General features: G+C 75.8%; 54 protein-coding genes, 2 tRNA genes and 1 other RNA gene (2 of these 57 running past the window's edge). 21 read left to right on the top strand and 36 right to left on the bottom strand.

What is annotated here, in order from left to right; genetic code table 11:
- Positions 1-547, top strand: partial view of a cellulose binding domain-containing protein gene (locus BMZ16_RS02310; RefSeq protein WP_089797979.1) — the final stretch only. 716 nt of this gene lie to the left of the window's left edge; 547 of the gene's 1,263 nt are visible here — the last part of the coding sequence; its start codon lies beyond the left edge, outside the window; its stop codon occupies positions 545-547.
- Between the two features lie 105 nt (positions 548-652).
- Here the strand turns inward: BMZ16_RS02310 and BMZ16_RS02305 are convergent, their stop codons facing one another.
- Together BMZ16_RS02305 and BMZ16_RS02300 are read right to left on the bottom strand one after the other, a co-directional pair.
- Complete coding sequence (locus BMZ16_RS02305; RefSeq protein WP_089797978.1) at positions 653-1,114, bottom strand: DUF4395 family protein; 462 nt, start codon at positions 1,112-1,114, stop codon at positions 653-655.
- 201 nt (positions 1,115-1,315) lie between these two features.
- Positions 1,316-1,810, bottom strand: coding sequence for a TlpA family protein disulfide reductase (locus tag BMZ16_RS02300; RefSeq protein WP_089797977.1), 495 nt, complete (start codon positions 1,808-1,810; stop codon positions 1,316-1,318).
- Between the two features lie 200 nt (positions 1,811-2,010).
- On the opposite strand from BMZ16_RS02300, the gene BMZ16_RS02295 reads away from it, so the two are divergent.
- Both BMZ16_RS02295 and BMZ16_RS02290 read left to right on the top strand, forming a co-directional pair.
- Complete coding sequence (locus BMZ16_RS02295; RefSeq protein WP_089797976.1) at positions 2,011-3,033, top strand: ABC transporter ATP-binding protein; 1,023 nt, start codon at positions 2,011-2,013, stop codon at positions 3,031-3,033.
- Positions 3,030-4,148 carry an ABC transporter permease gene (locus BMZ16_RS02290; protein ID WP_089797975.1) on the top strand — a complete coding sequence of 373 codons (1,119 nt, stop codon included), beginning with the start codon at positions 3,030-3,032 and terminating at the stop codon, positions 4,146-4,148. The genes BMZ16_RS02295 and BMZ16_RS02290 overlap by 4 nt, the downstream gene beginning before the upstream one ends.
- A 177-nt stretch (positions 4,149-4,325) precedes the next feature.
- Here the strand turns inward: BMZ16_RS02290 and BMZ16_RS02285 are convergent, their stop codons facing one another.
- The 8 genes from BMZ16_RS02285 to BMZ16_RS02250 all read right to left on the bottom strand — a co-directional run bounded on the left by BMZ16_RS02285 (position 4,326) and on the right by BMZ16_RS02250 (position 12,540).
- Positions 4,326-4,907, bottom strand: a complete 582-nt coding sequence (locus BMZ16_RS02285) for a DUF5063 domain-containing protein (RefSeq protein ID WP_089797974.1) — start codon at positions 4,905-4,907, stop codon at positions 4,326-4,328.
- Positions 4,908-4,929: 22 nt separating this feature from the next.
- On the bottom strand, positions 4,930-5,529 hold the full coding sequence (recR, locus tag BMZ16_RS02280; protein WP_089797973.1) for a recombination mediator RecR: 600 nt from the start codon (positions 5,527-5,529) through the stop codon (positions 4,930-4,932).
- Positions 5,530-5,593: 64 nt separating this feature from the next.
- Entirely contained in the window at positions 5,594-6,256 is a 663-nt protein-coding gene (locus BMZ16_RS02275; protein WP_089797972.1) for a DUF3060 domain-containing protein, read from the bottom strand.
- 3 nt (positions 6,257-6,259) lie between these two features.
- Positions 6,260-8,878, bottom strand: coding sequence for a DNA polymerase III subunit gamma and tau (locus BMZ16_RS02270; RefSeq protein ID WP_089797971.1), 2,619 nt, complete (start codon positions 8,876-8,878; stop codon positions 6,260-6,262).
- A gap of 130 nt (positions 8,879-9,008) precedes the next feature.
- The gene (locus tag BMZ16_RS02265; RefSeq protein WP_177199563.1) at positions 9,009-10,367 is read right to left on the bottom strand and encodes an ABC transporter permease family protein; all 1,359 of its coding nucleotides are present in this window, start codon (positions 10,365-10,367) and stop codon (positions 9,009-9,011) included.
- On the bottom strand, positions 10,364-11,227 hold the full coding sequence (locus tag BMZ16_RS02260) for an ABC transporter ATP-binding protein (protein WP_089797970.1): 864 nt from the start codon (positions 11,225-11,227) through the stop codon (positions 10,364-10,366). Before BMZ16_RS02260 ends, BMZ16_RS02265 begins: the two co-directional genes overlap by 4 nt.
- A 138-nt stretch (positions 11,228-11,365) precedes the next feature.
- An RNA gene (gene ffs / locus BMZ16_RS02255) (signal recognition particle sRNA small type) lies at positions 11,366-11,462 on the bottom strand.
- Positions 11,463-11,559: 97 nt separating this feature from the next.
- Positions 11,560-12,540: a hypothetical protein gene (locus tag BMZ16_RS02250; protein ID WP_089797969.1), complete on the bottom strand. Its 981-nt coding sequence runs from the start codon at positions 12,538-12,540 to the stop codon at positions 11,560-11,562.
- Positions 12,541-12,684: 144 nt separating this feature from the next.
- Between BMZ16_RS02250 and BMZ16_RS02245 the strand changes: the two genes are divergently transcribed.
- Positions 12,685-13,971 carry an amidohydrolase gene (locus BMZ16_RS02245; protein ID WP_255366305.1) on the top strand — a complete coding sequence of 429 codons (1,287 nt, stop codon included), beginning with the start codon at positions 12,685-12,687 and terminating at the stop codon, positions 13,969-13,971.
- 115 nt (positions 13,972-14,086) lie between these two features.
- Here BMZ16_RS02245 and BMZ16_RS02240 read toward each other — a convergent pair whose 3' ends face one another.
- Together BMZ16_RS02240 and BMZ16_RS02235 are read right to left on the bottom strand one after the other, a co-directional pair.
- The gene (locus BMZ16_RS02240) at positions 14,087-14,833 is read right to left on the bottom strand and encodes an AAA family ATPase (protein ID WP_089798663.1); all 747 of its coding nucleotides are present in this window, start codon (positions 14,831-14,833) and stop codon (positions 14,087-14,089) included.
- A gap of 112 nt (positions 14,834-14,945) precedes the next feature.
- Positions 14,946-15,030 (bottom strand) — tRNA-Ser (locus BMZ16_RS02235).
- A gap of 178 nt (positions 15,031-15,208) precedes the next feature.
- Between BMZ16_RS02235 and BMZ16_RS02230 the strand changes: the two genes are divergently transcribed.
- Together BMZ16_RS02230 and BMZ16_RS02225 are read left to right on the top strand one after the other, a co-directional pair.
- Positions 15,209-15,496 (top strand): DUF4287 domain-containing protein, encoded by a 288-nt coding sequence (locus BMZ16_RS02230; RefSeq protein WP_089797968.1) that lies wholly within the window; start codon positions 15,209-15,211, stop codon positions 15,494-15,496.
- Positions 15,497-15,566: 70 nt separating this feature from the next.
- Positions 15,567-16,091 (top strand): mycothiol transferase, encoded by a 525-nt coding sequence (locus BMZ16_RS02225; protein WP_089797967.1) that lies wholly within the window; start codon positions 15,567-15,569, stop codon positions 16,089-16,091.
- 50 nt (positions 16,092-16,141) lie between these two features.
- On the opposite strand, the gene BMZ16_RS02220 is transcribed toward BMZ16_RS02225, so the two are convergent.
- On the bottom strand, positions 16,142-17,197 hold the full coding sequence (locus BMZ16_RS02220; RefSeq protein ID WP_255366304.1) for a CPBP family intramembrane glutamic endopeptidase: 1,056 nt from the start codon (positions 17,195-17,197) through the stop codon (positions 16,142-16,144).
- 148 nt (positions 17,198-17,345) lie between these two features.
- Between BMZ16_RS02220 and BMZ16_RS02215 the strand changes: the two genes are divergently transcribed.
- A complete protein-coding gene (locus tag BMZ16_RS02215; RefSeq protein ID WP_089797966.1) occupies positions 17,346-17,642 on the top strand; it encodes a DUF1905 domain-containing protein in 297 nt (98 codons plus the stop codon).
- 6 nt (positions 17,643-17,648) lie between these two features.
- On the opposite strand, the gene BMZ16_RS02210 is transcribed toward BMZ16_RS02215, so the two are convergent.
- Complete coding sequence (locus BMZ16_RS02210; RefSeq protein WP_255366303.1) at positions 17,649-17,873, bottom strand: PLDc N-terminal domain-containing protein; 225 nt, start codon at positions 17,871-17,873, stop codon at positions 17,649-17,651.
- Positions 17,874-18,024: 151 nt separating this feature from the next.
- On the opposite strand from BMZ16_RS02210, the gene BMZ16_RS02205 reads away from it, so the two are divergent.
- Entirely contained in the window at positions 18,025-18,510 is a 486-nt protein-coding gene (locus BMZ16_RS02205; RefSeq protein ID WP_089797964.1) for a hypothetical protein, read from the top strand.
- 28 nt (positions 18,511-18,538) lie between these two features.
- Here BMZ16_RS02205 and BMZ16_RS02200 read toward each other — a convergent pair whose 3' ends face one another.
- Positions 18,539-19,582, bottom strand: a complete 1,044-nt coding sequence (locus tag BMZ16_RS02200; protein WP_089797963.1) for a P1 family peptidase — start codon at positions 19,580-19,582, stop codon at positions 18,539-18,541.
- A gap of 21 nt (positions 19,583-19,603) precedes the next feature.
- Entirely contained in the window at positions 19,604-21,496 is a 1,893-nt protein-coding gene (locus tag BMZ16_RS02195; protein WP_089797962.1) for a M48 family metallopeptidase, read from the bottom strand.
- A gap of 315 nt (positions 21,497-21,811) precedes the next feature.
- On the opposite strand from BMZ16_RS02195, the gene BMZ16_RS02190 reads away from it, so the two are divergent.
- From BMZ16_RS02190 to BMZ16_RS02180, 3 genes are all read left to right on the top strand, one after another.
- Positions 21,812-22,015, top strand: a complete 204-nt coding sequence (locus BMZ16_RS02190) for a cold-shock protein (protein WP_089797961.1) — start codon at positions 21,812-21,814, stop codon at positions 22,013-22,015.
- A 188-nt stretch (positions 22,016-22,203) separates the two neighbouring features.
- Positions 22,204-22,581 carry a PadR family transcriptional regulator gene (locus BMZ16_RS02185; RefSeq protein WP_089797960.1) on the top strand — a complete coding sequence of 126 codons (378 nt, stop codon included), beginning with the start codon at positions 22,204-22,206 and terminating at the stop codon, positions 22,579-22,581.
- Complete coding sequence (locus BMZ16_RS02180; RefSeq protein WP_089797959.1) at positions 22,578-23,297, top strand: hypothetical protein; 720 nt, start codon at positions 22,578-22,580, stop codon at positions 23,295-23,297. Before BMZ16_RS02185 ends, BMZ16_RS02180 begins: the two co-directional genes overlap by 4 nt.
- Before the next feature lie 57 nt (positions 23,298-23,354).
- Here BMZ16_RS02180 and BMZ16_RS02175 read toward each other — a convergent pair whose 3' ends face one another.
- From BMZ16_RS02175 to BMZ16_RS02165, 3 genes are read right to left on the bottom strand one after another with little or no spacing between them, the layout of a single operon-like run.
- The gene (locus tag BMZ16_RS02175) at positions 23,355-24,686 is read right to left on the bottom strand and encodes a lysophospholipid acyltransferase family protein (RefSeq protein WP_089797958.1); all 1,332 of its coding nucleotides are present in this window, start codon (positions 24,684-24,686) and stop codon (positions 23,355-23,357) included.
- Entirely contained in the window at positions 24,683-25,618 is a 936-nt protein-coding gene (locus BMZ16_RS02170) for a phosphatidate cytidylyltransferase (protein ID WP_089797957.1), read from the bottom strand. The genes BMZ16_RS02175 and BMZ16_RS02170 overlap by 4 nt, the downstream gene beginning before the upstream one ends.
- On the bottom strand, positions 25,615-26,220 hold the full coding sequence (locus BMZ16_RS02165; RefSeq protein WP_089797956.1) for a CDP-alcohol phosphatidyltransferase family protein: 606 nt from the start codon (positions 26,218-26,220) through the stop codon (positions 25,615-25,617). Before BMZ16_RS02165 ends, BMZ16_RS02170 begins: the two co-directional genes overlap by 4 nt.
- Before the next feature lie 128 nt (positions 26,221-26,348).
- Here BMZ16_RS02165 and BMZ16_RS02160 point away from each other — a divergent pair, with 128 nt between their 5' ends.
- Both BMZ16_RS02160 and BMZ16_RS02155 read left to right on the top strand, forming a co-directional pair.
- Positions 26,349-26,642 carry a type II toxin-antitoxin system VapB family antitoxin gene (locus BMZ16_RS02160; protein ID WP_089797955.1) on the top strand — a complete coding sequence of 98 codons (294 nt, stop codon included), beginning with the start codon at positions 26,349-26,351 and terminating at the stop codon, positions 26,640-26,642.
- 34 nt (positions 26,643-26,676) lie between these two features.
- A complete protein-coding gene (locus tag BMZ16_RS02155) occupies positions 26,677-27,357 on the top strand; it encodes a LytR C-terminal domain-containing protein (protein WP_089797954.1) in 681 nt (226 codons plus the stop codon).
- 100 nt (positions 27,358-27,457) lie between these two features.
- Here the strand turns inward: BMZ16_RS02155 and BMZ16_RS02150 are convergent, their stop codons facing one another.
- Entirely contained in the window at positions 27,458-28,795 is a 1,338-nt protein-coding gene (locus tag BMZ16_RS02150; RefSeq protein ID WP_089797953.1) for a uracil-xanthine permease family protein, read from the bottom strand.
- A 227-nt stretch (positions 28,796-29,022) separates the two neighbouring features.
- On the opposite strand from BMZ16_RS02150, the gene BMZ16_RS02145 reads away from it, so the two are divergent.
- Positions 29,023-30,531 carry a glycosyltransferase family 87 protein gene (locus BMZ16_RS02145; protein WP_143082727.1) on the top strand — a complete coding sequence of 503 codons (1,509 nt, stop codon included), beginning with the start codon at positions 29,023-29,025 and terminating at the stop codon, positions 30,529-30,531.
- Here the strand turns inward: BMZ16_RS02145 and BMZ16_RS02140 are convergent.
- From BMZ16_RS02140 to BMZ16_RS02125, 4 genes are all read right to left on the bottom strand, one after another.
- A complete protein-coding gene (locus BMZ16_RS02140) occupies positions 30,487-32,565 on the bottom strand; it encodes a glycosyl hydrolase (protein WP_255366302.1) in 2,079 nt (692 codons plus the stop codon). The two genes, BMZ16_RS02145 and BMZ16_RS02140, sit on opposite strands and share 45 nt — an antisense overlap.
- A gap of 44 nt (positions 32,566-32,609) precedes the next feature.
- Complete coding sequence (locus tag BMZ16_RS02135; protein WP_089797950.1) at positions 32,610-33,341, bottom strand: HlyD family efflux transporter periplasmic adaptor subunit; 732 nt, start codon at positions 33,339-33,341, stop codon at positions 32,610-32,612.
- A 15-nt stretch (positions 33,342-33,356) separates the two neighbouring features.
- Positions 33,357-35,186 (bottom strand): glycosyltransferase family 2 protein, encoded by a 1,830-nt coding sequence (locus tag BMZ16_RS02130; RefSeq protein WP_089797949.1) that lies wholly within the window; start codon positions 35,184-35,186, stop codon positions 33,357-33,359.
- Between the two features lie 356 nt (positions 35,187-35,542).
- Positions 35,543-36,496 carry an LLM class F420-dependent oxidoreductase gene (locus BMZ16_RS02125; RefSeq protein ID WP_089797948.1) on the bottom strand — a complete coding sequence of 318 codons (954 nt, stop codon included), beginning with the start codon at positions 36,494-36,496 and terminating at the stop codon, positions 35,543-35,545.
- Positions 36,497-36,579: 83 nt separating this feature from the next.
- Between BMZ16_RS02125 and BMZ16_RS02120 the strand changes: the two genes are divergently transcribed.
- Both BMZ16_RS02120 and BMZ16_RS02115 read left to right on the top strand, forming a co-directional pair.
- Positions 36,580-36,774 (top strand): hypothetical protein, encoded by a 195-nt coding sequence (locus BMZ16_RS02120; RefSeq protein WP_089797947.1) that lies wholly within the window; start codon positions 36,580-36,582, stop codon positions 36,772-36,774.
- Between the two features lie 57 nt (positions 36,775-36,831).
- On the top strand, positions 36,832-37,479 hold the full coding sequence (locus BMZ16_RS02115; protein WP_089797946.1) for a DUF1684 domain-containing protein: 648 nt from the start codon (positions 36,832-36,834) through the stop codon (positions 37,477-37,479).
- Between the two features lie 61 nt (positions 37,480-37,540).
- Here BMZ16_RS02115 and BMZ16_RS02110 read toward each other — a convergent pair whose 3' ends face one another.
- Positions 37,541-38,494 (bottom strand): Fpg/Nei family DNA glycosylase, encoded by a 954-nt coding sequence (locus tag BMZ16_RS02110; protein ID WP_089798661.1) that lies wholly within the window; start codon positions 38,492-38,494, stop codon positions 37,541-37,543.
- A 151-nt stretch (positions 38,495-38,645) separates the two neighbouring features.
- Here BMZ16_RS02110 and BMZ16_RS02105 point away from each other — a divergent pair, with 151 nt between their 5' ends.
- From BMZ16_RS02105 to BMZ16_RS02090, 4 genes are all read left to right on the top strand, one after another.
- The gene (locus BMZ16_RS02105; RefSeq protein WP_255366301.1) at positions 38,646-39,524 is read left to right on the top strand and encodes a tyrosine-protein phosphatase; all 879 of its coding nucleotides are present in this window, start codon (positions 38,646-38,648) and stop codon (positions 39,522-39,524) included.
- A gap of 372 nt (positions 39,525-39,896) precedes the next feature.
- Complete coding sequence (locus BMZ16_RS02100) at positions 39,897-40,904, top strand: methionine ABC transporter ATP-binding protein (protein WP_089797945.1); 1,008 nt, start codon at positions 39,897-39,899, stop codon at positions 40,902-40,904.
- A complete protein-coding gene (locus BMZ16_RS02095) occupies positions 40,904-41,584 on the top strand; it encodes a methionine ABC transporter permease (protein WP_089797944.1) in 681 nt (226 codons plus the stop codon). The genes BMZ16_RS02100 and BMZ16_RS02095 overlap by 1 nt, the downstream gene beginning before the upstream one ends.
- A gap of 71 nt (positions 41,585-41,655) precedes the next feature.
- Positions 41,656-42,486: a MetQ/NlpA family ABC transporter substrate-binding protein gene (locus BMZ16_RS02090; protein ID WP_089797943.1), complete on the top strand. Its 831-nt coding sequence runs from the start codon at positions 41,656-41,658 to the stop codon at positions 42,484-42,486.
- Positions 42,487-42,563: 77 nt separating this feature from the next.
- Here BMZ16_RS02090 and BMZ16_RS02085 read toward each other — a convergent pair whose 3' ends face one another.
- The 10 genes from BMZ16_RS02085 to BMZ16_RS02040 form a co-directional block, all read right to left on the bottom strand.
- Positions 42,564-43,565 (bottom strand): alpha/beta fold hydrolase, encoded by a 1,002-nt coding sequence (locus BMZ16_RS02085; RefSeq protein WP_177199562.1) that lies wholly within the window; start codon positions 43,563-43,565, stop codon positions 42,564-42,566.
- Complete coding sequence (locus BMZ16_RS02080) at positions 43,562-44,950, bottom strand: MFS transporter (protein ID WP_089797941.1); 1,389 nt, start codon at positions 44,948-44,950, stop codon at positions 43,562-43,564. The genes BMZ16_RS02085 and BMZ16_RS02080 overlap by 4 nt, the downstream gene beginning before the upstream one ends.
- Positions 44,951-45,038: 88 nt before the next feature.
- Positions 45,039-45,128: transfer RNA gene (locus BMZ16_RS02075), tRNA-Ser, on the bottom strand.
- Positions 45,129-45,197: 69 nt separating this feature from the next.
- On the bottom strand, positions 45,198-45,944 hold the full coding sequence (locus BMZ16_RS02070) for an SDR family oxidoreductase (protein ID WP_089798659.1): 747 nt from the start codon (positions 45,942-45,944) through the stop codon (positions 45,198-45,200).
- 76 nt (positions 45,945-46,020) lie between these two features.
- Positions 46,021-47,301 (bottom strand): glycoside hydrolase family 32 protein, encoded by a 1,281-nt coding sequence (locus BMZ16_RS02065; RefSeq protein ID WP_089797940.1) that lies wholly within the window; start codon positions 47,299-47,301, stop codon positions 46,021-46,023.
- An 87-nt stretch (positions 47,302-47,388) separates the two neighbouring features.
- A complete protein-coding gene (locus BMZ16_RS02060) occupies positions 47,389-47,919 on the bottom strand; it encodes a hypothetical protein (protein WP_255366300.1) in 531 nt (176 codons plus the stop codon).
- Positions 47,916-48,527, bottom strand: a complete 612-nt coding sequence (locus tag BMZ16_RS02055; protein ID WP_089797938.1) for a GTP-binding protein — start codon at positions 48,525-48,527, stop codon at positions 47,916-47,918. The genes BMZ16_RS02060 and BMZ16_RS02055 overlap by 4 nt, the downstream gene beginning before the upstream one ends.
- A complete protein-coding gene (locus tag BMZ16_RS02050) occupies positions 48,508-48,885 on the bottom strand; it encodes a DUF742 domain-containing protein (protein ID WP_089798658.1) in 378 nt (125 codons plus the stop codon). Before BMZ16_RS02050 ends, BMZ16_RS02055 begins: the two co-directional genes overlap by 20 nt.
- 11 nt (positions 48,886-48,896) lie before the next feature.
- Positions 48,897-49,346, bottom strand: a complete 450-nt coding sequence (locus BMZ16_RS02045) for a roadblock/LC7 domain-containing protein (RefSeq protein ID WP_089797937.1) — start codon at positions 49,344-49,346, stop codon at positions 48,897-48,899.
- A gap of 88 nt (positions 49,347-49,434) precedes the next feature.
- Positions 49,435-53,805: an ATP-binding protein gene (locus BMZ16_RS02040; protein ID WP_089797936.1), complete on the bottom strand. Its 4,371-nt coding sequence runs from the start codon at positions 53,803-53,805 to the stop codon at positions 49,435-49,437.
- A gap of 257 nt (positions 53,806-54,062) precedes the next feature.
- Between BMZ16_RS02040 and BMZ16_RS02035 the strand changes: the two genes are divergently transcribed.
- Positions 54,063-55,076: an NAD(P)H-quinone oxidoreductase gene (locus BMZ16_RS02035; protein ID WP_089797935.1), complete on the top strand. Its 1,014-nt coding sequence runs from the start codon at positions 54,063-54,065 to the stop codon at positions 55,074-55,076.
- Between the two features lie 44 nt (positions 55,077-55,120).
- Here BMZ16_RS02035 and BMZ16_RS02030 read toward each other — a convergent pair whose 3' ends face one another.
- A protein-coding gene (locus BMZ16_RS02030) for an AGE family epimerase/isomerase (protein ID WP_089797934.1) crosses the window boundary here: on the bottom strand, positions 55,121-55,638 show its 3' end. Its footprint extends 739 nt past the window's final position; the window shows 518 of its 1,257 coding nt (coding positions 740-1,257); the start codon falls outside the window, past its right edge; the stop codon is at positions 55,121-55,123.

The following is a 55,638-nucleotide window of genomic DNA, read 5'->3' as shown; positions in this document are numbered from 1 at the left end:
GCGCTCGCTGCGCGTGAACGGCGCGGTCGGCTACTGCAACCACGTGTTCGTCCGCGCGGACGGGGCGGTCGCGGGCACGGCCGGTCAGCCCACGTACCTGCGGTTCTGGGTGCGTCACACCACGCCGCTGCCGACGTCGCACGTGACGTTCATGGCCCTGCAGGACGCCGCCGACGGGGGCAAGGACCTGCGCATGGGCGGCCAGAACGGCGCCCTGCAGTGGAACCGCGCGTCCGACGACGCCACCCTGCCCGAGCAGAGCCCGGCGGGCGTCGCGCTGAGCCGGCCGCTGCCGACCGGGCAGTGGGCGTGCGTCGAGGCCCTGGTCGACCCGGCCGGCCGCCTGACGACCTGGCTCGACGGGACCCAGGTGACCGGCCTGGTCGCCGACGGCACCCCGACGCACGACGTCGACGGCCAGTGGCTCGCCAAGGCGTGGACCCCGCGCCTGGTGGACCTCCGGCTCGGCTGGGAGAGCTACGGCGACGGCGCGGACACGCTCTGGTACGACGACGTGGTCGTCGGGACGTCCCGCACGGGCTGCTGACCCCGCGGCCGCCCGGCGCCCCCTCCCCACCACGGGGAGAGTGCGCCGGGCACCGGTCGGTGGATCGCCCGCTCGACCGGCGGGACGGGAGGACGGAGCCGGGCGTCAGGCGGAGCGGGTCCGCAGGCGCAGGCCGAGGAGGTACATCTCGCACCCGAGGCACAGGCCGAACGCCGCGTTGAGGAACGCCGCCGCGAGGGCGACTGCCGCGGCGGCCGGCACGGCCCACGCGAGACCGAGCAGGCCGAGCACGACGCCGAGACCCGTGATCACGAGGCCCACGACCTGGGCGAACCGCGGGGGCCGCGGGTCCTCGAGGTCGGTCGGCGGAGCGAGGCGCGGACGGACGACGCGCCCGAACACCCACGCCTGCCACGTGCCCGGCACGCCGCGCACGGCGCCGAGCGCGAAGCCCGCGGCGACGACGGCGAGCACGGCCGTGGCGGGCGCGCCGCCGCCGAGCAGCAGGACGACGACGAGCAGGACGGCGTTGATGCCGGCGCCGACGCGCGGACCGCGCGGGTCGATGCCGCCGGCGGGGGGACCTGGTGGACGCAGTGCGGTCACGGGAGTGCTCCTTGCTGGGGACGGGGCTGGAGGCAGGGCGTCGGGGCGGGCGCAGGACCCCGGGAGACCCGGCCGGACGGCGCGTCGCGGTCCGGCACGGGAGGCGGACGTCCCGACGGGCCGACGGGACCGGGGCGTGGGCCGATGCCGCCGGGACGGGACCGGCCGGTGACGACGACGCCGCCCAGGGCGCGCGGTGCGTCAGGCTGCGGCGGCGCCCGGACAGGACTCGGGCGCCGGACAGGACTCCAGTGCGGCGAGCGCCTGGCGCCGGTCCGTGGCGCCGGACATGCGGCCGACGATGCGGCCCCGGGGCCCGAGGACGAGGGTCGTGGGGGTGCGCATGACACCCAGCCGGCGGACGAGGTCCAGGTGCTCCGCGACGTCGAGCTCGACGTGCACGACACCGGGCTCGTCGGCCGCGACGCCCGCGAGCGCGACCCGGGTGCTGCGGCAGGCGGCGCACACCTCGGACGAGAGCTGGACGAACGTCGCCCGGTCACCCAGGGGCGCTCCGACGTCGGCGGCGCCCAGGACGTCGACGGCCGGCGTGCCGGGGCCGCCGACCGCCGGCCCGGCCGGGTCCGCGGGTCGTGCGACGTCCGCCGGCCGGAAGCGGCCGTTGCGGGCACGCCACGCGGCCCCCAGGACGGACGCGAGGGCGAGGACGGCGACGACGAGCGCGACGTCTGCCATACCGACCTCCTCCCGCGGGTGCGAGGCGCCAGGGTAACCCCGCGTCAGCGTCGCGGGACGGGCCGTCCACGGGTGACCCGGCTGCCCGTGGGCCGGCTACCCGTCAGGGCACCCCGTCCCTCCGGGGGCCCAGGGCCGTTCGGGTGCGGTCCACCCGCAGGGGGACCCCGCCGCCCCGGGTGGGCTCCTAGCGTGGCGTCATGGCAGCCGACGCACCGCCCCCGCCACCCGACGTCCCCGGCCCCGCTGCTCCCGGGCCCTCGGCGCAGGCCGTCGCGACCCCCGCCCCCGGCATCGAGGTGGTCGGCCTGCGCCGCGCCTTCGGCGCCGTGCGGGCGCTGGACGGCGCCGACCTCGTCGCGCGGGCCGGGGCGGTCACCGCCCTCGTCGGCCCCAACGGCTCCGGCAAGACGACGCTCCTGCTCGTGCTGGCCGGGCTCCTCGTGCCCGACTCCGGCCAGGTGCGGGTCGCGGGCCACGACCCCGTGACGGACAGCGCCGCCGCCCGCGCGCGCACCGGGTGGATGCCGGACGCGTTCGGCACCTGGGACTCCCTGACGGCGCGGGAGGTCCTCACCACCTTCGCCGACGCGTACCGCGTGGACCGCACCCGCACCGCGGCGCGCGTCGACGAGCTGCTGGCGACCGTGCACCTGTCCGAGTACGCCGACCAGCCGGCCGCGGTGCTCTCGCGGGGCCAGAAGCAGCGCCTCGGCCTGGCACGGGCGCTGGTCCACGACCCGCAGGTGCTGCTGCTCGACGAGCCGGCCAGCGGGCTGGACCCGCGCTCCCGCGTGGACCTGCGGATCCTGCTGCGGCGGCTGGCCGACGAGGGGCGCACCGTCCTCGTGTCCTCGCACGTGCTGTCCGAGCTGGACGAGATGGCCGACGACGCGGTGTTCCTCTCGCGCGGCCGCACGGTCGCCGGGATGTCCGAGGCCGACGCGACGGCGGGCCGGCGCACCTGGCACGTGCGTGCGCTGTCGCTGCGCACGCTGACGGACTGGCTCGACGCGTCCGGCGTCGGGTACCGGCCGGACGGTGCCGGGCGCCCCACCGACCCCGACGCCGCCGGCGGTGTGCTCGTCGACGTCGACGGCGAGACCGGTGCGGCCGCGCTGCTGCGCGACGCGGTCACGGCCGGTGTCCCCCTCGTGTCGTCGGCACCCGCCGCCGGTGCGCTCGAGCAGGCGTACCTCGCACTGGAGGAGGAGCGGCGATGACCGCCACGACGACCACCCCGACACCCGCACCGGCCACGCCCGCGGTCGACACCTGGACCCTGACGTGGCACGGCGTGCGCACCGTCGCCGCCCTCGAGCTGCGCCAGCGGGTCCGCTCGTCGCGGTGGAAGGCCGCGCTCGTCGTGTGGGCCGTCGTCGTGGGGGCGATCACGCTCCTCGCGGGCGGCGTCCTGGCCCTCTTCAGCGCGGACACGGCGCGTCCCGACGACGGCGGAGCCCTGCTGTTCGCCGTCGTGGCCGCGCTCGTCCTGGGGCTGGGCCTGCTGGTCACGCCGACCCTCACGTCGACGGCCGTCAACGGCGACCGGGCGGCGGGGACCCTCGCGACGTTGCAGGTCACCCTGCTGTCACCCGCGGAGATCGCCACCGGCAAGCTGCTGGCCGCCTGGGCGAGCGCCTGCGCCTTCCTCGTGGTGAGCCTGCCGTTCTTCCTCGTCGCGCTCGCCATGGGCGGCGTCCCGGTCACGACGCTGCCGCGTGTCGTGGTGCTGACGGCCCTGCTGCTGGCGGCGGTCTGCGGGATGGGCCTGGGGTGGTCGACGCTCGCGGCGCGGCCCGCCGGCTCCACGGTGCTGACGTTCGTGACGGTCGCGGCGCTCACGGTGTTCACACCGATCTTCTTCGGCCTGACCTACCCGTTCCTCAGCACCACGCAGGAGGTCCAGGTGTACGGCGTGAGCGACGACTACTGGGCGCAGCAGGACGAGGGCATCGGGTCGAGCACGGCGGAGCCGACGTGCGAGCTGAGCGTGCAGGAGCGCGCCGTCGCCCGGACCGAGTGGACGTGGTGGCTGCTGGCGATCAACCCGTTCGGCGTCGTCGCCGACGGCGCCGTGCCCCCCGCCGCGCTCGAGGGCTCCGCCAACCCCGTGCAGACGCTGCGCGACCTGCGCCTGGGCACGCCGGAGGTCCAGGACGAGTGCTGGGTCGAGGAGGACACGTCGCACGCCGTGCCCCCCGGGGCCCACGGTGGCCCGGTGTGGCCGTTCGGCCTCGCGGTGAACCTCCTGCTGGGTGCGGCCGGGTTCGTCACGGCCGTCCGCCGCCTGCGGATCCCCCAGCGCACCCTGGCACGCGGTACCCGCGTCGCCTGACGCACCCCGACGCCGCCCGTCGGCCGCAGACGCTCCCGCCCCCGGTCGTCCCCTCCGGTCGGCGGACCGGGCGGCGGCCGGCGGGCGGACCAGCGCGCGGTGCGCGTCGGACCGGGCGCGACCCGACCCTCGCCGTCGGGCGGCGGGGCTCAGGGCTCAGGGCTCAGGGCTCAGGGCTCAGGGCTGGAGCGCGTCGTACTCCGCCTCGGTGGCGACGTCGTCCGCCACGTCCAGCCGCACGTGCGCCAGGATCGTCTGGATCGCGCGCAGCGTGGACGCCGCCCGCTCGCCCCAGTCCGACAGGTAGCTGAACTGCCACCACCACAGCGCCTCGAGCACGTGCCCGCGCTCGTGGTGCGCCAGCCCCTGGGTGACGGCGCCGACGATCGCGACCAGGTCGCCGGAGATGGTCGACTCCTCGACCTCCGGGCCCAGCAGCGGGTCGACGACCTCGACGTACTCGTCGATGCCGTCGAACAGGTTGGCCAGGTTGACCCGCAGCGGCTCCAGGTCGGCGTCGGGGCCGACGTCGGGCTCGAACCGCGACGGCGGCACGACGTCCGTCGTCGCGCCCAGGCGCGCGCCCGCGGCCAGCAGGTCCGACAGGGCGAGCAGCAGCAGCGGCAGCGACGCCTCGGGTGCCGACCCGGCCGCCACCTCGGTGACCGTCGTGAGGAACCCGCGGGCCTCGGACGCGACGCTGTCCGCGATGTCCCGCAGGTCCGCGTCCGCCACGGGACGCTCGTCGTCGGTGCTCATCGGTTCCCCCTCCTCGTCGTCGTCATGCGCTGATCCGCCGGCGGCCCTCGAACGCCCGCCCCAGCGTCACCTCGTCGGCGTACTCCAGGTCCCCGCCGACGGGCAGGCCGGAGGCGAGCCGGCTGACGGTCAGCCCCATCGGGACCAGCAGCCGCGCCAGGTACGTGGCGGTCGCCTCGCCCTCGACGTTCGGGTCCGTGGCGAGGATGACCTCGGTGACCGTGCCGTCGGCCAGCCGCGACATGAGCTGCGCGATCCGCAGGTCGTCGGGTCCGACGCCCGCGATCGGGTTGATGGCGCCACCGAGCACGTGGTACTTGCCGCGGAACTCCCGCGTCCGCTCGATCGCGACCACGTCCTTGGCCTCCTCGACCACGCAGATCGTCGTCGGCAGCCGGCGGGGGTCACGGCAGATGCGGCACTGCGGCTCCTGCGCGACGTTGCCGCAGACCTCGCAGAACTGCACGCGGGCCTTGACCTCGGTCAGCGCGTCCGCCAGGCGCCGGACGTCCGACGGGTCCGCGGCCAGGATGTGGAACGCGATGCGCTGGGCGCTCTTGGGGCCGACCCCGGGCAACCGCCCGAGCTCGTCGACCAGGTCCTGGATCGCACCCTCGTACACCCTGCCAGCGTAGCCGCGTCGCGGGGGCGCTCCGTCCGTCAGGGGCGGGCGTCAGGGGCGGGCGTCAGGGGCGGGCGTCGAGCCGGACCACACCGACGGGCCCGTAGCCGAGGTCGGCACCCGTGCTGTCGACCTGCGGGGTGCCGTCCTCCCAGGCCACCCGCACGCCGTCGGCCGCGACGTCGACCTGGTCGACGTCGGCGACGACCACGCGCGCGCCGTCCCCCCGCACGACGAGCCGGTCGACCTGGGCCGCGAGCACGTGCGCACCCGTACCCTCGACGCGCAGCGTGCCGCAGGGGCCGACGACCTCCACCGCCGCGGACGTCGCGAGCACCAGGTCGGCCCCGGCGCAGACCAGCGTCTCGGTGACGCCCTCCTGCAGCCACGCACGGTCGAGGACCCGCGGCAGCCCGGCCCCGGTCGTCGTGGCATCGGCCGGGGCGCCCTCGGTGTCGGCACCGGCGCGCGTCACCGGCCCCGCGTGCGCAGCCGCACCGGGGGGCGTCGCCGGTTCGCGGGGCCGCTCGACGACCCGGCCGGTGCCGTCGGGCAGGCGCACCGCCGCCTCGGCGTCCGGTCGTGCCGTCGCCCCCTCGACGGTGAGCGTGAGCTCCACGGTCTGCTCGACGGGCGTCGTGCACCCGACCAGGAGCGCACCCGCCCCGACGAGGACGACGCCCCGCGCGACGCGGCGCGCGCTCGCGCCCCCCGCCGCACGCCCCACGGGTCAGATCTCGATCTGCTCGTCGATGACGCGCCCGCCCAGCATCTGCGCGACCAGCGGCACGCCGACCAGGCCGGACTGGCCGATCGTCGGGTCGTCCGGCGAGGGCTCGTCGGGCTCCTGCGTGCGGCCGCGGGACTGCGCGGCGGCCGCCCGCGCGGCCGCGACGCCCCGCTCCCGGGCCGTCCCGCCGGACGCAGCGGGCGCCGGACGTGCGGCCGGCGGCGGCGCCTGCGGGGCGGACGGCCGCACCGACGGTGCACCCCGCTCGGGCCCGCCGCCGGGCACGCGTGCCGGGGCCGGCGCGTCGCGCCAGGGGTCGTCGGGCTCGTCGCCGGGCGGGATGTCGTCGTCGGCGTGGGCCACGACGCGCTCGTCGCCACCGCCCCGCGGACCGTCGGTGGCGGTCGGCTCGGCAGCGCCGGTGGCCGTCGGCGTCGCGTCGGGCGTCGGCTCCCACGGCGGGACGGGCCGTGCGGCGTGCTCACCGCTCCGCCCCGCGGTCACCGCGTCGGGAGCGCCCGACGCCGAGCGTGCGGGTGCACCGGTGTCGCCGGGCGCGGGCCGCGCGCCGGACGGCGCCGCAGCGGGGACGGGGGCCGCGGCGGCGGGGGGCGCGGCGGCGGGGGGCGCGGCAGGGGCGTCGGCGACCGGGGCGGTCGGGCCGGCGGGCACGGGCTCGTCCCAGGACGCGGCAGCCCGCTCGGGGGTCATCGCCCGCGGCGCCTGCCGGGTGTCGGGCGCGGCCGAGGGCGCCGGCCGCGAGCCGGCACCGGGCTCGTCGAGCACGGCCTCGACGCGTGCGGTGACCCCGAGCGTCTCGGACAGCGCCCGCGCGACGACCTCGCCGTGGTTGCTGTTGCGGAAGGTCGTCACCAGGCCGGGCTGGGCGAACCCGAGGCGCAGCGTCGTGGCGTCGAGCTCGAGGATCTGGGCGTGCTGGTTGACCAGCGCCCAGGACGGCAGGCGCAGCCGGCGGAGGGTCGTCAGGACGTCCGGCCAGCGACGGCGCAGCATCTCCGTGTCCGCCGCCGCGGCCGCGGCACCGGGTACGGCCGCAGCACCGGGCGCGGACGCGGACGCGGGCGCGGCAGCCGGGGTCACCGGGGCGGGTGCGGACGCCACCGGGGCGGGTGCCGGGGCAGAGGTCGACCCTCCGGGTGCCTCGGCGGGCACGGTCCGCACCTCGTCGGGCGCCACGGCGTCGTCCCTCGTGGGGGCGTGGTCCGGCGCACCTGCGCCGCTCGGACCGGCGGTGTCCTCCGCGGCGGCGCTGGGCGGCGCGACCTCGGGCGCCGGTCGACCCGGCGCCGGCCTGCCGGGCACCGGCTCAGGCGCTGCGGCGACGGGCGCCGGAGCAGCAGGGGTCTCAGCAGCAGGGGTCTCAGCAGCCGGGCTCTCAGCAGCCGGGCTCTCAGCAGCACGTGCGGGCGCGACGGGCGCCGCACCAGCCGGTGCCCCCGCGGGCAGCCCGCGCTCCAGCCGGTCGATCCGTGCCCCGAGGCCGGTGCGCGAGTCGTCGACGGAGGGCAGCAGCAGGCGCGCCATGAGCAGCTCGAGGTGCAGCCGCGGCGACGTCGCCCCGACCATCTCCGTGAGCGCGGCGTTGGCCAGGTCGGCGGAGCGCGACAGCTCGGACATGCCGAGGTGCGTGGCCTGGCGGCGCATCCGGTCGAGCTGGTCGGCCGGCACGTCGCGCAGCACGGCCCCGGCCGCGTCGCCGGACGCGGTGATGACGATGAGGTCGCGCAGGCGCTCCAGCAGGTCCTCGACGAACCGGCGCGGCTCGTGGCCGGTCGCGATCACGCGCTCGACCACGCGGAACGCCGAGGCGCCGTCGCGGGCGGAGACCGCGTCGACCAGGTCGTCCAGCAGCGAGGTGTGGGTGTAGCCCAGCAGCGCGACGGCACCCTCGTACTCCAGGCCCGCGTCGCCGGAACCGGCGATCAGCTGGTCGAGCACGGAGAGCGTGTCACGCACGGAGCCGCCACCGGCCCGGACCACGAGGGACAGCACCCCCGGTCCCACGGGCACACCCTCCGCGGCGCACAGCTGCTCCAGGTACGGCACCAGCACGTCGGGCGGCACCAGCCGGAACGGGTAGTGGTGGGTGCGCGAGCGGATGGTGCCGATGACCTTGTCGGGCTCCGTCGTCGCGAAGATGAACTTCACGTGCGGCGGCGGCTCCTCGACGATCTTCAGCAGCGCGTTGAAGCCCTGCGGCGAGACCATGTGCGCCTCGTCGAGGATGAACACCTTGTACCGGTCGCGGGCGGGGGCGAACGTCGCACGCTCGCGCAGCTCACGGGCGTCGTCGACGCCGCCGTGGCTGGCCGCGTCGATCTCGACGACGTCGAGCGACCCGGACCCGCCGCGGGCCAGCTCGACGCACGACGGGCAGACGCCGCACGGGGTGTCCGTGGGGCCCTCGGCGCAGTTCAGGCAGCGCGCGAGGATGCGCGCGCTCGTCGTCTTGCCGCAGCCGCGCGGCCCGGAGAACAGGTAGGCGTGGTTGGCCTGCCCCGAGCGGAGCGCCTGCCGCAGGGGTGCGGTCACGTGGTCCTGCCCGATCACCTCGGCGAAGGACTCGGGCCGGTACCGCCGGTACAGCGCTGTGGTCACCCCCCGAGCCTATGCGCCGACGCCCACGGTGGGCACCGCCGTCCCCACCCCGGACCGCCGCCGCCCACGGCGCGGTCCCGCGGCCGCCGACGGTCCGGTCCGTGGCCCGACGGCCGCCGGCGCGGCCCCCTCAGTCGGCGCGCACCACCGTGTCCGCCAGCACGCGGCGCAGCAGCGGACGGGACGCCTCCGTCGCCGCCAGCACCATTGCGACGCCCCCGCCCAGGCAGCCCACCAGGAGCAGGATGCCCGACGGTGCGGTGACGGCCGCGAGGCCGAACAGCGGGAAGAACATCACGAGCGCCGCGACGGCCGACCCCACGGACACCACGAGCAGCGGCACCAGCACCTCACGTCGCCGGACCTGGTCGAACAGCTCGCCCGGCACCCCGGCGAGGCGGGCCAGGGCCAGCTCGCGACGGCGGTCGAGCACCGCGGCGGCCTGCGCGATGCCGGCGGACGCGGCCGCGAGCAGGAAGGTGATGCCGAGCGTGAGGAGCGCACCGGTCAGCAGGTCGCGCGCGACGACGTCCCCGACGGGGTCACCGCCGCCGCCCGCGAGCACCGGGACGACCGCCAGGCACCCGGCCACGAAGGAGGCCAGCCCGAGCCCGCCGACGACGCGCCAGACGGCCCGCGGGTCGTCGAGCAGCCGCCGCGCGGCGAGCAGCTGCGCGGGGGTGCGCGCCCACCGCAGCTGCAGCCGTCCCAGCACCCCCAGCACCCAGGGCCCCACCGCGTTCATCGTGAGGAACGCGAGCGCGAGCCCGGTGAGCAGCACGGTGATCAGCACCGCCGCAGCCATCTGGCCGACGGCCGAGACGACCATGAAGGCCCCCACGGCGACGACCGCGACGACCACGCGCACGGCGCGCAGCCCGGGCCGGGTGGTCCGCTGCGCCACCCCCAGGGGTGAGACGACGACGCGCCGCAGCGACACGGCACCGCTGACCGCCGCGAGCAGCGGCACCGCGACCCACGCCGCCAGCACGACGGGCACCCCGACCCACAGCTCGCCGGCCGTGAACGCGCGCCCCTGGAACGGGACCTGCGTCCACACCGGCAGCAGCGCGCCGTACAGCGCGGTCCCCGCCACCGCACCGGCCAGGCCCTGCAGGGCGGTCTCGACGAGGGCCAGCCCCACGACCTCGCGGGGCGTGGCGCCGAGCAGCCGCAGGGCGGCCAGCCGCGCGTCGCGCCGGGCGACCCCGAGCCGTGCAGCGGCACCGCCGAGGGTGAGCAGCGGCACGACCAGCAGGATCGTGGCCGTCACGGCCAGGACGACGTAGAACGAGCCGGCCTCGCGCTCCAGCTCGGTCACCGGGTGCGCGGCGCGCTCCACGAACCCCGTCAGCGCCCCGACGACGGACAGCGTGAGCGCCGTCGACACGGTGAACGCGGTGGCGGCGAGGGCTGTCGTCGTGCGCCCGTCACGGCCCCCGGCCCGTTGCAGCCGAGGGGCCAGGGCCAGCACCGGGTTCGCGCTCATCGCGCACCGCCACCGAGGGCGCCGCTCGCGGACGCGCTGCCGAGGTCGCGCGGCCCGCCGGCCGCGTGGGCCTCCCGCTCCCCGGGGCGCGGTCCCACGCCGCCGCCCGTCGTCGACCCGGCCGGGACCACGAGCCCGTCGCGCATGTCGATGCGGCGGTCGCACCAGGCGGCGACGTCCGCGTCGTGCGTGACGACCACGAGCGACGCGCCGACCGCCCGCGTCGAGGACACGAGCAGGCTCATGACGTCGTGGCCGGTGGTCTGGTCGAGGGAGCCGGTCGGCTCGTCCGCGAAGACCACCTCGGGGCGGGTGACCAGCGCACGTGCCACGGCGACCCGCTGCGCCTGGCCGCCGGACAGCTCACCGGGGCGTCGGCCCTGCGCGTCGGTCAGCCCGAGCGTCGCGAGCCAGCGGGCCGCCTCGGCCTCCGCGTCACGACGTGACGTCCCCGTGAGCATCGCGGGCAGGGCCACGTTCTCCAGCGCCGACAGCTCGGACAGCAGCTGGCCGAACTGGAACACGAACCCGTAGCGGCGGCGACGCAGCAGCGAGCGCTTCTTCTCCGAGAGGCCCTGCACCTCCTGGCCGGACAGGGTCACGACCCCGGCGGTGGGCACGACGATCCCCGCCAGCACGTGCAGCAGCGTCGACTTGCCCGAGCCGGAGGGGCCCATGACGGCGAGGTGCTCCCCCGCCCCGAGGTCCACGTCGACGCCCGCGAGCGCGGTCGTGGCCCCGAACCGGTGCACCAGCCCTCGGGCCGCGAGCCGCGCGTCCGCGGACAGGGGCGTCGCGCCGGGGTGCGGGACGTCGGGGGGCGCGGTCGTCGGACCGCTGGGCCGGGCTGTGGGCGTCATGCCTCGATCGTCGCGACCGGGCGGGTCCCGGCGCGTCCGGCGACGGACCGGTCCGTGCGCGACGGGTCTGCGACCGCGGGGGGACGGGTGGCGACGCGTCACCCGACCGGGGTCGCACGTGCCGGGTGTCCCCGGGCATGCAAGGACCCCCCGCACACCCGCCAGAGCTCACCTGCCCTTGCTGCCTTCCGGCCCTGGGGGGGTTCAGCGAGATGACGCCGCACGAGGGGTCTGAGCACCACCTTAACGCAGGTGACGGTGCTCCGGTGCGCCGCGGCGACGTGACACCCGGGGCGGGTGCCGCCCTCGCCGGACCGCGGACGGCCGGCGCGTCAGCCGACGACCGGGGGGATGCGCTGCGTGGGCGGACCCTCGTCGCCGTCCTGCCGGGCGATCCGCTCGGTGGCCGGCCCGGGCGGCTGCGGCGCCCGGCGGGTGGCACCGCCGGAGGTCACGCTGCGACGCTGCGGCGGGGGTGGGGGCGACGGCTCGGGCGCCTCGACGACGACGGCCTCCACCACGTCCTCGTCGCGCGCGCCCACGGCGGGGGTCGAGCGGCCGGGCGTGGGGACGGGCGTCGAGCGGACCGGCGTGGGCCCCGTGGCGCGCGCCGGCGTGGGCGGCGTCGAGCGACCGGTGGGTGCGGCCGGACGGCCCGGCAGGCTCGACGGGTCGGCGGGGTGGCCGGAGTCGTGCCCGGCGGGCTCGCCGCCCCACTCGGGCCACTCGGCCAGCTCCTCCTCGGTGGCGTCACCGGAGGGGCCGGTACCAGGCGTCGGTCCATCGGCGTCGTCGGACGCCGGGGTGTCCGCAGCGGCCGGCTCCGCGGGCGCGGGCATCAGGCGGGCGGCGCCCCACAGGCCGAGGGCGAGCACCACGGTGTACGTCCCGCCGAGGACGAGGAGCACGGCGACCCCGCCGCGCTCGGGCACGTCCAGCGTGAGCGCCACGACGATGCCGGCGACGACCACCAGGACGCCCCAGACGCCGGTGAGGAGGGCGAGACGGTGCACCACGCCGCGGTGCCCGCGGCGCAGCCCCTGGATGGCGCCGAACGTGCCGAGCGCCGTGGTCACCAGCGCCGCCGCGACGACGAGGAGCCAGGTCGCCCTGCCCTCGACGGCGAGCACGACGAGCCCCACGAGGACCATCGCGAGCGCCGGCAGCGTCAGCAGACCCACCAGGCCGCCCGCGACAGGGCTGCGCCACGCGTCGTCGGCCCAGCGGTCGGCGAGCCACGCGGGTGTGCCGTCGGGCGGGGCGCCGCCGGGTGCGCGGCCCTCGGGGGTCGGGTGCGAGTGGTCCTGGGTCATGGGTCCACGCTAACGACTGCGGGACGATCCGGACATCCGTCCGGCAGGATCGCCGCCGACCTGCACGGACCTCTCACACCGGCCCGGGGGACGATCCCGCGACGCGACCGCCGGACGTCCCGCACGGCGCGCGATGATGGGGGCATGTCCACCCACGACCGCACCGCCACGTCCTCCCCCACCGAGCCCATCCGGACCGCCCGCGGGTCGGTCGCGCTGGTCGGCGGCTACGTCGTCCCGGTCGCGTCCCCGCCCCTCGAGGGCGCGACGGTGCTCGTCGAGGACGGTGTGGTCACGGCCGTCGGCACCGACGTCGTCGTGCCCGACGGGGTGCGCGTGGTCGACGCACGCGGGCGCTGGGTGCTGCCCGGGTTCGTGGAGGCGCACGCGCACATGGGGGTCGCGGAGGAGGCCGAGGGCTGGGCCGGGCAGGACACGAACGAGATGACCGACCCGGACGGCTCGGCGCTGCGCGCGGTCGACGGCATCAACGTCGAGGACGAGGGCTTCCGTGACGCGCTCGTGGGCGGTGTCACGTCGGCCGTCGTGAAGCCCGGCTCGGGCAACCCGATCGGCGGGCGCACCGTGGCGATCAAGACGTGGGGCGGGCGGACCGTCGACGAGCAGGTGATCCGGTACGACGTGTCGGTGAAGTCGGCGCTGGGCGAGAACCCCAAGCGCGTCTACGGGGACCGCAAGCAGCTGCCCTCCACCCGGCTGGGCGTGGCGGCGGTCATCCGCAAGGCGTTCGTCGACGCGCAGTCGTACGCGGCCCGCCGGGACGCCGCGACAGCCAAGGGTGAGCCGTTCGACCGCGACCTGGGCAAGGAGACGCTCGCGGCGGTGCTGGCCGGCGAGCTCGCGTGGGACCAGCACACGCACCGGGCCGACGACATCGCGACCGCGCTGCGCCTGGCCGACGAGTTCGGGTACCGCCTGGTCGTGAACCACGGCACGGACGGCGCGGCGGTCGCGGACGTGCTGGCGGAGCGGGACGTGCCCGTGATCTTCGGCCCGCTGTTCACGTCGCGCTCCAAGGTCGAGCTGCGGGACCGCTCGATCGCGCACCTCGGCGTCCTCGCCCGTGCGGGCGTGCGCGTGGCCATCACCACCGACCACCCGGTCGTCCCCATCAACTTCCTGGTCCACCAGGCGTCGCTGGCGGTCAAGGAGGGGCTGGACCGGGACACCGCGCTGCGGGCGCTCACGGTCAACCCGGCGTCGTTCATGGGCCTGGCGGACCGCGTCGGTGCGCTGGCCCCGGGCCTGGACGGTGACGTCGTCGTGTGGTCGGGCGACCCGCTGGACGTCACGTCCCGCGCGGAGCAGGTCTTCGTCACCGGCACCGAGGTCTACACGTGGGACCCGACCGACCGCGGCGGCCTGGGCGCCGGGCACGTCCGCGAGCGCGCGGAACGCTTCGCCTCCTGAGGCCCTGTCCACGTCCTGGAACCGTCGCCCCACGCGACCGGGCCGAGGTCCCGCGACCCTGCCCGTGAGCGACCTCGGCCCGGTCTCGCGGCGGGGCCGTCCCAGGCGGCGGCTCTCAGTCGAGGACGTGGCGCAGGTAGCGCTCGGGGGCGTCGAGGAACCCGCGCCACCCGACGACGAGGTCCAGGTCCTCCCACGCGCACTCGCGCAGCCCCCACTCCCCGACCTCGTGGATCGTCGCGCCGGGCAGGGCCGCGAGCAGCGGCGAGTGGGTCGACAGGATCACCTGGGAGTCGTGCCGGACGAGGTCGTGCAGGTGCCGCAGGAGCGCCAGGCTGCCGGTGAAGGACAGCGCCGACTCCGGCTCGTCGAGCACGTACAGGCCCGGGTACATCATCCGGGAGCCGATGAGCTCGAGGAACGACTCCCCGTGCGACATCTCGTGGAACATCGGGTCGGAGCCGCCCGGGTGCTCGTCGAGGTAGGTGTAGAAGCCGTGCATCGTCTCGGCCCGCAGGAAGAACCCGCGCCTGGGCGCCCCGGCGCCGCGGACCAGCTGGAGGTCGTGCGCGAACCCGGACTCCGTGGGGCGCGTGCGGTGCATCGACCCGGTCGACCCGCCCTCGACGCCCATGCCGAACGCGTGCGCGATCCCCTCGACGAGCGTCGACTTCCCCGCGCCGTTGTCCCCCACCAGCACGGTCGCCGGCCCGAGGTCCCAGCCCTGCTCGAGGACCTGCCGCACCGCGGGGACGCTCAGGTGCCAGTCCCCGCCGCGCTCGTCGTCGAGCCCGCAGACGCCCGTCCGCGCCTGGACCCGTCGGACGGGCAGCGTGCTCCAGGGACCCGTACGCGCGACCATGCGCACACCCCACCACGGACGGCCGACACCGCGCACGCCCCACCGGCCGCCGCCCGTGCAGGCACGCGAAGGGCCCGCCACCCACGTGTGCGGGTGCGGGCCCTTCGTCCGGCGGAGGATGGGGGATTCGAACCCCCGAGGGCGTTAACCCAACACGCTTTCCAAGCGTGCGCCATAGGCCACTAGGCGAATCCTCCTGGCTGCGCACCCGGGCGAGCGGGCGCACTGCGGGTAGGAGTCTAGCCGAGGAACGCGCGCGCCCCGCACGTCCCCCGGCGGCACGGCCGGAGGGGGACCCGGCGGCGTGCACCCGACGAGTCCGCCGAGCGGGGCGGGTCGGACCCTGCACCACCACCGGAGACAGGAGACGGTCACATGTCCTTCCAGGCGTACCTCGACGCGGTCGAGCAGAAGACCGGCCTGACACCCCGCCAGCTCCTCGACCAGGCGCACGAGCGCGGCGTCGACGAGACGACGACGGCGGCACCGATCCTCGCCTGGCTCGCCGAGGAGCACGGCCTGGGCCGTGGGCACGGCATGGCGATGGTCCACGTCATCACCACGGGGCCCCGGATCAGCGGTGCGCACGTGGGGACCACCGGCACGCACCGGGACGCGTCGGACACCCTCTGGCTGGACGGCCGCGCGACGCGACCCGTGTGAGCCCGGCCGGGTCGCCGATGCCGGTCGTCCGCCGTGCGCGGCCCATCGGCCGGTCGTAGCGTCGGTCGCCATGACGGGAACAGGTGCGCGCGAGGTGCTGACGGACGGGTTCGAGCGGGTCGGGCCGGTGGTCGCCGCCGCCCTGGAGGGGACCACCGACGCGGCGCGCACGTGGCGCCCCGCGCCGGGGGCGAACACGCTGGCCTGGCTGGCCTGGCACATCGCCCGCGGTCAGGACTCCCAGGTGGCGGCCCTGGCCGGGACGCCCGAGGTGTGGACCGCGGGCGGCTGGGCCGAGCGGTTCGCGCTGCCGTTCGGTGAGGACGCCACGGGCTACGGGCAGTCGCCGGACGAGGCCGCGCAGGTCGACGCCCCGGTGGACCTGCTGCTGGGCTACCTCGACGCGACGACCGCGCAGACGCTGGCCTACCTGGAGCGCGTCGAGGACGACGACCTCGGCACCGTCGTCGACGAGTCGTGGGACCCGCCGGTGACGCTGGGCGTGCGGCTGGTGAGCATCCTCGACGACTGCGTGCAGCACGCGGGGCAGGCCGGCTACCTGCGCGGCCTGCTCCCGCGCGAGCTGCTCGGCTGACGGGGCGGCCGGCCCGTCACCCTCGTGGGTGCCGGGCCGCCCGCGACCGCTCAGACCGCCGTGGGAGAGGTGGCCGGCCGCCGGGTGAGCTGCCCGGTGGCCGCCAGGACGCCCACGACCACGGCGAGCACACCCCAGCTGACGACGCCCAGCGGCCCGACGACCGCCATGTCCGGCACGTCGCCGGCGGCCGAGAGCAGCAGCACCAGCCCTGCGGCCGCGTTGAGCGCGCCGTGGCCCACGACCGCCGGCCACAGCGACCCGCTGCGCACCCGCAGCCACCCGAGCACCACGCCCCAGGCGACGCACCCGCCGACCATGAGCAGCACGCCCGTGACGTCGGTGCGCCCGAAGTTGTAGCCCAGCAGGATCAGCGGCGAGTGCCACAGCCCCCAGACGACCCCGCTGACCAGCAGCGCGGGCCAGGTGCCCAGCGGCAGCAGCGCGGGCAGCAGCCAGCCGCGCCAGCCGACCTCCTCCCCCAGCGCCGCGACGCTGTTGACCAGCGCCGCCACCGGGATGGACACGAGCTGCAGGGCGACGAGCACGCCGACCGGCGGCAGCACGCCTCCCGGGGGCAGCGCCTGCTCGAGCTGCTCGGCGAAGCCCGAGAACGTCACGAGGTCCAGCCGGACGAGGCCGAGGGCGGCGGAGACGAAGGTGACGGCGGCGACCAGCAGGATCGGGACGACGATCGCCAGGGCGACGAACCCGAGGGTCCGACCCACCGGACGCAGCGGCCATGCCCCGAGCGCGCGCAGCCGCTCCCGCGCGGGCACGCGCAGCGCCGGCGTGACCACCGCGACGGCCGCCGCCGGCGTCCACATCATGGCGAGGGCCACGAGCGTCCTGAGGGGCGACGTGAGCCCGTCACCGAGCCACAGCGGCAGCGCGACGAGCCAGGCGAGCCCGCAGGCGACCGCGACGAACACGGCAACCGCGGGCCACGGGACGCGGGCGGGCCAGGGGTCGGCGGGGGCGTCCGGCGCGGGCTCGCCCGTCCCGCCGGCTGTGGGCACGGGCGGGCCGGCGTGCGTCGAGGGGGCGGCGGGGCCGGACGGCGGTCCGCCCGGTGCGGGCGGGGGCACGGCGGGGTGGACGGTCACGAGGCGCTCCTCCCGGTGGGCTACTTGTTCTATAAGTTATCAAATATGAGCCGGCGTCGGCCAGCCCGGTGGCCGTCACCGACGGGTCCGGCACCGCCCTCTGCCGCGCGGGGACCGGGTGTGGGCACCACGCGGTACGGTCGCAGCCGTGGCGGAGTTCGAGGTCGACGTCCCGCTGTGGCGGTCGGAGAACGGGTCCTGGGTGTTCGGGTCCCTGCCCTTCGACGTCGCCGACGAGATCGACGACGTGACCCGCGGACGGCAGGGCGGCTTCGGCTCCGTGCGCGTCGAGGTCACCCTGGGGCCCACGACCTGGCGCACGTCGCTGTTCCCTGACAAGGGACGGGAGACGTTCGTGCTACCGGTCAAGAAGGCGGTGCGGACCGCGGCGGGCGTCGACGCCGGCGACGTGGTGCGGGTCCACCTCCGGCTCGTCGACGTGTGACGCACCTCAGGACGCGGTGCGACCCTTCGCGAAGTACGCCAGCGGCCCCACCCAGTTGACCAGCAGTGCGAGCCCCCACGCGATCTTGGGCCCGTTCACCTGGTCGGCCGGGCGCTTGACGAGGTCCCGGAAGGCGGCCGCCGTCAGCGCCACCTGCGCCGCACCGACCACCGCCGTGAGGCCGCGCTGCTTGCCGCTCATCTCACGCCACGTCGTCTTCTTCAGGGACACGTCGGACCTCCGGGGACGGGCGCGCGAGCGCGCGGACGGCTGCAGGTCCATCGTGCCCTGCCCCCGCGCGGCGGCAACAGGTCCGGAGGTCACCGAGCGCCGCCCGCGCCTGCCGGCGCGGCGGCCGCCTCGCGCCCGTACCCTGACCGGCATGGAGCTCACCCTCGGCCTCGACGAGGCCCTCACGCTGGCCCGTGCCGCCGACGCGATCCCGTCCGCCGTGACCGACGTGCGCGGCGGCCCGCGGCTGGTGCAGGCGCAGGTGAAGGTGCACGAGCTGCCGGGGGTCCCCGGCGCGGTGCGCATGGCGACGCGGATGGCCGGGCCGGTCGACGTGCGGGTCGAGGACCGCGGGGTGGCGGACCGCACGTGGCGCGTCGCCGTGGTGGCGTCCCACCCCGTCCTGCGCATGGACCTCAGCGGGTTCGTGACCGAGGCGGTCCGCGGTCAGCTCGGCAAGCTGCCGGCGGGAGTCGCGACCGTGCACACGCAGGACGGCGCGACCGTCGTCGAGGTCTCCCTCGACCGGCTGGGTCCGCTCGTCGGCGAGATGCTGCCCGCCGCGCGCGGGGTGCGGCTGCGCGTCGACGACGTCACCCTGGGCGAGCGCCTGCGGCTGACGGCGACCGTCGGCTGACGGCACCGTCGACCGACCGCACCGGCGGTCAGCCCGTCCACACCGGCAGGTCGACCGCCGACGTGGTCGTGCGGGTCGCGGAGCGGACCGCGTCCGCGACCGCCCGCTCGACCACCGTGGCGGCCGCCGCCTGCACGGCGACGAGGGCGGCGACCCGCTCGGAGCGGGGCCCGGGCAGCGCGACGGCCTGCGTGGCGAGGGCGAACACGGCGTCCCCGTCGGCGAGCGTGTGCACCGGGTCCAGGGCCCGCGCGAGGCCGTCGTGCGCGGCCGACGCCGTGCGGGTGGTCTCGGCCGGGTCCAGCGCGGCGTCGGTGGCGACGACGACCAGGGTCGTGTTCAGCGGTGCGCCGGACGTCGGGGCCCCGCCGCCCGGCCAGACCCGGCCCTCGGCGGCGTCGAGCAGGCCCCCGGGCGGCACCGCCGGCGGGCCCAGCCCGGTGGGCGCCCCGGCGGCGTTGACGACGACGAGCGCACCCACGACCACCCCGCCGCCCGGTCCCTCGGGCAGCCGCACGGAGGCGGTGCCCGCGCCGCCCTTGTAGGCGGCACCCGCGATCGCGGCACCCGTGCCGGCGCCCACGCAGCCGCGCGCGACCGGTGCGTGGTCCCCGAGCGCGAAGGCCGCCCCGGCCGCCTCGTACCCCATCTCCGCGGTGGGCAGCGCGCGGAAGTCCCCGCCCCGCCCCAGGTCGAACAGGGCTGCCGCGGGCACGATCGGCACGACGTGCCCGGGCGGGTCGGGCGTCACCGGGAACCCGCGCCCTCGCTCCGCGCACCAGCGCATCGCACCGTGGACGCTGACCAGGCCGAACGCGCTGCCGCCCGTGAGCACGACCGCGTCGACGGTGGGGACGAGCGTCGTCGGGTCGAGCGCGTCGGTCTCGTGCGTGCCGGGCCCGCCGCCGCGCACGTCGACACCTCCCACGGTGCCCGGCGGCGGCAGCACCACGGTCACCCCGGTCAGCCAGCCGCCGCCGCTGCGGTGCGCGTGGCCGACGCGCACGCCGTGGACGTCGGAGATCGCATCGGCACCGCTGGGCGCCTGCGGCCGGGGCGTCGTCGCGCTCATGCCCTCAGCGTCGCACCAGGGTCAGGTCCCCGCAGCCTCCGGGTGCCGGACGGCGGTCAACGAGGACAGGTGACCGAGCAGGACGGTCTGCGAGTCCTTGGTGAGGTACTCCCCCGCCAGCCGCTCCTTGAGCTCCAGGCGCGTGCCGTCGTGCAGGTCGACGGTGGCGCGCAGCGGGAACGGCCGTTGCACGGTCGCCTCCCGCACGTCCTCGTAGGCGACGTACCGGTGGACGGCGGCCAGGACGTGCACGGGCTGCGACTGCAGGACGCCGATCAGCCGAGCCTTGCCGCCGTCCGTCTTCTTGGGGCACGGCAGCAGCACCAGCCCGCGGTCGAGCACCAGGACGTCGTGCGGGGCGCCGCCGACCGTCATGTTGGAGAGTCCCGCGACGACCGAGGCGCCGTGGGCCGTGGCGGTGTCGTGCACCTGGCCGACGGCGTGCGCGTCGACCCCGAGGCCCGCGAGCCAGGCCCGCACGGGCTCGGTGCCTGCGGGCACCGCCGCCAGCCGCGCCCAGGCCGCCAGGTCGATGCGGTCGCCCTCGCGGTCGCACAGCGTCGCCGGACCCGCCCAGTCCAGCCGCCAGCGGGCGGCACCGCCGGCGACGAGCGCCGCGGCCAGGACCGTCTCGAGGACGTCCGCGAGCGGGTGCGGGGCGGGCTGCCCGGGCAGGACGGGCTCCGGCTCGGCGGTGTCGACGCCGAGCTCGCGGGCGAGCTGGTCGTTGCGCCCCTGCGCGACGAGGTCGAGGACGGTGCCCAGGGTCGCGCGCGGCACGCCCGCCAGCCGGGCGGCGGTGCGGTGGACGCCGTCGGCGGCCCGCTGCTTCTCGATGGCGACGCCGGTCGCCACGAGCTCGTCCCACGGCAGCCGCCGCCGGTCCTCGACGGCCAGGTACTCGTCGGCGAGGTGGGCGGCGAGCGCGTCGAGGTGGGGCACCAGCACGGTCGCGGGCCGGGCGTCGGGCGCGTGCGGGACGTCCGCCAGCCGCTCCATCGCCAGCACGCGCGCCCCCGTCGGGGGATGGCTGTCCCAGCGGCTGCGGGCCTCGTCGACCGGCGCCGTCCGCAGCGACGCGAGCTCGTCGGAGCGCGCCGCGAGCAGCCGACCGAACCCGCCGTAGAAGCCCTCGGACGTGGGGGCCAGGCCCGCGTCCCAGCCGATGTCCACGTAGGCGCCCAGGTAGAACCGCCACGCCAGGTCGACGACCTCGCTCTCGCGCAGCGCCGACTGCGCGGTCGCACGGCCCACGGCGGCGACCATCAGGGCGTCGGCCGCCAGCTCCTGGCGGCGGCCCGTGGCGGCGGACACCAGCAGGTAGAGCTTGCCGTACTGCCGCAGCAGCCAGCCGGGCAGCGAGCCCGACAGCTGGGCCAGCGTCTGCCCGATGACGGCACGCCCGCGGTGCACCACGACCGACAGCCGCGTGTCGTCGTGCGCGTAGTGCCCCATCTCGTGCGCGAGGACGGCACGGACCTGGTCCACGGTGAGCCCCTGCAGCAGGGGCACGCCGATCACCATGTGGCGCGTACCGCCGACCAGGCCGAGCAGGCGTGCGTGCTCCATGACGCCGGCGTTGACGTCCGGTGCGAGGCGGATCTCGTCGGGCGGGCGGGTGCCGGTCAGCTCGGCGACCTCGTCGACCAGCGCCCAGAGCTCGGGGGCGTCGGCCCGCAGCAGCACGGGCCCGGCGGGCGTCCCGGGCCGCGCCCGGGCGACCTTCCACAGCGCGACGACGACGCCGACCATCGCGGCGATCGTCACGAAGCCGAGCTTGCCGCCCAGGACGCCGGCGCCCAGCCGGAACGCCAGGACCGTCAGCGCGGCCAGGCCTCCCAGGACGAGCAGCGCCACGACGTAGAACCCGGCCAGTGTCAGGACCGCGACGGCGGCGCGCAGTCTGGTGCTCATCGGTGCCTCCCGGGCTCCTCCGGGGGCCCCTGCGTCCCCGTCCGGGCGGAGCGTAGCGGCGCCGGGACGGTCGGCGTGGGTGATTCGGCGCCGGATGTGGACGGCCTGTGGGCGCGGTGTGGCGGCGCTGTCCGGGTCCTGGAACGTGACGTAGACCGCCCGGGGGAAACCCTCGCGCAGGACGGTGACCTCCCGCTAGGCTGTCGGTCGTAGTCGCAGTGCATAGCTTGTCCACGTTCTCCGGAGCGGACGACGGCCACCGTGATTCACCGGTCCCGGTCGTCGGGTCCGTAGTAACCGCATGAGGAGAATGACGTGCCCACTGGCATCGTGAAGTGGTTCAACGCTGAGAAGGGCTTCGGCTTCATCGCCCCCGAGGACGGCGGCCCGGACGTCTTCGTCCACTACTCGGCCATCCAGACGCAGGGCTACCGCTCGCTCGAGGAGAACCAGCGCGTGCAGTTCGACGTGCAGGCCGGCCCCAAGGGTCCGCAGGCCTCCAACGTCGCGCCTGCCTGAGCCACACAGCTCACTGAGCCCTGAGGGCTCACGCGAAGGGCGTCCCGACCACTGGTCGGGGCGCCCTTTCGCCGTTCCCGGGAGAGGACGTCCCGGCGGGACGGCCCCACCGTCACCGATGCCGCCGAGCTCCGCCGCAGGCCGTTCATCGGTTGTGCGCCTATCTAGTCAGGCGTACTGTCTAGTCCATGCCCCGACGCACCCCGCCGCCCGACGCCGAGCCCCTCGGTCCCCCGTGGCCCGGTGAGTGGCTGCGCGGGGTGCTGTCGCTGTGCACGCTGCGCGTCCTGGCGGACGGCCCCACCTACGGCTACGACATCGCCCAGCGGCTCGCGGACGCGGGCCTGGGCGACATCAAGGGCGGCACGCTCTACCCGCTGCTCGGCCGCCTGCACGCGGCGGGCCTCCTCGACGAGGAGTGGCGGCCGGGTGACGGCGGCCCCGGGCGCAAGTACTACGCGCTCACCGACGCCGGACGCACCCACCTGCACCACGAGGCCGTGCGCTGGGCACGCTTCGCCGAGCTCACCCAGACGTTCGTGACGGACCAGGAGGCCCCCCGATGAGCAGCGACAGCACCTCTCTCGCACCGCACGTGACCCCCACCTGGCGCGACGCGTTCGTCGTCGAGCTGCGCCTGCGGGACGTACGCGGCGACGCGATCGGCGACGCCCTCGCGGAGGTCGACGCGCACTGCGCCGACTCCGGGCAGGACGCGATGACGGCGTTCGGCGACCCCGCCGGGTACGCCGGCGGGCTGGCCGACGTGCTGCCCACCCACCGTCGCACGCCCGTGCGGGACGTCGTCGCGGTGGTGCTCCAGACCGCCGGCGTCATGGGGACGGTGTGGTCCGTGCGGCCGTGGCTGCGCGGTGAGCCCCTGACCGCGTCGACCGGACCCGTGGTGACCGCGGCCCTGTGCCTCGTGGTCGCGGTCGTGCTGTGCCTCGCGCCCGCACGTCCGCTGCGATGGTTCGCGCGCGCCCGGTGGTGGCAGGTCGCGCTCGCCGGGACCGGGATGACCGCGGTGGTCGTCGCCCCGGGGGCGCTGCTGCCGAACGCGCCGCTGACGGCCCCGTCCGCACCGCTCGCCGCGGTGAGCGTCCTGCTGCTGGCGGTGGGCGCCGTCACCCTGTTCCTGGACGCCACCCTGAGCGACGAGGTCCGCGGCCCGGCCGACGCACCCCGCCCGCGCGCACGCCTGCGCGCCGCCCTGCTGAGCGCCGCCCTGCCGGCGGTCGCGCTGCTCGTGGCCGCCGCGCTCGCGCTGCTCCTGCCCTGAGCCCGGGACGGGCCCGGTCCGCCGAACCCCGGCCTGCCCGCCCCGGCGCCGGACGCCTCAGCGGCTCCAGCGCCGGACGACCAGGCCGAGGCCCACGGCGAACGTCGCCCCCGCGATGCCCAGGTACGGGCCGTAGAAGCGGCGCAGGAGCGGCGCAGCGGCACCGGACGCGGCGGCGACGGCACCACCGACGGCGAGGGAGCGCGCACCCCGGGCGCCCAGCGCGTGCAGCGCCAGCGGCGCGGCGGGCACGTGCGCGGCGCCCGCCTCCGCGGCGTAGACCTTGACCGGCACGCCGTTGAGCGCCTGCCGCCAGATCCCCCGCGCGCCGGCGGCCGCCAGGTCCAGGGCGGCGCGCTCGCGCATCGCCCCGGTCGTCAGCGGTGCGAGCGGACGGTGCCCGCGCGCGGTGAGCGCACGCGTGACGAGCACACCGGCCACGGACCCGACCGCCAGGCACGCCGCCGCGGGGACGACCCGGCGCGGGTGCGCCGCCGCCACCAGCACCAGGTACATCTCCGAGGTCACGGGCAGGCTCACCGCCTCCGCGAAGCCCCAGACCACCGCACCGACCAGGCCGCCGGGGCCGGACATCACGCCGCGCAGCACGCGCCACGTCGCCGAGCGCGACGGCACCGGCGGACCGGCCGCCAGCATCCCCTCGATCTGCGCGACCAGCGGCTTCATGTCCGTGAGCGTGTGCGGGTCGACGGGGTGCCCCACGCGCACCTCGACGGGGCCGGGCGTGAGCCGCCCCTTCTTGGCCAGCAGCTCGTGCGTCCCGACGATCGCCACGGGCAGGATCGGTACGTCGAACTCCTGCGCGATCCGCAGCGCACCGCTGCGGAACCGACCCAGCCGGCCGTCCGTGGATCGCGTGCCCTCGGGGAAGACGAACAGGCTGGACCCGCTGCCCAGGACCTGCGTGGCGCCCTCGATCAGCGACTCGTACCCGCCGCCGCCCTTGCGACGCACCGGGACGGCACCGATCGCGATCTGCAGGAACCGCGCCTTCCAGGCCGCGTCGAACCAGTAGTCGCCCGCGGCGACGACGACCGGCTTGTACGGCGCCGGGAACGCGGCGAGCAGCGCCGGGGTGTCGGCGTGCGACGAGTGGTTGGCGACGACGACCATCGGCTCGTACGGGGCCGCACCGACGACCCGGAACCCGCCGACGAGGTGGAACGCGTTGCGCCACACGAGGTGCCGGACGGCGCCCGCCACGTTGAAGCCGGGCGGCAGCCCCACGCGGCGGCGCAGCCGGCGGAACGCCTCGGCCGGTGCGTGCCCGTGGTGGCCCTCGGCACCGGACGCGGCGTCGGGGGTCGCCTCCGGGCCGTCGGCGCGGGGCTCGTCGGCGCCCGCGGTCCGCGGCTCGTCGGCGCTCATGCCAGCACCCACGCCAGCGGCAGGACCAGCAGCAAGGAGTCCACGCGGTCGAGCAGCCCACCGAACCCGGGCAGCCACGTGCCCGCGTCCTTGACGCCCGCACGCCGTTTCACCATCGACTCCACCAGGTCACCTCCCACACCACCGAGGACCACCGCCACGACCAGGCCCGCGGAGAACGCGCCGAGGACGAGCAGCACGATCGTCCCACCCACGGCCGCCCCCACCAGACCACCCACGGTCTTGTGAGGGCTGAGCGGCGACAACGGGCGTCTGGCCCACGCGAACCGCTTGAGCCCCTGTCCCCCGCACCACGCGGCGACGTCGGTCGCCGCCGCGGCGAAGCACAGCAGGAACGCGTCGGACCCGACCAGCACGAGGTGCGCGAGCGACCAGCACAGCCAGATGGAGCCGAACGCGGCACCCGTCGCGCGCTCGACGCCGCGGTCGGCGTCCCCGACGAGGACGGCGGGCACGGCGCACAGCAGCGCCACCAGCGGGACCAGCGCCAGCAGCCCGGGGTCGAGCCACGCGGCCAGCGGGTAGGCGACGGCCAGCACGAGCAGGAGGGCCGTCTCGGGGCGCGGCAGGCGTGTCATCGCCGCGAACTCGCGGACCGCCTGCAGCGCGAGCAGCACCGCCAGCAGTGCGGTGGGCCCGGGCCCCAGCCACATCGGGATCCCGATGACCGGCAGGATCAGCGCCCACGTCGTCCAGCGCCGCCGCAGCTCGGGCCGGCGGGACGCGAGCACGGGCACCGCGGCCACCGCGAGGATGGCGGCGGTGAGGGCGAGCAGGAAGACCGCGCGCCCGTCGAGGTCGAGGTGCCAGGACCCGAGCCGCAGGTCGAGGGCGTACGCGGTGCGGTCCAGACCGGTCCACGCCGCGAGCGGGTCGAGGACACCCGGCCGTTGCGTCGGCTCGACGCTCACGCGACGCCCGGCGCGTGACGGATGCGGCGCGCCCGGACGACGGCCGTCAGGACCGATCCCACGACGACGACGACGGCCACGGGCGTCAGCAGCGCGGGCACGGCGGCACCCAGCACGGCGAGCGCGCAGCGCTCCGTCTTGCCGAGGGGGCCGCCGTTCAGCCGCGGCGCACCGGCGCCGGCGCCGGCGAGCGAGACGAACGTCGGCAGGGTCGCGGCGACCGTGGCCACCAGCACCCAGTCCAGGGGTGTCAGACCCGCCACGGGGTCACCGCCCGTGCGTGCGGCGAGCACCGCCAGCCCGGCGAGCATCAGCAGGTCCGACGCGCGGTCGCCGAGCTCGTTGAGCACGAACCCCCAGGGCCGCGACACCCCGCGGGCGCGGGCCACCGCACCGTCGAGGTTGGCCCCGGCGAGCCGGACCGCGAGCAGCACGAGGGCGGGCAGCCACCACCCGAGGGCCAGCGCGACACCCGCCAGCGCCGCACCGGCGACACCGACCGCGGTGAAGACGTCGGGCGTCGTCCCGCGTGCGACGGCACGGTCCACGACGAGGCGCAGCCGCCGGGTGTACCAGGGCTTCAGCGCGTACAGCGACGGCATGGCGGCGACTGTACCCACCGACGGGGGCGGGCCCGGGGCGCCGCGGGTGCCCGTCACCCACGGCATGCGGGTGATCCCTGGGCGGACCGTCCCAGGCCGGACGGCGGCCACCCCCTACACTCGGGCCCGTGATCTTCAAGGCGGTGGGCGAGGGGCGCCCGTACCCGGACCACGGGTTGACGACCCCCGCGCAGTGGGCGGACGTCCCACCGCGTCAGGTGCGGCTCGACGAGCTGGTCACGACGAAGCGGACCCTCGACCTCGACGCGCTGCTGGCGGAGGACTCGACGTTCTACGGCGACCTCTTCGCCCACGTCGTGGAGTACAAGGGGATCCTGTACCTCGAGGACGGCCTGCACCGGGCGGTGCGCGCAGCCCTCCACCAGCGTGGCCTGCTGCACGCACGGGTGCTGGTGCTGTGACCGTGGGCCGGGGGCGACGGAAGGGCGGGGCCTCGTGAGCGACCAGGACCGTGCGCGCGCGCTGCGGCGGCGGCACATGCACGAGCGGCAGGCCGTGGTGTTCGGCGTGCTGCTCGCCGGCCTGGCGGTGTCCGGGCTCGGCGCGGCCGCGCTGTACACCGACAGCCTGTCCCTGCCCTTCCTCGAGCGCGAGTTCACGGCGCTGCCGACGGAGGACGCGGAGGACGTGCGGACGTACTGCCCGCCGGAGGGCGCGCTGCCCGTCGCGACGAACGGGATCACGGTCGACGTCTTCAACGGCGCGGGCATCGACGGTCTCGCGGGCCAGGCCGCGTCCCTGCTGACCGAGCGCGGCTTCGTCATCGGTCAGACGGACAACGCCGCGAAGGTCAGCGGCGTCGGACGCATCATCTACGGCGTGGCCGGCAGCGCGGCGGCGTACACGCTGCAGGCGTACGTTCCGGACGCGGTCCTGACGCCCGACTCCCGGCAGGAGGCCGTCGTCGACCTGGTGGTCGGCAGCGAGTTCGCCGGGCTGGCGCCGCAGGAGGAGGTCCTCCTGGACCCCGCCACGCCGCTCGTCGGCCCCGAGGGCTGCATCCCGTTCCAGGAGTTCGCCGACGCGGGGGCCGCGCAGCAGCCGGCCGCGGAGCAGCCCGCCGAGGAGCAGCCGGCGGAGGAGCAGCCCGCCGAGGAGCAGCCCGCCGAGGGCTGACTGCCCCGTCCCGCCGCGGCATGCCTCGCGGTGCACCGTCCCGGTGCGCCCGCAGGCGGCGCACCGGCCCTGGGGCCACCCGCAGGCGACCCCAGGGCGGTCAGCGGGTCAGCTCGTCGCCGCCCGGGACGGACGCGGGTGTGGCCGGCTCGTCGTGGGTGCCGCGCCACCGGGCGACCACCCGCATGAGGTGGTAGAGCCCGATCGCCACGGCCGTGCCGATCGCGATGCCCTCGAAGCGCAGGTCACCGGCGTCCCAGGTGAAGTTGGCGATGCCCACGATGAGGGCGACGGCGGCCGGCATCAGGTTGACCGGCGCCGAGAAGTCGACCCGGTTCTGCACCCAGATCCGGGCCCCGAGCAGGCCGATCATGCCGTAGAGCACCGTGGCCACACCGCCGAGCACGCCGGCCGGGATGGTCGCGACGACGGCACCGAACTTGGGCGACAACGCCAGCACGAGCGCGGTCGCGGCCGCCACCCAGTAGGCGGCCGTGGAGTAGACGCGCGAGGCGGCCATCACGCCGATGTTCTCCGCGTACGTGGTGGTGCCGGAACCGCCGCCGGTGCCGGCGAGCGTCGTGGCCAGGCCGTCGGCCATGAGGGCGCGGCCGACCATCGGGTCGAGGTCCTTGCCGGTCATCGCCGCGACGGACTTCACGTGGCCGACGTTCTCGGCCACCAGGACGAGCACGACGGGCAGGAACAGGCCGAGCACCGACCAGTCCACCGTGGGGGTGACGAACGGCGGCAGACCGATCCAGGCGGCCTCACGCACCGCGGCGAGGTCGACCTCGCCGCGGACGAGCGCCACGGCGTAGCCCACGAGCACACCGACGAGGATCGACAGCCGGCCCAGCAGACCGCGGAACAGCACCGTGACCAGCACGATCGCGAGCAGCGTGACCGTCGCCGTCACCGGCGCGGCCCGGAAGCCCGAGCAGGTGCCGTCGGGCTCGCAGGACCCCCACGCCGCCGGCGCGAGGTTCAGGCCGATGAGCGCCACGATCGTGCCGGTGACGACAGGCGGCATGAGCGCGTCGATCCACCGGGTGCCGGCCAGGTGCGCGACGATGCCGACGACGAGCAGCGCCAGACCCGTGACGAGGATGCCGCCGACGGCGACGGACTGCCCGCCGGTGGCCGTCGCGGCCGTGACCGGCGCGATGAACGCGAAGCTCGACCCGAGGTAGCTGGGGAGCCGGTTGCGCGTCACGAGCAGGAACAGCGCGGTGCCCAGCGCCGAGAAGAACAGGGTGGTCTGCGGGGAGAAGCCCGTGATGAGCGGCACGAGGAACGTCGCCCCGAACATCGCGACCACGTGCTGCATGCCGATGCTGACGGTGCGGCCCCACGCGAGTCTCTCCTCCGGTGCCACCACCTCACCGGGCAGGACGGTCCGCCCGTCGCCGTGCACGGTCCAGCCCCAGCTGCTCATGTCCGCTCCCTCTCCCGTGGTGATGCCGACGCGAGGGTAGCGATGCCGCGCGCTGCGCAGCAGGGACCGACGTCCGCAGTGGCGGCCCACGCGACGGCCCGCCCCGACGGACCCGGGCGGGGCGCCGGCCCGCGCGCGGCCGTTGCCCGAAATGTTACGGCTCTCGTGCTGCGGGCGTGCCTCCCGTACCGTGGTCCAGCAGCGCTCACCGACCCGGGAGAACCTCCGTGACGACAGCCCCGGGCCCCGACGCGCCCGCCGCCGCCCAGCCACCCGCGGCCGCCGCCGCCCAGCCACCCGCGGCCGCCGCCGCCCAGCCACCCGCGGCCGCCGCCGCCCAGCCACCCGCGGCCGCCGCCGCCCAGCCACCCGCCGTTCCCCCGGCTCCCGCCGGACCGACGGACCCGGTGCCGTCCGCGCCGCCCCGCGGGCCCCGCCTGGCGCGTGACGCGCTGGTGTGGCTGTTCTTCGTGGCCGTGCACGTGTGGGGCGCCCACCTGGGTACCGGACCGATGGCGGGCGCGTACACCGACGTCGAGCTGTACCGCTCGTGGGCGCAGACGGGTCTGGAGTACGGTCAGTGGCCCGTGCTGGACGGGGCGTGGGTGTACCCCGCGGGGGCGTTGCTGCCGATCCTGGTCCCCGCCGTCGTGAGCACCACGTCCACCGTGGCGTACACGCTCGGATGGTGCGCGCTGGTGACCGTCCTCGACGCCGTGGCCGTGGCGATGCTGCTGCGCCGGCGTCGGGGCCACCTCGCGGCGACCTGGTGGATCGCGTTCCTGCTGCTGCTGGGCCCCGTCGCGATGGGCAGGCTCGACGCGGTGATCGCCCCGATGACGGTGGTCGCCCTGCTGGTGGCGCTGACGCACCCGCGCACGTCGGCCGTGCTGATCACCGCCGCGGCCTGGATCAAGGTCTCGCCGGGTGCGGCGATCATCCCCCTGCTGCTGGCCTCCCGCCGGCCCTGGCGGGACGTCGTCCAGCCGGCGGTGCTGGTGTGCGCCGTGGTGGTCGGCACGGTCGTCGCGCTGAGCGGCGGCGACGAGGTGCTGTCGTTCGTCCGCACGCAGGGCGAGCGCGGCCTGCAGGTGGAGTCCGTGGCCGCGACCGGCTGGCTCGTGGCCGGGCTGTGGACCCCGACGATCCGCCGGGAGTTCAACCCCGACATCATCTCGGTCGAGATCTACGGGCCGGGCACGCAGGCCGCGGCCGACGTGCTCGGCGCCGTCCTGCCGATCGCGGTGCTGCTGACGACCGCCCTGCTGTGGTGGCGGCGCAGGCGCGAGGGGCAGCACCTGTGGTCCGACGCCGCGGTGCGCGCCGACTTCGTGGTCCGCGGCACGTTCGCGCTCACGCTCGTGCTGATCGTCGCCAACAAGGTCGGCAGCCCCCAGTTCATCTCCTGGCTGGCGCCGCCCGTGGCGGCAGCCCTGGCGTTCGGGCTGCCGCGCTGGCGCGCCACCGCCGTGGCGGTGGCGGTCGTCGCGGGCGCGACCCAGTGGGTCTACCCCTGGTACTACCCGCTCGTGATGGGTGGCCAGCCGTTGAGCACGATGGTGCTGGTGGGGCGCAACGTCGCCCTCGTCGTGCTGCTCGTCGTCACGGTGGTGCACCTCGCGCGCGTCCCACGGGTGCCCCCGGTGGCCGGAGAGGGTCCGGCCACCGAGGGGACACCGGGCGCCGACCCGTCAGGCGCCGTGGGCGACGAGCCAGGCCAGCAGGTACGCGCGTGAGCTGCCGTCGTCGATCGACGTGTCCGGCAGGTCGAGCGCGTCCTGCCAGGCCGCCGCGGCATCCTGCGGGCCGGCGAGCGCCCGGTACATCAGCAGGTAGTCGCCGAACATGACGTCGGGGCCGTCGGGTGACGCCTCCTCGACCGCCGCCCGGATCGTCTCCGGGTCGACGTCGACGGCCAGGTAGTCGGACACCGGGCCCATCGGGATGAGCAGGATCCCCAGCATCGCGCTGGGCTCGGCGCTGAACCACGTGGCCCAGTCGCGCTTGCCGCCCCAGTTGAGGGCGACGACGCGGTGCTCGAAGCCGTCCATGACGGGGTCGTCGAGGTCGGGGTCGGTCCAGTAGTCGCGCGCCGACGCGGCCTCCGCGGACGCGAGCCACGTCGCCTGGGTCAGCAGGTCGTCCTGGCCGGACGCCTCGGCCCACAGCCCGACGCCGTTCCACGCGTTGACGGCCTCCGACGCGGACTCCTGGTTGTTGCCGTCGGCGAACGGTGACGTGCCCGACGCCCACGCGTGGCCCGCGTAGGGGTCGAACGTGCGCAGCTGCGGCAGCTCGTCGGACGGCTGCGCGGCGGCGATGTCGGCCGCGAGCACGTCCATGACCGGGGCCACGTCGTCGACCAGGTCCGGGTCGTCGGCACCCAGCAGCCCGGCGGCCGACAGCAGGTAGCCGTAGTGGAAGTGGTGGTCGTTGAGCTCCTCGGACCCGAAGGACGGGGTCCGCCCGATCACGGACCGGGCCGCCGCGTCGTAGACGAAGCAGCGCGCGTCGCGCTCGTCGCAGCCGGTGGGCTCGGACCACTCCCGCAGCGCGTCCGACACCCGGGTGCGCAGGTCGGCCACCAGGTCGTCGGCCCCGAGCTGCTCACCCAGCACGACGAGGGTGGCCGCGCGGTACAGGTGCTTGCCGCCGAAGTAGGTGTCGGAGGCGAACGCCTCCGTCCCGGCCACGTCCTTCTCGAGCTGCGCGAGGACCGCGTCGCGCCGCTCCGCCGGGATCCCGTCGAGGTCGAGCGCACCGGTCGGGCGCAGCGTCGGGGCGTAGGACGTGAGCGTCGACCCCGCGCACAGCTCCAGGGTCCCGTGCACGCTGCGGTACGTCCCCAGGCCGCACCCGTCGCGGTCCGGCTGGCTGCCGGTGGTGTGGTGCCGCATGAGCACGTACGCGGTGGACGTCGACCCGGCGGTGCGGTAGGTGAGCGTCGTGCGGGCCACGTCGTCGCCGACGCCGTAGGTGACGTCCACGCCCACGACGGGGTCGACGGCGGCGGCGGCGAGCACCTCGGCCGCGTCGTCGGACGCGTCGTCGGGCAGCGCGTACCAGGCGGCCGTCGCGCCCGCGGGCAGCACGAGCGTGCCGTCGGCGAGCGACCCGGCCGAGGCGGCCAGGCCCCAGGTGGTGCCGCCGACCTCGGCGGTGGCGACACCGTCGGTGAGGGCGTCGAACCCCTCGCCCGCGGCGACCTCGACGTCCGTCGCCGCGGTGAACGACACGAACGGCGAGCCCGCGGCGACGGTGACGTCACCGAGCGGATCGCCCGCGGCGTCGAGCAGGCGGGTGGTCACCGCGACGGGGTCCGCCGCGACGACCTGGGCGGACGCGGCCCCCACGTCGACCGTGACGGCCGGCACGTGCGGTCCGACGACGGCCCGGGCGCTGGTCACCGGGTCGGGCAGCCCGACGGTGAACCCGCCGGCGGTGAGCCCGAAGGACAGCGGCAGCGGGAACACCGGCTGCGGCTCCTTGCCGAAGACGAGCCCCGAGTACCAGCGGTTCGACGGCGGCGCGACCCCGTCGGCGAGACGCACAGGGTCGATCGTGGCGTCCGCCGCCTGGACGAGCGCACCGGTCAGCGCCGCGGTGTCGACCTCCGGCGGTGAGGCGTCCGGTGGCCCCGTGACGGGGGCGCCGGGAGCGCCGCCGCCGGGGGCGCCGGCCGCGGGTGCGGCCCCTCCCCCGGACCACGGCCGCGCGACGAGCAGCGCGGCGACCAGGACGGCAGCGACGAGCGCTCCGACGACGAGCATCCGGCGACCTCTCCCGGTGGCCGGCAGCCCCGTGCGGGCGGCCGTCATCGCAGCAGCCCCTCGACGTAGGTGCGGACCTTGCCGGCGACGGTCGTCACCATGCCCTCGTTGGTCAGCTCGATCTGCGCGACCACCGGGGTGCCGGCGGACACCAGGCCGTTGTCGGACCCGTCCTCGAGCGCCTCGGAGGTCATGCGGACGACCGCCTGGGCCTGGCCCGCGACCGTGGTGACCTCGACGCGCTCGACCGTGCCCTGCAGCGCGGTCTCGTTGGGCAGGGTGATGGTGACGTCCGCGCCGTCGGGCAGCCGGGAGTACTCCTTCGCCGTCAGCGTGTACTCCCCCTGCACGTAGAGGGTGTCGGCACGCTGCACGGTCGCGAGCGTCGAGGCGGACGGCACGAAGGTGCCGCGCTGCCCGGTGATCTGCGTGAGGCGGCCGTCCCCGCTGGCGAGCACGACCAGGCGGCCGTGCTCGTCGACCTGCGTGAACTCGGGGGGCTCGGTGACGAAGCCGTGCGCCCGGTCGTAGGTGAGGGCGGCGGAGTCGATGACGAAGAGCGGCTGGCCCTCGACGACGTCGTCGCCGACGTCGACGAGCTGGTCGGCGACCAGCCCGGCGTACGGCGTCCCGACGGCGTAGGACTCGGCGAGGATCTGTGCCGAGGCGCTGGTGGCGCGGCCCCGGGTCTCGTTGAGGTGGTAGGTCGCCAGGGCGGCGACGACGAGCACGAGGATCGTGCCCGCGAGCAGGCGGATGCGGCTGGCCCAGGTCATGGGATCACCTCTCGGTCAGCGGGGCGGGAAGTCGGCGCGCGACTCGGTGGCCGCCGGCGCAGCGGGCAGCGCGGCGGAGGCGCGGCGGCTGCGGTGGTCGGACGGGACCGCGGCGGGAGCCGCGGCGGGGTCGAGGCCGAGCAGGGCGGCCTCGGCCGCCTGTGCGGCGGTCGTGCGGGCGGCGAGGGCGTCGGCACGCCGCTGCGTGCGTGTCTCGGCACGGGCGCGCCGACCCTCCCGCCAGGCGGTGATGATGAAGCCGCCGAGGATGACGGTGTTCGTGGCGTTCCACGCCAGGGCCAGGGTGAAGACGCCCGACGTGTGGGTCTTCCACAGCGCCACGAGGGTCGTCACGAGCAGGAACTGGAACACCAGGACCTGCGGGAGCATGAACGCGAAGGGTGAGCGGTAGGCGCCCTTGCGTCCGGTGACGTGCCACGCCTGCTCGCGGCCCAGCACGGCGTTCACCAGGGCGCGCACGTAGATGGGGAACGACACGGACGCCAGCAGCAGGACCTCCCACCGGAACGACCCGAGCGTGTAGAACGCGAGCAGGATCTGCATGACGTAGAAGCCCGCGTAGTACATCGCCCACATCGCCGGCGTCAGCGTGAGGTTCATCGGTGACAGGTCGAAGTAGATCTCGAGCGGCGGCACCAGCAGCAGCAGCAGCGGTGCGATGCCCGTGAGGTAGTGGGTGGCGGTCACGAAGTACGCGATGCGCTGGTCCATCGTGAGGTTGCGCCTCGGTGACAGCGGGTTGTGGGTGAGCATGATCTCGAACCCGCCGGTGGCCCAGCGCAGCTGCTGCTTGGTGTACGCCTCGACTGTCTCGGGGGTGTCCCCGACGGCGAGCGTGGTGGGGATGTAGACGGTGCGCCAGCCCTGCTCGTGCATCATCAGGGAGGTCCACACGTCCTCGGACTTCGAGTCGGTGTAGATGCCGCCGATCGAGTCGACCGCCGCACGCCGGTAGATGACGTTGGTGCCGACGCAGAAGGCGGCGTTGAACCGGTTACGGCCCGGCTGGACGTACCGGTAGAAGACCGCCTGCATGTACCCCGCACCGCGGCTGATGACGGTGTCGAAGTTGCCGTACGTCTGCGGCGTCTGGACGAAGGCGACGTCGGACCCGGCGAAGAACGGCACGGTCTCGTGGAGGAACTCGGGCTTCGGCACGAAGTCCGCGTCGAGGACGACGAAGAAGTCGCCGCGGGTGAGGGACAGGGCGTGGTTGATGTTGCCGGCCTTGGCGCCGCCGCTCGACAGGCGGCGGACGTACCGGGCGCCGAGCTCGGCGGCCAGGTCGCGGACGTCGTCCGAGCGGCCGTCGTCGAGCACCCAGGTGGCGTGCTTGCCCTGCATCCGCACGGCGGCCGACACGGTGCGGCGGATGGTGCCGAGGTCCTCGCCGTAGGTCGTGATGAAGACGTCGACGGCGAGCGGGCGGTCCTCGAGGTACATCTGCCAGCGCCACGGCTCGTCCTCCGCGCCGTCGCGCAGGATCTCCGCGAGGTCGTAGAGCCGCTCCTGGGCGTGGTGGAAGGCGAAGCCGCGCGGGTTCCAGCCCGACGACAGCACGGTCCACATCGCCAGCAGCCCGTGCAGGATGAGGATCGACTCGGCGGTCATGACCAGCGCGTACGGCAGCCAGTCGCCCCGGTTGCCGGGGTTCAGCAGGAAGACGGCGTAGACGAGGATGCCCGCCGCGGCCAGCAGGACCAGCAGCATGAGCGAGGGGCTCTGCGCCGCCTCGTTCTCGGGGGCCCGGCGCGTGTGCGGCCGGGCCCGGGTGTCGTCCGTCCGCCGCGGGTCGAGGATCAGTCGGTCGAAGGTCGTGGCCACGTGCGCCCCCTGGGTGTCGTCGTGAGGTGCGACGACGTCCCCGGGATCGGGGCCGACGTCACGGTCGCGACGGCCTCGTTGGCGTCCGGTTCACGGTGACACCGACCGGAACGTTCCCGATCGGGGGTTTCGTCCCCGTGGATGTGCCCGACGGTAGGAGCGTTGCGCCCCGGGAGTCACATCCGAGGGCGGCGGAACAGGGCCGAACGGGGGTGCTCGACCAGGTTCGCGGCCCCCTGGGAACGCTCTCACCTGCGGGGACGTCCGGATATGTCCGTCCTGTGAACTTTCGGGCCCGAGCAGGCCCGTCCCACCATCCGGACATTCCGGGCGCCCCGCAGGGAGCCCGCGAGGCCTCAGCCCTGCGGCAGGTGCGGCGCGACGGCGTCGGCCACCAGCTGCAGGTGCTCGAGGTCCGCCAGGTCCAGGACCTGCAGGTACACCCGCTGCACGCCCTGCTCGGCCAGCCACGTCAGCCGCTCGACGGCCTCGTCCGGGGTGCCCGCGATGCCGTGCTCCCGCAGCTCGGGGACCTCACGGCCGATCGCCGCCGCGCGGCGCGCCAGCTCGGCCTCGTCCCGGCCGACGCACAGCACCAGCGCGACCGACTGCACGAGCGTCTCCGGGTCCCGCCCGACCTCGACGCACGCCTCGCGGATGTGCGCGATGCGACCGGGCACCGCCGCGATCTCCGGGAACGACTGGTTGTACTCGGCGCCGAACCGCGCGGCCAGCCGCGGTGTGCGGGTGGGGCCATCGCCCCCGACGATCACCGGGACGCCGGCACGCGACGGGTCCAGCGGCGAGCGCTGCACCGGCTTGGGCAGGGCCGGCGAGTCCGTCAGCGTGTAGTGCTCGCCCGCGAAGGAGAAGGTCTCGCCCACCGGCGTGCCCCACAGCCCGGTGACGACCTCGAGCTGCTCGGTGAGCAGGCCGAAGCGCTTGGCCGGGAACGGGATGCCGTACGCGGCGTGCTCGGCGGCGAACCAGCCGGCGCCGAGGCCCAGCTCCACGCGGCCACCGGACATCTGGTCGACCTGCGCGACCTGGATCGCGAGCACCCCGGGGTGCCGGAACGTCGCGGAGGACACCAGGGTCCCCAGGCGGATGCGGCTCGTCTCGCGCGCGAGGCCGGCGAGCGTCGTCCAGGCGTCGGTGGGGCCGGGCAGACCGTCGCCGTCACCCATCGCCAGGTAGTGGTCGGAGCGGAAGAAGGCGTCGAAGCCGAGGTCCTCGGTGGCGCGGGCGACCGCGAGGACGTCGTCGTACGTGGCGCCCTGCTGGGGCTCGGTGAAGATGCGCAGATCCATGCCGCCACCCTCGCACGCGGACCCGGACGGCTCCCGCCGTGGAGCGCGGACCGCACCCGGGGCCGTCGCGGTAGCGTCGCCCCGTGCGCAGGTGGACGTCCGACCGCAGGCCGCGGACCCTGTCGTGGTCCTCTCTCCTGCTGGTCACCGGGTGCGTGGTGCTCGTGCTGGTGTGCCTGGTCGTCGCCGTGCGCGGGCGGCCCGCCGCGCTCGTGCCGGCCGCCCTCGCCGGCCTCCTCGCGCTGCGCGAGGTGCGGCGCGTGCGGCGCACCCGCTGAGGGCCGCCCCGACGCGTTCGACGTGCGCGACCCCGCCGGACTTGGGACGGTGGGGACGTGCACGCCGCCACCCCGCTCAGCGCCGCCCTGGACGTCACGGACTGGCGACGGCGCACGTCCCAGACCTACGCGGAGGTGCGGGCACTGGCCGTGGAGGACCCGGCCGCCGCGCACGCCGTGTGGGTCCAGCAGCGCGACGAGCTGTTCGCGTTCCACCCCGCGTCCCCGCTGAGCCCCGACGCACGCGCCGACTTCGCGGGCCTCGACGTCGCCCCGTACGACCCGCGCTTCCGGTTCGAGGTGGGCGTCGAGCCGGCCGGCCCGCAGCGCCTGGACGTCGCCACCGGCACGGACGGCGTCGTCGGGTTCGACCGTGTCGGGACCGTGGTGCTGGGTGACCTCGGACGCCTCACGCTGTGGTCGCTGCGGGGGTACGGCGGCGGGCTGTTCCTGCCCGTGCGCGACGCGCTGGCCGGGCACGGCACGTTCGGCGGCGGGCGCTACGTGCTCGACACGGTCAAGGGGGCCGACCTGGGGTGCGACCGGGTGGGCCGCCTGGTCGTCGACCTCAACTTCGCCTACAACCCGTCGTGCGCGTACGACCCGACCTGGGCGTGCCCGCTGGCCACGCGCGCCAACACGCTGGCCGCGCCGGTGCCCGTCGGCGAGCGGACGCCGGAGCCCGGGGACGCACCGGTCGACTGAGCCCGGAGGCCGTCGCGGTGGTCCGGAGCGGCCGGGCCCCGCGCGCCCGGACCCCGCGCGCTCAGACCTGGCAGACGGGGCAGCGGTACAGCTTGCGGGTCGCCATCTCCTCGACGACCACGGGCGTGCCGCACACCCGGCACGGCAGGCCGCCGCGGCCGTAGACCCAGTGCCGCAGCGTCGGGTCGTGGCGGGCGGCCAGGCGCCCCGCGTCGTCGAGGTCCTCCCGGGTCAGCATGACGCCGTCCCGGATGCCGTCGGCCAGCAGCACGACCCAGTCCCGCCAGATCCCGCGGACCACCTCGGCCGGGACCCGCCGCCCGGGCGTCCAGGGGTCCAGCCGGGCGCGGAACAGCAGCTCCGCCCGGTAGATGTTGCCGATCCCGGCCACCACCGACTGGTCCATGAGCAGCTGCCCCACGGCCACCTGCCGGCGCGTCACGCGCTCGACGACGACCTCACCGGCGGCGTCGAGGTCCGCGACGTCCTGCGGGTCCGGGCCCAGCCGCGCGCGGACGGCCGCCGCCTCGTCGGCCGTCAGCACCTCGCACGCCGACGGTCCGCGCAGGTCCGCGACGACCGGCCCGGAGTCCAGGCGCACCCGCACCTGCCCCAGCGGGGGCGGCGGCCACGCGTCGTCCGCGGTGGCGTGCTCGGACTCGTCCTCCCCCAGGCGCAGGCGACGCGTCGAGGGCTGCGCGTCCATGACGGACCCCGGCCGCACGCGCGGGGCCCCCAGGCTGCCCCGCACCCGCTCGCCGTCGCCCAGGGGGCTGACGTCGCCGTACAGGTCCCAGGCGCCGTAGAGCCCCAGGTGGACGCGCAGCACGTCGGCGGTGTCGAACGTGCAGAACAGCTGCTTGCCGACGGCGGTGGCCCCGGTCATCGTGCGGCCGTCCAGGCGCGCGGCGCCCGCGGCGAACCGCCCCTGGGGCGAGCTGACGGCCAGGGGCCGCCCGACGAGGTCGAGGGCGAGCTGGCGCGCGACCCGATGAACGGTATGACCCTCCGGCACGGCCGCCACCCTACGACGGCTCCGCCCGGGTGACCGCGGGTGTGCGGACGAGGGCGCGGCGGCCGTGCCCTCGCGGCGGGTGTGCCGCGGCGCCGGGGTGTGCCGCGGCGCCGGGGTGTGCCGCGGCGCCGGGGTGTGCGAGGGTCGCGGGGTGGACGACGACGCGACGCTGCCCCCGCACCCGCCGACGACCCCGACGGGCGAGCCCGTGCCCGCCGCCCACGGGGCCACCGCGACGGCCGACCCGCACAGCATCGCGTCCGACACGGTCGCGAACCTGCGCGACGTCGGCGGACGGCCCACCGCCGACGGCAGGCAGGTGCGCCGCGGCCTGGTGCTGCGGTCCGCCGAGCTGCGGTCCGCGGCGATCGCCGACGACCCGGTCGTCGGCGGTCTCGGGGTGCGCACGGTCGTGGACCTGCGGACCGCGGCCGAGCGGGCCGCTGCCCCCGACGTCCTGCCGCCGGGTGCGCACGGTGTGCACGCCGACGTCCTGCAGGCCACGACGCAGGCCCCGGCGGCGGACCTGGGCGAGCTGCTGCGCCGGCCGCAGGAGGCGTCGCAGCTCCTCGCGGCGCTGGACCCCGCGGCCCAGATGCAGCGCACGTACGTCGACCTGGTCGTCGGGGAGTCCGGGCGCACGGGGTACGCCACGTTGCTGCGCCGGTTCCTCGACCCCGGGTCCACACCGGTGCTCTACCACTGCACCGCGGGCAAGGACCGCACCGGGTGGGCGACGACCGTGCTTCTGCTCGCGGCCGGCGTCGACGAGGCGGTCGCGCGCGAGGAGTACCTGGCCGTGAACCCCGCGCTGCGGGCGATGTACGGGCCGCTCCTGCAGGGCTTCGCGGACGTCGGGGGCGACCCGGCGCTGCTGGTCCCGCTGCTGGAGGTGCGCGAGGAGTACCTCGACGCGGCCCTCGGCGCGGTGACCGAGCACTTCGGGTCGTTCGCGGGGTACCTGCGCGACGGGCTGGGTCTGACGGACGTCGAGGTCGCGGCGCTGCGGGACCACCTCACCACGGCCTGACACCGTCCACGATCCGAGACAGCCACCCTCGGCCCGTGACGAACGACCCGATAGAGGCTTCTGACCTGCACTGACACCCAGCGCATCCGGGCGTCGTCGACGAGGCGGGCGTCTCGCGTTATGGGACGACTTGGCCGAACGCAGGCCGCGTGCTTCCATGACGACCATGGCCACCCACGACACGCCCGCCCCGCGCACGGCCCCCGCCGTCGCCGCCGGCATGTGTCGTGGCCGAATGTGTCGCTGACCGCGGCCCCCCGCGCGCCCCGCGCGCTCCCCTGACCCGCACGTCGCGCACCCGCGCCCGGGTCACCCCACCCGCCGCCGACCGGCCCCCGGCCGGCAGTGCGGCGCGACCCCCGAGGACCTCCCGTGATCGAGCTGTCCGGCCTCCGCAAGGTCTACCCGTCCCCCGACGGCGACGTCGTCGCGCTCGACGGCATCGACCTCACCGTCGAGCGCGGCACGGTGCACGGCATCGTCGGACGGTCGGGCGCCGGCAAGTCCACGCTCATCCGGTGCCTGACGGGCCTCGAGCGTCCGACCGCCGGGACCGTCACCGTCGACGGCGTGACCATCTCCGACCTGGCGGAGAACCGGCTGCGCACCGCCCGCCGCAAGACCGGCATGGTCTTCCAGCACGTCAACCTGCTCGACTCGCGCACCATCGCCGACAACGTGGCGTACCCCCTGGAGGTCGCCGGCGTGCGCCGCGCGCAGCGCGCCGCCCGGGTCGCCGAGCTGCTCGACCTCGTCGACCTGGGCCACCGCGCCTCCGCGTACCCGGCGCAGCTGTCCGGCGGGCAGAAGCAGCGCGTCGGCATCGCCCGCGCGCTGGCCACCGAGCCCGCCGTGCTCCTGTGCGACGAGCCCACGTCCGCGCTCGACGGCGAGACCACCCGGCAGATCCTCGGCCTGGTCAGCGACCTGCGCGACCGGCTGGGCATCACGGTCGTCGTCATCACCCACGAGCCGTCGGTCGTACGTGAGACGTGCGACGCGGCGACGCTGCTCGAGCACGGGCGGATCGTGCAGTCCGGCGCCCTCGCACAGGTCGTCACGCAGGTCGGCTCCCCGCTGTCCCGCGCCCTGGTCCCCGTGCCCGACGTGCCGCCCGGTCGTCGCCGCCGCCTGGTCGAGGCCGTCTTCGCGACCGACGCCGTCAGCACCGCCACCGCGTTCGGCGCCGTCGCGGCCCTCGGCGACGACGTGGAGGTGCTGTCCGCGACCGTCGAGCCGCTGGGCACGCTGCGCGTCGGCCGCCTCCTCGTCGACACGCCGCAGGAGCGGACCGACGAGGTCGTGGCGCTGCTGCGCGCCGCCGGGCTCGACCCCCTCGCGGCGCCCGCCGCGGACGACGCCGGGCAGGAGGTGGCGTGATGGGCGACCTGTGGATCGAGCTCACGACCAACCGCGTCATCACCGAGAAGCTGCCCGAGGCGACGCTCGAGACGCTGCAGATGGTGGGCCTGTCCGCGCTCATCACCGCGGTCGTCGGGCTGCCGCTCGGGCTCCTGCTGCGCTCCCTGGCCGCGGACGGCCTGCTGCCGAACCGCCCGCTGTCGGCGGTGCTCGGGTTCGTCGTCAACGTGCTGCGCTCGCTGCCGTTCATCATCCTCGCCGTCGCCGTGATCCCGCTGACCCGCGCGATCGTCGGGACGTCCCTGGGCTGGGAGGCCGCGGTCGTGCCGCTGAGCATCGGCACCATCCCGTTCTTCGCCCGCCTCGTCGAGACCGCCGTGCGGGACGTCGCACCGGGCAAGGTCGAGGCCGCGCGGGTCATGGGCTCGACGACGCCCAAGATCCTGCGGTCCGTGCTGGTGCGCGAGGCGCTGCCCGCCATCGTCTCGGGATTCACCGTCACCGTCATCGCGCTCATCGGGTTCTCCGCGATGGTCGGCGCGATCGGGGGCGGCGGCCTGGGCTTCCTCGCCATCACCTACGGCTTCCAGCGGTTCGACCCCGTCGTCCTCTACACGTCCGTCGTCGTGATCATCGTCCTGGTCACGGTCGTCCAGCTGGTCGGCGACGCCGTCGCGCGCCGCCTCGACCACCGGTGAGCGCGCCCGTCCGCGCCCTGCCGCCCCAGACCCGCCCCGCACCCGGGGGCACACCGAGAGGAACACCTGAGATGAAGAGAACCGTCCGCGCCGCCGCCGTCCTGTCCGCTGCGGCCCTGGTGATGACGGGGTGCTCCGCCGGTGGCACCGAGTCCGCCGAGCCGTCGGAGGGCGGGCTGACCACGATCACCATCGGCGCCAGCCCCGTTCCGCACGCGGAGATCCTGCAGTTCGTGCAGGACGAGCTCGCGAAGGACGCCGGGATCGACCTGGAGATCCAGGAGTTCACCGACTACGTGCTGCCCAACACGGCACTCGCCGAGGGCGAGATCGACGCCAACTTCTTCCAGCACCTGCCGTACCTCGACGCGCAGATCGCGGAGAACGGCTTCGACTTCGACCACTACGACGGCGTGCACATCGAGCCGTACGGCATCTACTCCGAGAAGATCGAGGACCTCGACGACCTGGCCGACGGCGGCGTCGTCGGCATCACCAACGACCCGGGCAACCAGGGACGGGCGCTCGACCTGCTGGTCGACGCCGGCCTCATCACGCTCGACGAGACCGACGGCGACCCCACGCTGCTCGACATCGACGAGAACCCGAAGAACCTGGAGTTCGTCGAGACGGCACCCGAGCAGCTCGTCGTGTCGCTGGCCGACGTCGACATCGCGATCATCAACGGCAACTACGCGCTGGAGGCCGGGCTGAACCCGGCGACGGACGCGATCCTGCTCGAGTCGGGCGAGGACAACCCGTACGCCAACGTCGTGGTGGTCCGCACGGAGGACCTCGACGACCCGGCGCTCGTCACGCTCGACGAGCTGCTGCACTCCGACGAGGTCCGCGCCTTCATCGAGGAGCGCTGGCCGGACGGCGAGGTCGTCCCCGCCTTCTGACGCACGCAACACGCAGCACGGCACGGGCCGGGCCACCTCCACCGGGAGGGGTCCGGCCCTCGCCGTGCGTGGTCCCGTCAGCGCGCGACGGCGTCGAGGAACTCCACCACCGCGCCCAGGTACACCGCGCGCGGCCCGTCCAGCGACAGCGCCAGGTCGTGCACGCCCCCGTCGACGACGACCTCGCGCACGTCCGTCCCCAGCCGCGGGGCGAGCGCGGCGATGGTCGCGACGTCGAGCACCGTGTCGGCGTGGTCGAGGGCCGGCCCGTCCGCGACGGCACCCTCGCCGTGCTCGACGGCCGAGCGCGCCGACCGCGCGACCAGCACGGGCACACCCACGGCGAGCCCGCGGGCCACCCGCAGCTGCCCCTCGCGCAGCGCCGCCAGCCACCCGGCCCGCACGGCCACCCCCTGCGGGCGCTTGAGCGTCGTGTCGACGTCCCACCGCTCCGCCAGCCGCGCGGCGTACCGCGACGGCCTGCGGGCGACGACCCGCAGCGGTGCCCGGCGCGCCAGGGTCCGCACCGCACCGTCCTGCACCGGGCGCACCCAGGAGCGCGCGACGGACAGGAACGGGCTGTCGAGCACCATCGCGTCCGCACCGCCGCGCTCCCGGTGGGCGTGCGCCCACAGCGCCGCGACCAGGCCGCCCGTCGAGTGGGCGTGCACGACCACCGGCAGCCCGGGCCACGCGGCGCGCGCGGCGGCGACCGCCTGCCCCAGGTCGGACGCCTGCTCGCGCAGGTCGCCCTGGTAGTGCGGCACCTCCCCCTCCCGCAACGAGCGGCCCGCGCGGCGGGCGTCCACGGCGAGGAACGCCCAGCCCGCGTCCGCGAGCACGTCGACCAGGTGGGTGGCGAAGAAGTAGTCGTTGTAGCCGTGCAGGTGCACGACGACGCCGCGGGGCGAGGCCGGCGCGCGTCCGGGCCGGACGAGCGTCAGCACGGGCGCGGCGCCCCCGGCGGCGACCGCACGCGCCTGCGGGCCCGGTGGCGCGGGCCGTCGACCCGGCAGCGTCCGGGCCTCGTAGCCCGGCAGCAACCGGTCCGGCAGCCAGCCGGGGTCCACGGTGCTCACGCGCCGCCTGTCGTCACGTCCCGCCGCCCGTCGACGCCCAGCCCGCGCGGGTACCGCACGGGGACGAACAGCACGAGCCCGAGGGCCAGGACCGCGACGATCCCGAGGATCCCCCAGTACTGCGCACCGCCCAGGCCGATCGCGATCGAGAACGCGGCGGGCGCGAGGAAGGTGGCCGCGCGGCCCGTCGTGGCGTACAGGCCGAACAGCTCGGTCTCGCGCCCGGGCTCGGCGAGGCGTGCCAGCAGGCCGCGCGACGCGGACTGCGCCGGCCCCACGCACGCCGAGAGCACCAGGCCCCCGACCCAGAACGCCTGCGTGCCCGCGTCGTGCAGCAGGAACACGGCGGTACCGGCGATCACGAGCACCACGAGGGCGGAGGTGACCAGCCGTCGCGGGCCGTACCGGTCGTCGAGCCAGCCGGCGCCGATGGTCGACGCGCCCGCGACGACGTTGGCGGCGATGCCGAACATGATGACGTCGCTCGCGGAGAACCCGAACGAGCCGGCCGCGAGCACCCCGCCGAACGTGAAGACGCCCGTCAGCCCGTCACGGAACACCGCGGACGCGATGAGGAACCGCAGGGTCGAGCGCCGCCCGCGCCACAGCTCGGCGACGTGCCGCCCGACCGCGACGTAGGCCCCGGCGATGCTGACGCGCGCGGGCGCCCCGGGACGGCGACGGTCCGGGACCATCACGAGCACGGGCACCGCGAAGACCAGGAACCACACGCCGGCGAGGAGCATGGAGACCCGGATGTCCAGCCCGCCCTCCGAGGTGACGCCGAACCACCCGACGTCCGGGTCGATGAAGCCGACGAACAGGATCACGAGCAGGACGATCCCCCCGACGTACCCGGCGCCCCACCCGATGCCGCTGACGCGCCCGATCGTCCGCGGCCCGCTGATCTGCAGCAGCAGCGCGTTGTAGGCGACGGACCCGATCTCGAACGCGATGGTGCCGATGCCCAGGAGGATGACGCCGAGCCGGACCGCGTCGGCCATGCCGCCCTCGACGGGCTGCACGAACCACAGCGCCAGGATGCACAGGCCCACGATCCCGGACGTCACCGCGAGCATGGGACGTCGGCGCCCACCGGCGTCCGCCAGCGTGCCGAGCGCGGGTGCGGTGAGCGCGACGAGGATGCCCGCCGCCGCGAGACCCCAGCCGAGCCACTGGCTGTGCAGCGCGGTGACGGCGACCGGGTCCTCACCCGGCTCGGCGAACGCGCTGCTCGTCAGCCACGTCGTGAACACGAACGTGGTGACGACGGCGTTGAACGCCGCCGACCCCCAGTCCCAGGCCGCCCAGGCGGCGATCTGACGGCGGGCGGGTGCGGGCTCGACGGCGGCGTCGACGGGAGCCTCGGCGGCGGGGTGACCCATGGGCGAAGGCTATGCCTCCGGGCACGCACCCCGCCGCGGCGTCCGGGTGAACGGGCGGCCGGTCTGCCGCCGTCGGTCGGCACCTGTGCGGAGGGCAAGGGATTCGAACCCTTGAGTACGGGGTCACCGCACCAACGGTTTTCAAGACCGTCGCTTTCGGCCGCTCAGCCAGCCCTCCCGGCGTCGACGTGAGCCGACGCCGGGAGTCTCCCACACGGATGCGGCAGGGAACGATCGCAGGTTCCCCTCACACCCCCGCGACGAACTCCTCCCAGGTCCCGCCCGTGCGCAGGGCGTCGGGCCCGGCGAGGTTCACGCGCTCCCGGCACGCCCGCCCGACGGGCCCGGGGACCGGGACACGCACGACCCGCGCGTCCCGGCCGCGGGCCCGCAGCAGGGTGCGCAGGAGCTGCTCCGCGGAGAGCACCTGCGGCCCGACGACGTCCGGGACACGGCCCTGCGGAGGCCCGAGCGTGACCTCGACGAGTCGGCGTGCCACGGCCGCGACCTCGACCGGCTCGGCCCACACGGCCCGGGGCGCGGGCACGACGGGCCAGGCCGCGAGCCGCCCCAGCGTGCGGAGCACGAAGTCGTGGAACTGCGCCGGGCGCACCACGGTGGACGGGACGCCCGACCGCTGCACGGCGCGCTCGGCGGCGGCCTTGGCGCGGTAGTAGCCGACGGGCAGCCGGTCGGCCGCCGTCACCGACACGAGGACGAGGTGCTCGACACCCGCCCGCCGCGCCGCGGCCGCCACCTGCTCCGCCGCCCGGTCGTCCCCGCGACCGCCGGCCAGGTGGAGCACGGTCGTGACCCCGGCGGTCGCGGCGTCGAGGCCGTCGCCCGTGACCGTGTCGCCCACGACGTACGTGGCCTGCGGGGTGTCCGTCCGGGCACGTCGGCTGAGGACCCGTGGACGCACCCCGGCGGCGTGCAGCAGCGGCAGCACGTGGCCCCCGAGGTTCCCGGTGCCTCCGGTGACGAGCATGGTCATCGCGCCTCCCGGCAGGACGTGGTGCGCCGACCGCACGACCGACCGTACGCGAGGCCGCACCGGGCCGGGAAGGCGCTCAGGCCGGCGGCACCCGCAGCACGTGCGCCGCGGCGTCCCCGGCCACCGCCACCCGCCAGCGCTGCCCCGGTCGCCGGTAGACCCGCCGGGTCGTGCTGCCGCGGTCCGGCTCGAACGCCTCCAGCAGCGACCCGTCGACCAGCACCTCCGCGGGCCCGTCCGTCTGCCACACGTCCACGGTCGCCCCGGCGTCGTCGACCAGGGACACCACCAGCCCTCCGGACGCGGCGACGCGCCACGCGGGCTCGTCCGTCACCAGCAGACCCTGCTCGACGTCCAGCGGTGCGCCGCGCAGCCCGGCCAGCTCGGCGGCCGGGCGCATCACCGCCCGCCCGTCCGGCGTCAGCGCCAGCTCCCGCGGGCACGTCAGCAGGCCCGCCCACCCCGCGGCGGCGACCTCGTCCGCCGGGCGGGTGCCGTCGCGGGACTCCCAGGACCACCCCCACAGCAGCACCCGCCCGTCCTCGGTGACGTACGCCTGCGGCGCGTACAGGTCCGGGCCGTGGTCGACCACGGTGGCCACCTCGGGGACGAACCGCGGCGCGGCACCCGTGAGGTCGAGGCCACCCGTGTACGCCGTCACGCCGAGCCGCTCCGGCCCGTCGCCGCGCTCGAACCACGACACGAGCAGCACCCACCGGTCACCGACCTGTACCAGCTGCGGGCACTCCCACACGTGACCGGGCGACGCCAGGCCCGTGGGGACGTCCTGCGCCCGCAGCAGCGTGCCCAGCAACCGCCACCGGTCCAGGTCGTCCGCGTCGTGCACGAGAACCGCACCGCCGGTGGGGGTGCCGGCACCCTGGACGGCCACGCGCCGCCCGGCGACGGTCAGCAGGAACGGGTCGCGCACGTCGACGACGCCCGGCAGGTCCGGGTGCGGGGCCGCGAGCCGGTCGGGCTGCACCCAGCCGCCGTCCGCGCCGCGGCGGGCGACCGCGACACCCGCCGTGCCCGTGTCGGACGCGTCGCGCACCGCGCTGTAGACCAGCGCCACGTCGCCCCCGTCCGGCACGGCCACCCCGCTCCACGCGCCGCCGGCGTCCAGCGTGCCCGACCGCGGCGTCAGCGCGACCGGCTCGTGCTCCCAGCGCAGCAGGTCCACCGAGCTCGCGTGCCCCCAGCGGATCGAGCCCCACACCGTGTCGTCGGGGTTCCACTGGTACATCACGTGCCACCGCCCGTCCCACCGGCCGATCCCGTTGGGGTCGTTCAGCCAGCCCCGCGGGGCGCGGACGTGCCACCGCGGCTCGTGCAGGTCACCGGTGCGCTGCTCCATGCGCCCCAGCGTGGCAGCGGTACCGGCCGCCGTGCCGCCCCTGTCGCACGTCGCACGCCCGGGATCGCGGGTGCCCGCAGCGCGGCGTCAGCGCCACCACCCGGCCGGGCGGCCGGGGCTGACGACGTCGAGGCCCGCCGCCGCCGCGGCCCGTGCGGTCGGGGCCTCGTACGTGGCGATGGCGCGCACGTCGACGTGCGCGAGCGCCGCCCCCACGTGCAGCGCCGCGAACGGGGCGAGGTCCGCCGGCAGGAGCACCGCCCGGCGCAGCACCTGGTCGGACAGCCTCATGCGCCCGACGCGGGTCAGCACGTCGAGGACCACCAGCGACGCCTCGACACCCAGGAACCCGGCCGTGACCCGCGCCTCCAGCACCGTCACCTGCGACACGACGACGGCGGCCTCGTGCTCGGCCACCCACGCCGACCACGCCCGGGCCTCCGGCGCCTGCGGCAGGTACCGGCTCAGCGCCGACCCGTCGAGGTACACCTCCGCGGCCGGGTCCCGCGCCACCAGGACGCTCGCGTCGAGCGCGCGCCGCTGCGCGGGCACCGTGCTCAGGACGCGCGAACGGCCGGCCCCCGCAGGGGTCCGGCCGTTCGCAGGTGCTGTGCTCACCGCTGGCGCAGACGCTCCATGGCGAGCTGGACGAGCGCGATGAGGGCCTGCTTGGTCGCGGCCCGCGACCGCGCGTCGGTGTAGAGCACCGGCACGTGGGCGGGGATCGCGAGAGCCTCACGGACGTCGTCGAGCTGGTGCTTGGCGATGCCGTCGAAGCAGTTGACGCCGACGACGAACGGGATGCCACGCGACTCGAAGTAGTCGACGGCCGGGAAGCACTGGTCCAGGCGGTCGGTGTCGACGAGGACGACGGCGCCGATCGCGCCACGGACCAGGTCGTCCCACATGAAGAGGAACCGGTCCTGGCCCGGGGTGCCGAACAGGTACAGCCAGAGCGAACCCGGCAGCGCGATGCGACCGAAGTCCATCGCGACCGTCGTGGTCGTCTTGCGGTCCGTCACGCCGCCGGCGTCGTCGACGCCCACGGAGTGCTCGGTCATCGCGGCCTCGGTGTTGAGCGGCTCGATGTCGGAGATCGAGCCGATGAAGGTCGTCTTGCCGACGGCGAACCCGCCGGCGACGACGATCTTGACGACGGTGGGGGCAACTGCGCCCGCGGTCCCCGCCGGAGCGGCGACGGCGGCGTCAGAGGGCGGAAATGCCATTGAGAACACTCTCCAGCACGCTCAGGGACAGGGCGGGGCTTTCACCGGTGTTGACCTCGACCGGCTGTGAGGTGTGCACGCGCACAGAGTTGGCATCGGTGAGGTCGGACACGAGGATCCGGACCACACCGAGCGGAAGGTGGAGGAGCGCCGACAGCTCGGCGACCGAGATGTACCCGGCCGACGCGTGCTGGATGATCGCGCGCTTCTCGGGCGTCAGCCCCGTGCTGGCCACGGCGCCCGGCATGACCTCGACCAGAGCCTCGAGAGGCAGGTCGGAGCGTGCCGAACGCACGCGACCCCCGGTCACGGCATAGGGCCGGACCGTTCGGGCCTCGTACTCGACGTGTTCGCTCATCATCCGTTCCCTCAGGCGACGGGTGCCCGGGTCGCACCGTCGATCGGCAGCTGGCCCCGCATCTCGGAGATGAGCTGCGGCGTCAGCGTGGCCTCGGTGCGCGAGACGAGCATCGCCATCTCGTACCCGATGAGGCCGACGTCGCACGTCGCCTCGGCGACCACGGCGAGGACGGAGCCGTTGGAGACGCTCATGAGGAAGAGGAACAGGTGGTCCATCTCGATGATCGCCTGGCGCACCTCCCCCGCACGCAGCTGGCGCGACGCGCCACGGGTGAGGCTCGACATGCCCGAGACGATGGCCGCGAGCTGGTCGCCGCTGGTGCGGTCGAGCTGCTCGGACATCGCCATGAGCAGACCGTCGGCCGACACCACGAGCGTGTGGCGAGTGCCGGGCACGGTCCGGACGAAGTTGTCCAGGAGCCAGCCGAAGTTGGCTGCCTCGGTGCTGAGCGCGGTCACACTTCCTCCTTCATGGTGCAGTCTGGGCCGACTGCGGGCGGGATGTCCGCGGTGACACACAGGCCACCGGGAGTTCGGGGTCGTCGGATCACGAGTGGTCACCGTCCTGGGGTCCGTGGGCCGCGCGACGTCCGCGCGACGTGCCGGTCTGGAAGCTCGACAAACGGGACCGCAGCTGGTCCGCGTCGCGCTGGACAGGGCGCTCCTCCATCGGTGCCGGCGCGGCGGGGACCGCACTGGGGACACGCTTGGCGAGGCGCTCCGAACCGCCCGCCCCCACGGCGCTGGGCCGGTACGCGGACAGCTGGCTGAGCTCCGAGAGAGCCTGCTCCTGGATGTCCGAGCGGAGGGCGAGCATCGCCGCGACCTCGTCGTCGAGGGTCCCCACGCGGGGGGCCGTCGACGGCGGGACGGACGGGTGCGGGACCGTCGAGGCGGGCGCGGCCTGACGGCCCGTCCACTCCGGCGGCGACCACGAGGGCGCGGGACGCACCTCGGGGACGACAGGTGTCGCAGCGGACTGCGGCGCGGACGGCGCCGACCACGCCGGCGCCTCCCAGCCGCCGGCGGCGGGCGCCTGCGGTGCGGGCGGCGTCGCGGGAGCGAGCGGCGCGGCCGCCAGCCCGTCCGGGCCCCATGCGGAGGAGCGCACGGGGGTACGCGTCACCGTCGGTGCCGGGACGTCCTCGACGGGCTCGTCGTCCTTCCTGCGGCTGAAGAAGTTGCCCCAGCGACGCTTCGGCTTGTCGTCCTCGGGGGCGACCAGGTCGCTGAACGCCGGTGCCGGGCCAGCCGCCGGGGCCGGCGCGGACGTCGGCTGCCACGCGGGCGACGGCGCCTGCGCGCTGCGTACCGGGAGAGCCGGCCGGGGGTCGACGACCGGGTCCGGTGCCACCGGGGCCGGGGCCGGCGGTGCCACGGGCGCGGCGTCGACGGGCGCGAACATCTGGGTCGGCTCGTCGGCGGCCGCGGAACGCGCCCACGCGGGCGTGCTCGGGCGCCACTCGTCGGCGGACGGTGCCGGCGCGGCCTCGACCTGCCGCTCCTGGTGGGCGGGTGCCTGCCAGGCGACGGGCTCGGGGTCCGGCTCCAGCTGCGGTGCGACCACCGGGGGTGCGACGGCGGCGACGGGCGCCCAGGGGGCGGCCACCTCCTCCTCCACCTCGGGCTCGGGCTCCGCCTCGACCTGGTGGCCGTAGCCGGTGGGCTGCTCGTCGGACCGGGCGGACCACGCGGGAGAGGCCGCGCGCGTCGGCTCCGGCACGACCGGCAGCGCACCCGTGTGCCAGGCACGGGCCTCGTCGAGCGACCGCTCGAACGGCACGTACGGGGCCGTGTACTCCAGCGCGGGACGGTCGCTGCTGCCGGCCCAGCCGGAGTACCCGCTGTAGGAGGTGAACGACGGCTCGGGCTCGGGCTCGACGGCCGGCTGCTCCGGCGAGCTGCCCTGCTCCTCGTCACCGAACGCGACGGGCGGCAGCGCGGTGGTCTCCCACTGCGCCTCCGGCGCCTCGTCCCAGGACGCGGCCGGGGCCTGCGGCTGCTCCCACGAGGGTGCCGCGGGCTCCTCGGGCTGGTCCCACGACGCGGCCGGGGCCTGCGGGGCCTCCCACGAGGGGACCGCCGACTCCTGCTGCTCCCACGACGGGGCCGTCTCCTGCTGGTCCCACGAGGTCGTCGGGGTCTGCTCCCACGTCGCGGCGGGGGCCTGCGGCTCGTCCCACGCGGGGGCGGGGGCCGTCTCCGCGGCGGGCGCGTCCGGGGCCCACGGCTGCTCGTCGTGGGTGGGGGCCCACGGCTGCTCGTCGCTCTGCGGCGCGCGCCACGTGTCGTCCGTGTGCGGGGCGCTCCACTGCTCGTGCTGCTGCGCGGGCTCCTGCTGGGCCGCGTCCTCGTCCGGCGTCGCGCTGGGACGTGCCCGGCTCGGCAGACCGCTGGAAAGGTCACGCCACGACGGCACCGGCCAGCCCTCGTCCGCACCGGACGCGGGCGACGCCTCGGGCGTCGTGACCTCGTCGGGCTCGAGCGACGGCACGGCGAGCCCCGACGCGGCCTGCTCGGCCGGCGTGGGCAGCTCGCGACCCCGGAAGCCGGAGAACAGACCGGCGCGGGCGGCCGGGTCGGCGGGCGCCGACGCGGGACGGGCCTCGCCCTGGTCCGGCTCGCTGGCCCAGGCCGACGTGGCGGCACGGGCACGGGTCGGCAGACCCGACCGCAGCGGGGTGGCCGCGACGGCCGGCGCCCACTCGCCCGTGTCGACCGACAGCTCCGGCGACAGCGTCGTCTCGGGTGCCACGGGGAGGACGATGTTGTTCTCGTCGAACGTCTTGCGCGAACGCGTCGGCAGACCGCCGGGCGCGTTCAGCATCGGCACCGGGATCGGGGCGTCGTCGTCCGGCACACCCGCGGCCGGCTGGCCGGCGGGGGCTGCACCGGCCTCGTCGCCGCGGCGACGGCGCGGCAGGCCCAGCGGCGTCTCGCCGTCGGTGAGCCCGGCCAGGTCGACCTCACGGACCTCGGGCGCCTCGATCTGCGGCAGCGGTGCGGCCTGCGCCGGCGCGGCCGCGGCGGGCGGCAGCGCGCCGTAGCTGTTGACCTCGTTGGCCGAGAACAGGGTGCTCGGGAACATGACGAGCGCCTCGGTGCCCGTGCCGCCGACGCGCTTGCGCAGCGTCACCTCGGCACCGAGCCGCTGGGACAGGCGGCCGACCACGAAGAGGCCGAGGCGCTGGGCACCGAGCGCGTCACCGGCGGAGACGGAGGCGATCTTGCGGTTGGCCGACTCGATCTCCGCCTCGGTCATGCCCAGGCCCTGGTCGGTGATCCGGACGACCACCGACGCGCCGGTCACACCCGTGGTGACGACGACGGGCGTCTCGGGCTCCGAGAAGACCGTGGCGTTCTCGAGGAGCTCGGCCAGCAGGTGGGCGGCGGACAGCGCGTTGAACCCGAGCATGTGCGGGTCGACCTGCAGGTCGAGCTGGACGCGGTCGTACTGCTCGATCTCCGAGGAGGCGGTACGGATGACGTCGGACAGCGGCATCGCGTCCCGCAGGCGGCGGCCGGAGTCGATGCCGGCGAGCACGAGGAGCGACTCGGCGTTGCGGCGCATCCGGGTGGCGAGGTGGTCCAGGCGGAACAGGTTGGCCAGCGTCCCGGGGTCCTCCTCGGCACGCTCGAGGGAGTCGATGAAGGACAGCTGCCGGTTGAGCAGCACCTGGTCGCGGCGGGCGACGTTGACGAACATCTCGGCGATGGAGCCACGCAGCGCCGCCTGCTCCTGCGCCACCTGCACGGTGGTCGCGTTGACCGCGTTGAACGCCTGGGCCAGCCGGCCGACCTCGTCGGAGGAGCGCACCGGGATCGGGGCGAGCGTGATCTCGGGCCCCTCGCCGGGCGTCGAGACCTGCTCGACGAGCCGCGGCAGCTGCTCGCGGACGTCGGCGGCCGCGCTGGTCAGGCGACGCAGCGGGACGACGATGGATCGCGCGACCGTGACGGCGAAGATGAACGACACGATGAGGGCGAGCAGGGCGAGCGCGACGGTGACGAGGGCGGTGTCGCGGGCGTCGGACACACCGTCCGCCGCGACCTCGTCGGCGCCGGCGAGGACGCCGGAGTTGACGGTGCCGATCGCGCCCATCTGGTTGGTGGTCTGCGCGAGCCACTCACCACCGTCGATCGTCGCGATGGCGCCCGTGGCACCACTGGTGAACCGGGCACGCATCGACAGCAGCGACGCGGTGGGGTCGCCCGTGCTGACGGCCACGCCGGGCAGCTCGAGGTCGGCAACCGACGACCGCGCACGGTCGCGGGCCAGCTCGGTGGAGGTGGTCTGGGACTGGAAGCTCCGGGCGAGGGCCGGGCTGTCGACGACGGCGACCTTCAGCTCGTACCCCGTGACGTACTCGTTGAGGAGCGCGTCGGACAGGAGCGCCAGCTCGCGGTTGGCTGCGACGTACTCCGCCAGCCCGCGGTCGCGCAGGGAGTTCGCGACACCCTCCATGACGCGCGTCTGCCCGTCGAGGATGTTCTGGAAGGTGTTCTTGATGACGGCGCGCTGGCCGTTCTCGTCGACGCGCTGGCGCACCTGCGGCAGCAGCGTGCGGTACGCCTCCTGCTGGTCGCGGAAGTCGCGGACGACGGCCTCGGGGAACTGGTCGAGCTGCAGCTCGGCCGTCACCTCCCGGGTCTCGCCCAGCACCCGGTCCGTCACGGCGCGCGCCTCTTCGATCTGCTCCGGTGAGGCCCCGGTGAGGGACAGGATGCGCTCTTGCTGGTAGGCCGCGGTGAGCGGGCTCAGCGCATCGAGCGTGCGCACCACGGTCTGGGTGGCCCGCGCGTACCGGAGGTCCTGGATCGCGCCGTACGAGATGTACGTTCCGGCCACGAGCAGGACGATCATGGGCACGGCGAGGACCGCCAGGACCTTGGCACGGATGCCGAGCCGTCGCAGCATGTCGATCCTTTCCCTTCGCCCGACGTCGGACGCTCACGGCGGTATACCGCTCGCGTCCGTCACGCAGCCACCGCAGGGTGACTGCCGTCTGCGCTTCATCGGTACCTGGACACCGGACCATTAGCCCGCCGCCCGAGTTTGCCACGGACCTCACCCCTGCCGATACGCCGCGTACGTCGCAAAACACCTGGCGTGCCCGCGACCGCCCCGGCGCGCCTGCGTGCACCGCCCGCCCGGGCCGCCCTACGGTGCCGATCGTGCGCGCCGTCGTCGTCAGCTCCCCGGGCGGACCCGACGTGCTGCGCGCGGCCCAGGTGCCCGACCCGGTGCCCGGTCGCGGTGAGGTGCTGCTCGACGTGGCCGCCGCCGGTGTCAACCGCGCTGACCTGCTGCAACGCGCCGGCCACTACCCGCCCCCGCCCGGCGCCCCGGCGTGGCCCGGGCTGGAGGTCGCCGGGGTCGTGGTCGACGTGGGCCCCCCGGCGACGACCGGCGTGGACGCCGCGGACGGCCCCGCGGGCCCCGCCGCGCCGCGGGTCGGGGACCGCGTCGCGGCGCTCCTGGCGGGCGGAGGTTACGCCGAACGAGTGACGGTGAACGCTTCCCTCACCCTGCCGGTGGACCCGTTGGTCGATCTGGTGGACGCGGCGGCCCTGCCCGAGGCGCTCGCCACCGTCTGGTCGAACCTGTGCGCCGCCCGCCTGGCACCCGGCGAGACGCTGCTGGTGCACGGCGGGTCCGGCGGCGTGGGCTCCGTGGCCGTGCAGCTCGCCCACGCGCGCGGCCACCGGGTCGTCGCCACCGCGGGCGGGCCGGACCGGTGCGCCCGCGTGCGTGAGCTGGGGGCCGACGTGGTCGTCGACCACCGCGGGCAGGACGTGGCGGCCGCCGTGCGGGAGGCCACCGGGGGCCGCGGCGTCGACGTCGTGCTCGACGTGCTGGGGGGCGGCGCCCTGCGGTCCAACGTCGAGCTGCTGGCCGAGGGCGGCCGGCTCGTGGTCATCGGCCTGCAGCAGGGCCGCCGCGGCGAGCTCGACCTGCCCGCCCTCATGGCGCGGCGCGGCTCCGTGATCGCCACGACCCTGCGTGACCGGCCCGCCGCGCAGAAGGCCGCGATCATGGCCGGCGTCCGCGAGCACGTGTGGCCGCTGGTCCGCGACGGGCGGGTACGACCGGTGGTGCACGCGCGGCTGCCCCTGGACGAGGCGCCGCAGGCGCACCGGCTGCTCGCCTCCGGCGAGGTGCTCGGCAAGGTCCTGCTGCTGCCCTGACCGCCCCGCGGTTCTCCGCGGGGCGTGGGTCAGCGGGCCGTGGGTCAGCGGGCCGGCGGGCCCGTGGGTCGGTCCAGGAGCCCGCCGGCCAGGGCCGGGGCCAGCGCCGGCGTCAGCGGCAGGCGCGGCACCAGGGTCGCCTGCACCGCGTGGTAGAGGTCGGCCTTGCCGGCCCACACGGTGCGGGACACTCGGTTGTCGGGTCCCAGCTCGTGCCACCACGAGCCGCCGGCACGGTCGAGCACGTGCTCACCGACGTAGTCCCACCACTGTGTGTACAGCGCGTCGTAGCGGGCGTCCCCCGTGGCCGCGTGCAGGGCGGCCGCCGCGGCGACGGCCTCGGCCGCCACCCAGTGCATGCGCTCGCGCACGACCGGCCGCCCCTGCCAGTCGACCGTGTAGACGAAGCCCGGTGCGCCGTCGACCGCCCAGCCCTCGCGCACCGCCGCGTCGAACAGCGCCGCTGCGTCGTCGAGGAGCCACGTCGGGGCGACGTCGCCACGCGCCGTGAGGGCCGCGCGCGCGTGCAGCGTGAGCCGCGCCCACTCCAGCCAGTGGCCGA

The organism is Cellulomonas sp. KH9, from assembly GCF_900114185.1.
Lineage (GTDB): Bacteria > Actinomycetota > Actinomycetes > Actinomycetales > Cellulomonadaceae > Cellulomonas.
This window is presented reverse-complemented; position numbering and strand designations above follow the sequence as displayed.

Excerpts from the sequence above, each read along its gene's own strand:
- BMZ16_RS02300 (WP_089797977.1), bottom strand. The coding sequence starts at position 1,810 with ATGGCAGACGTCGCGCTCGTCGTCGCCGTCCTCGCCCTCGCGTCCGTC.
- BMZ16_RS02295 (WP_089797976.1), top strand. The coding sequence starts at position 2,011 with ATGGCAGCCGACGCACCGCCCCCGCCACCCGACGTCCCCGGCCCCGCT.
- BMZ16_RS02290 (WP_089797975.1), top strand. The coding sequence starts at position 3,030 with ATGACCGCCACGACGACCACCCCGACACCCGCACCGGCCACGCCCGCG.
- BMZ16_RS02285 (WP_089797974.1), bottom strand. The coding sequence starts at position 4,907 with ATGAGCACCGACGACGAGCGTCCCGTGGCGGACGCGGACCTGCGGGAC.
- BMZ16_RS02265 (WP_177199563.1), bottom strand. The coding sequence starts at position 10,367 with ATGAGCGCGAACCCGGTGCTGGCCCTGGCCCCTCGGCTGCAACGGGCC.
- BMZ16_RS02260 (WP_089797970.1), bottom strand. The coding sequence starts at position 11,227 with ATGACGCCCACAGCCCGGCCCAGCGGTCCGACGACCGCGCCCCCCGAC.
- BMZ16_RS02250 (WP_089797969.1), bottom strand. The coding sequence starts at position 12,540 with ATGACCCAGGACCACTCGCACCCGACCCCCGAGGGCCGCGCACCCGGC.
- BMZ16_RS02245 (WP_255366305.1), top strand. The coding sequence starts at position 12,685 with ATGTCCACCCACGACCGCACCGCCACGTCCTCCCCCACCGAGCCCATC.
- BMZ16_RS02240 (WP_089798663.1), bottom strand. The coding sequence starts at position 14,833 with ATGGTCGCGCGTACGGGTCCCTGGAGCACGCTGCCCGTCCGACGGGTC.
- BMZ16_RS02230 (WP_089797968.1), top strand. The coding sequence starts at position 15,209 with ATGTCCTTCCAGGCGTACCTCGACGCGGTCGAGCAGAAGACCGGCCTG.
- BMZ16_RS02225 (WP_089797967.1), top strand. The coding sequence starts at position 15,567 with ATGACGGGAACAGGTGCGCGCGAGGTGCTGACGGACGGGTTCGAGCGG.
- BMZ16_RS02205 (WP_089797964.1), top strand. The coding sequence starts at position 18,025 with ATGGAGCTCACCCTCGGCCTCGACGAGGCCCTCACGCTGGCCCGTGCC.
- BMZ16_RS02200 (WP_089797963.1), bottom strand. The coding sequence starts at position 19,582 with ATGAGCGCGACGACGCCCCGGCCGCAGGCGCCCAGCGGTGCCGATGCG.
- BMZ16_RS02195 (WP_089797962.1), bottom strand. The coding sequence starts at position 21,496 with ATGAGCACCAGACTGCGCGCCGCCGTCGCGGTCCTGACACTGGCCGGG.
- BMZ16_RS02185 (WP_089797960.1), top strand. The coding sequence starts at position 22,204 with ATGCCCCGACGCACCCCGCCGCCCGACGCCGAGCCCCTCGGTCCCCCG.
- BMZ16_RS02180 (WP_089797959.1), top strand. The coding sequence starts at position 22,578 with ATGAGCAGCGACAGCACCTCTCTCGCACCGCACGTGACCCCCACCTGG.
- BMZ16_RS02175 (WP_089797958.1), bottom strand. The coding sequence starts at position 24,686 with ATGAGCGCCGACGAGCCGCGGACCGCGGGCGCCGACGAGCCCCGCGCC.
- BMZ16_RS02165 (WP_089797956.1), bottom strand. The coding sequence starts at position 26,220 with ATGCCGTCGCTGTACGCGCTGAAGCCCTGGTACACCCGGCGGCTGCGC.
- BMZ16_RS02150 (WP_089797953.1), bottom strand. The coding sequence starts at position 28,795 with ATGAGCAGCTGGGGCTGGACCGTGCACGGCGACGGGCGGACCGTCCTG.
- BMZ16_RS02140 (WP_255366302.1), bottom strand. The coding sequence starts at position 32,565 with ATGCTCGTCGTCGGAGCGCTCGTCGCTGCCGTCCTGGTCGCCGCGCTG.
- BMZ16_RS02135 (WP_089797950.1), bottom strand. The coding sequence starts at position 33,341 with ATGACCTGGGCCAGCCGCATCCGCCTGCTCGCGGGCACGATCCTCGTG.
- BMZ16_RS02125 (WP_089797948.1), bottom strand. The coding sequence starts at position 36,496 with ATGGATCTGCGCATCTTCACCGAGCCCCAGCAGGGCGCCACGTACGAC.
- BMZ16_RS02095 (WP_089797944.1), top strand. The coding sequence starts at position 40,904 with ATGGGCGACCTGTGGATCGAGCTCACGACCAACCGCGTCATCACCGAG.
- BMZ16_RS02090 (WP_089797943.1), top strand. The coding sequence starts at position 41,656 with ATGAAGAGAACCGTCCGCGCCGCCGCCGTCCTGTCCGCTGCGGCCCTG.
- BMZ16_RS02080 (WP_089797941.1), bottom strand. The coding sequence starts at position 44,950 with ATGGGTCACCCCGCCGCCGAGGCTCCCGTCGACGCCGCCGTCGAGCCC.
- BMZ16_RS02070 (WP_089798659.1), bottom strand. The coding sequence starts at position 45,944 with ATGACCATGCTCGTCACCGGAGGCACCGGGAACCTCGGGGGCCACGTG.
- BMZ16_RS02065 (WP_089797940.1), bottom strand. The coding sequence starts at position 47,301 with ATGGAGCAGCGCACCGGTGACCTGCACGAGCCGCGGTGGCACGTCCGC.
- BMZ16_RS02055 (WP_089797938.1), bottom strand. The coding sequence starts at position 48,527 with ATGGCATTTCCGCCCTCTGACGCCGCCGTCGCCGCTCCGGCGGGGACC.
- BMZ16_RS02050 (WP_089798658.1), bottom strand. The coding sequence starts at position 48,885 with ATGAGCGAACACGTCGAGTACGAGGCCCGAACGGTCCGGCCCTATGCC.
- BMZ16_RS02040 (WP_089797936.1), bottom strand. The coding sequence starts at position 53,805 with ATGCTGCGACGGCTCGGCATCCGTGCCAAGGTCCTGGCGGTCCTCGCC.